The sequence below is a fragment of the Serratia sp. CY71090 genome (assembly GCF_052166845.1).
Classification (GTDB): domain Bacteria; phylum Pseudomonadota; class Gammaproteobacteria; order Enterobacterales; family Enterobacteriaceae; genus Serratia; species Serratia nematodiphila.
Genome location: NZ_JBJNOA010000011.1, coordinates 57,672 through 113,855 on the forward strand (window position 1 = coordinate 57,672; position 56,184 = coordinate 113,855).

At 58.7% G+C, this 56,184-nt stretch carries 55 protein-coding genes and 1 tRNA gene (2 of these 56 running past the window's edge); 24 read left to right on the forward strand and 32 right to left on the reverse strand.

Annotated features, from left to right (window positions below; translation table 11 throughout):
* On the forward strand, positions 1–677 hold the 3' portion of the coding sequence (gene dinF / locus ACJ8OK_RS19140; protein WP_033631971.1) for an MATE family efflux transporter DinF. The gene continues 661 nt to the left of window position 1, outside the view; only the last 677 of its 1,338 coding nucleotides appear in the window; its start codon lies off the left edge, out of view; its stop codon occupies positions 675–677.
* Between the two features lie 315 nt (positions 678–992).
* On the forward strand, positions 993–1,202 hold the full coding sequence (locus tag ACJ8OK_RS19145) for a CsbD family protein (protein ID WP_004936743.1): 210 nt from the start codon (positions 993–995) through the stop codon (positions 1,200–1,202).
* A gap of 102 nt (positions 1,203–1,304) precedes the next feature.
* On the opposite strand, the gene zur is transcribed toward ACJ8OK_RS19145, so the two are convergent.
* Positions 1,305–1,817, reverse strand: a complete 513-nt coding sequence (gene zur / locus ACJ8OK_RS19150) for a zinc uptake transcriptional repressor Zur (protein ID WP_015379223.1) — start codon at positions 1,815–1,817, stop codon at positions 1,305–1,307.
* A 245-nt stretch (positions 1,818–2,062) separates the two neighbouring features.
* Between zur and ACJ8OK_RS19155 the strand changes: the two genes are divergently transcribed.
* Positions 2,063–2,635 (forward strand): sugar O-acetyltransferase, encoded by a 573-nt coding sequence (locus tag ACJ8OK_RS19155; protein WP_085337201.1) that lies wholly within the window; start codon positions 2,063–2,065, stop codon positions 2,633–2,635.
* Between the two features lie 30 nt (positions 2,636–2,665).
* Here ACJ8OK_RS19155 and ACJ8OK_RS19160 read toward each other — a convergent pair whose 3' ends face one another.
* Both ACJ8OK_RS19160 and ACJ8OK_RS19165 read right to left on the reverse strand, forming a co-directional pair.
* Positions 2,666–3,211, reverse strand: a complete 546-nt coding sequence (locus tag ACJ8OK_RS19160) for an RNA polymerase sigma factor (RefSeq protein ID WP_274851390.1) — start codon at positions 3,209–3,211, stop codon at positions 2,666–2,668.
* Between the two features lie 18 nt (positions 3,212–3,229).
* Positions 3,230–3,763: a tetratricopeptide repeat protein gene (locus ACJ8OK_RS19165; protein ID WP_049278424.1), complete on the reverse strand. Its 534-nt coding sequence runs from the start codon at positions 3,761–3,763 to the stop codon at positions 3,230–3,232.
* Between the two features lie 202 nt (positions 3,764–3,965).
* Here ACJ8OK_RS19165 and dusA point away from each other — a divergent pair, with 202 nt between their 5' ends.
* Positions 3,966–4,976: a tRNA dihydrouridine(20/20a) synthase DusA gene (dusA, locus tag ACJ8OK_RS19170; protein ID WP_261460240.1), complete on the forward strand. Its 1,011-nt coding sequence runs from the start codon at positions 3,966–3,968 to the stop codon at positions 4,974–4,976.
* Between the two features lie 155 nt (positions 4,977–5,131).
* Entirely contained in the window at positions 5,132–5,350 is a 219-nt protein-coding gene (gene pspG / locus ACJ8OK_RS19175; protein WP_004936761.1) for an envelope stress response protein PspG, read from the forward strand.
* 299 nt (positions 5,351–5,649) lie between these two features.
* Here pspG and ACJ8OK_RS19180 read toward each other — a convergent pair whose 3' ends face one another.
* Entirely contained in the window at positions 5,650–6,633 is a 984-nt protein-coding gene (locus ACJ8OK_RS19180) for a quinone oxidoreductase (RefSeq protein WP_004936764.1), read from the reverse strand.
* A 167-nt stretch (positions 6,634–6,800) separates the two neighbouring features.
* Here ACJ8OK_RS19180 and dnaB point away from each other — a divergent pair, with 167 nt between their 5' ends.
* Together dnaB and alr are read left to right on the forward strand one after the other, a co-directional pair.
* Positions 6,801–8,225, forward strand: a complete 1,425-nt coding sequence (gene dnaB / locus ACJ8OK_RS19185; protein WP_025160134.1) for a replicative DNA helicase — start codon at positions 6,801–6,803, stop codon at positions 8,223–8,225.
* Between the two features lie 17 nt (positions 8,226–8,242).
* Positions 8,243–9,322, forward strand: a complete 1,080-nt coding sequence (alr, locus tag ACJ8OK_RS19190) for an alanine racemase (RefSeq protein WP_442530841.1) — start codon at positions 8,243–8,245, stop codon at positions 9,320–9,322.
* A 44-nt stretch (positions 9,323–9,366) separates the two neighbouring features.
* Here alr and ACJ8OK_RS19195 read toward each other — a convergent pair whose 3' ends face one another.
* The gene (locus tag ACJ8OK_RS19195; protein WP_060560378.1) at positions 9,367–10,134 is read right to left on the reverse strand and encodes a transporter substrate-binding domain-containing protein; all 768 of its coding nucleotides are present in this window, start codon (positions 10,132–10,134) and stop codon (positions 9,367–9,369) included.
* Positions 10,135–10,349: 215 nt separating this feature from the next.
* On the opposite strand from ACJ8OK_RS19195, the gene ACJ8OK_RS19200 reads away from it, so the two are divergent.
* The 5 genes from ACJ8OK_RS19200 to maa all read left to right on the forward strand — a co-directional run bounded on the left by ACJ8OK_RS19200 (position 10,350) and on the right by maa (position 13,696).
* Positions 10,350–10,817, forward strand: coding sequence for an Lrp/AsnC family transcriptional regulator (locus ACJ8OK_RS19200; protein WP_004936775.1), 468 nt, complete (start codon positions 10,350–10,352; stop codon positions 10,815–10,817).
* An 83-nt stretch (positions 10,818–10,900) separates the two neighbouring features.
* Positions 10,901–12,094: an amino acid aminotransferase gene (locus ACJ8OK_RS19205; protein WP_041922290.1), complete on the forward strand. Its 1,194-nt coding sequence runs from the start codon at positions 10,901–10,903 to the stop codon at positions 12,092–12,094.
* 125 nt (positions 12,095–12,219) lie between these two features.
* A complete protein-coding gene (locus ACJ8OK_RS19210) occupies positions 12,220–12,636 on the forward strand; it encodes a secondary thiamine-phosphate synthase enzyme YjbQ (RefSeq protein WP_004936779.1) in 417 nt (138 codons plus the stop codon).
* A gap of 4 nt (positions 12,637–12,640) precedes the next feature.
* Positions 12,641–12,994, forward strand: coding sequence for an MmcQ/YjbR family DNA-binding protein (locus ACJ8OK_RS19215; RefSeq protein WP_004936783.1), 354 nt, complete (start codon positions 12,641–12,643; stop codon positions 12,992–12,994).
* 144 nt (positions 12,995–13,138) lie between these two features.
* Positions 13,139–13,696 carry a maltose O-acetyltransferase gene (maa, locus tag ACJ8OK_RS19220; protein WP_021505134.1) on the forward strand — a complete coding sequence of 186 codons (558 nt, stop codon included), beginning with the start codon at positions 13,139–13,141 and terminating at the stop codon, positions 13,694–13,696.
* Positions 13,697–13,727: 31 nt separating this feature from the next.
* Here the strand turns inward: maa and ACJ8OK_RS19225 are convergent, their stop codons facing one another.
* Positions 13,728–14,780, reverse strand: a complete 1,053-nt coding sequence (locus ACJ8OK_RS19225) for an NAD(P)-dependent alcohol dehydrogenase (protein WP_280597716.1) — start codon at positions 14,778–14,780, stop codon at positions 13,728–13,730.
* A gap of 229 nt (positions 14,781–15,009) precedes the next feature.
* Positions 15,010–17,838: an excinuclease ABC subunit UvrA gene (uvrA, locus tag ACJ8OK_RS19230; RefSeq protein WP_135638698.1), complete on the reverse strand. Its 2,829-nt coding sequence runs from the start codon at positions 17,836–17,838 to the stop codon at positions 15,010–15,012.
* Between the two features lie 277 nt (positions 17,839–18,115).
* Here uvrA and ssb1 point away from each other — a divergent pair, with 277 nt between their 5' ends.
* A complete protein-coding gene (ssb1, locus tag ACJ8OK_RS19235) occupies positions 18,116–18,646 on the forward strand; it encodes a single-stranded DNA-binding protein SSB1 (protein ID WP_004936793.1) in 531 nt (176 codons plus the stop codon).
* A gap of 85 nt (positions 18,647–18,731) precedes the next feature.
* Here the strand turns inward: ssb1 and ACJ8OK_RS19240 are convergent, their stop codons facing one another.
* The 3 genes from ACJ8OK_RS19240 to ACJ8OK_RS19250 all read right to left on the reverse strand — a co-directional run bounded on the left by ACJ8OK_RS19240 (position 18,732) and on the right by ACJ8OK_RS19250 (position 21,104).
* A complete protein-coding gene (locus ACJ8OK_RS19240; RefSeq protein ID WP_033631979.1) occupies positions 18,732–19,688 on the reverse strand; it encodes a cyclase family protein in 957 nt (318 codons plus the stop codon).
* 219 nt (positions 19,689–19,907) lie between these two features.
* Entirely contained in the window at positions 19,908–20,120 is a 213-nt protein-coding gene (locus ACJ8OK_RS19245) for a DUF1471 domain-containing protein (protein WP_004936800.1), read from the reverse strand.
* A 234-nt stretch (positions 20,121–20,354) separates the two neighbouring features.
* Complete coding sequence (locus tag ACJ8OK_RS19250) at positions 20,355–21,104, reverse strand: 3-oxoacyl-ACP reductase family protein (RefSeq protein ID WP_004936803.1); 750 nt, start codon at positions 21,102–21,104, stop codon at positions 20,355–20,357.
* A 127-nt stretch (positions 21,105–21,231) separates the two neighbouring features.
* Between ACJ8OK_RS19250 and ACJ8OK_RS19255 the strand changes: the two genes are divergently transcribed.
* Positions 21,232–22,149 carry a LysR family transcriptional regulator gene (locus ACJ8OK_RS19255; RefSeq protein ID WP_135638696.1) on the forward strand — a complete coding sequence of 306 codons (918 nt, stop codon included), beginning with the start codon at positions 21,232–21,234 and terminating at the stop codon, positions 22,147–22,149.
* 55 nt (positions 22,150–22,204) lie between these two features.
* On the opposite strand, the gene bhsA is transcribed toward ACJ8OK_RS19255, so the two are convergent.
* Positions 22,205–22,465, reverse strand: coding sequence for a multiple stress resistance protein BhsA (gene bhsA / locus ACJ8OK_RS19260; protein WP_048325622.1), 261 nt, complete (start codon positions 22,463–22,465; stop codon positions 22,205–22,207).
* Positions 22,466–22,660: 195 nt separating this feature from the next.
* On the opposite strand from bhsA, the gene ACJ8OK_RS19265 reads away from it, so the two are divergent.
* From ACJ8OK_RS19265 to ACJ8OK_RS19285, 5 genes are all read left to right on the forward strand, one after another.
* Entirely contained in the window at positions 22,661–23,104 is a 444-nt protein-coding gene (locus tag ACJ8OK_RS19265) for a lipocalin-like domain-containing protein (RefSeq protein ID WP_033631983.1), read from the forward strand.
* Positions 23,101–23,769 carry a glutathione S-transferase family protein gene (locus ACJ8OK_RS19270; protein WP_004936814.1) on the forward strand — a complete coding sequence of 223 codons (669 nt, stop codon included), beginning with the start codon at positions 23,101–23,103 and terminating at the stop codon, positions 23,767–23,769. The genes ACJ8OK_RS19265 and ACJ8OK_RS19270 overlap by 4 nt, the downstream gene beginning before the upstream one ends.
* A gap of 47 nt (positions 23,770–23,816) precedes the next feature.
* Complete coding sequence (locus ACJ8OK_RS19275; RefSeq protein ID WP_015379207.1) at positions 23,817–24,224, forward strand: VOC family protein; 408 nt, start codon at positions 23,817–23,819, stop codon at positions 24,222–24,224.
* Between the two features lie 333 nt (positions 24,225–24,557).
* Entirely contained in the window at positions 24,558–25,919 is a 1,362-nt protein-coding gene (locus ACJ8OK_RS19280) for an NCS2 family permease (protein WP_004936819.1), read from the forward strand.
* A gap of 197 nt (positions 25,920–26,116) precedes the next feature.
* Positions 26,117–27,766: a Na+/H+ antiporter gene (locus tag ACJ8OK_RS19285; protein WP_004936822.1), complete on the forward strand. Its 1,650-nt coding sequence runs from the start codon at positions 26,117–26,119 to the stop codon at positions 27,764–27,766.
* Between the two features lie 73 nt (positions 27,767–27,839).
* Here the strand turns inward: ACJ8OK_RS19285 and ACJ8OK_RS19290 are convergent, their stop codons facing one another.
* A complete protein-coding gene (locus ACJ8OK_RS19290) occupies positions 27,840–28,727 on the reverse strand; it encodes a LysR family transcriptional regulator (protein WP_004936826.1) in 888 nt (295 codons plus the stop codon).
* A 139-nt stretch (positions 28,728–28,866) separates the two neighbouring features.
* On the opposite strand from ACJ8OK_RS19290, the gene ACJ8OK_RS19295 reads away from it, so the two are divergent.
* Both ACJ8OK_RS19295 and ACJ8OK_RS19300 read left to right on the forward strand, forming a co-directional pair.
* Positions 28,867–29,289, forward strand: coding sequence for a CidA/LrgA family protein (locus ACJ8OK_RS19295; RefSeq protein ID WP_004936830.1), 423 nt, complete (start codon positions 28,867–28,869; stop codon positions 29,287–29,289).
* A complete protein-coding gene (locus ACJ8OK_RS19300; RefSeq protein ID WP_004936833.1) occupies positions 29,282–29,971 on the forward strand; it encodes an LrgB family protein in 690 nt (229 codons plus the stop codon). Before ACJ8OK_RS19295 ends, ACJ8OK_RS19300 begins: the two co-directional genes overlap by 8 nt.
* A 41-nt stretch (positions 29,972–30,012) precedes the next feature.
* On the opposite strand, the gene ACJ8OK_RS19305 is transcribed toward ACJ8OK_RS19300, so the two are convergent.
* The 4 genes from ACJ8OK_RS19305 to lpxO form a co-directional block, all read right to left on the reverse strand.
* On the reverse strand, positions 30,013–33,951 hold the full coding sequence (locus tag ACJ8OK_RS19305; protein ID WP_442530844.1) for a non-ribosomal peptide synthetase: 3,939 nt from the start codon (positions 33,949–33,951) through the stop codon (positions 30,013–30,015).
* Between the two features lie 700 nt (positions 33,952–34,651).
* Entirely contained in the window at positions 34,652–35,347 is a 696-nt protein-coding gene (locus ACJ8OK_RS19310; RefSeq protein WP_311265832.1) for a CTP synthase C-terminal region-related (seleno)protein, read from the reverse strand.
* A gap of 115 nt (positions 35,348–35,462) precedes the next feature.
* Positions 35,463–36,383 carry a kdo(2)-lipid IV(A) palmitoleoyltransferase gene (gene lpxP, locus ACJ8OK_RS19315; RefSeq protein ID WP_033631986.1) on the reverse strand — a complete coding sequence of 307 codons (921 nt, stop codon included), beginning with the start codon at positions 36,381–36,383 and terminating at the stop codon, positions 35,463–35,465.
* A 298-nt stretch (positions 36,384–36,681) separates the two neighbouring features.
* A complete protein-coding gene (gene lpxO / locus ACJ8OK_RS19320) occupies positions 36,682–37,587 on the reverse strand; it encodes a lipid A hydroxylase LpxO (RefSeq protein ID WP_004936848.1) in 906 nt (301 codons plus the stop codon).
* Positions 37,588–37,835: 248 nt separating this feature from the next.
* Between lpxO and ACJ8OK_RS19325 the strand changes: the two genes are divergently transcribed.
* Positions 37,836–38,177, forward strand: a complete 342-nt coding sequence (locus ACJ8OK_RS19325; RefSeq protein WP_004936850.1) for a hypothetical protein — start codon at positions 37,836–37,838, stop codon at positions 38,175–38,177.
* 152 nt (positions 38,178–38,329) lie between these two features.
* Entirely contained in the window at positions 38,330–38,560 is a 231-nt protein-coding gene (locus ACJ8OK_RS19330) for a hypothetical protein (protein WP_442530845.1), read from the forward strand.
* Positions 38,561–38,634: 74 nt separating this feature from the next.
* Here ACJ8OK_RS19330 and fis read toward each other — a convergent pair whose 3' ends face one another.
* The 16 genes from fis to acuI form a co-directional block, all read right to left on the reverse strand.
* Positions 38,635–38,931: a DNA-binding transcriptional regulator Fis gene (fis, locus tag ACJ8OK_RS19335; protein ID WP_000462905.1), complete on the reverse strand. Its 297-nt coding sequence runs from the start codon at positions 38,929–38,931 to the stop codon at positions 38,635–38,637.
* Positions 38,913–39,917: a tRNA dihydrouridine synthase DusB gene (dusB, locus tag ACJ8OK_RS19340; RefSeq protein WP_004936856.1), complete on the reverse strand. Its 1,005-nt coding sequence runs from the start codon at positions 39,915–39,917 to the stop codon at positions 38,913–38,915. The genes fis and dusB overlap by 19 nt, the downstream gene beginning before the upstream one ends.
* A gap of 393 nt (positions 39,918–40,310) precedes the next feature.
* On the reverse strand, positions 40,311–41,192 hold the full coding sequence (prmA, locus tag ACJ8OK_RS19345; RefSeq protein WP_442530847.1) for a 50S ribosomal protein L11 methyltransferase: 882 nt from the start codon (positions 41,190–41,192) through the stop codon (positions 40,311–40,313).
* Between the two features lie 11 nt (positions 41,193–41,203).
* The gene (gene panF, locus ACJ8OK_RS19350) at positions 41,204–42,649 is read right to left on the reverse strand and encodes a sodium/pantothenate symporter (RefSeq protein ID WP_442530848.1); all 1,446 of its coding nucleotides are present in this window, start codon (positions 42,647–42,649) and stop codon (positions 41,204–41,206) included.
* On the reverse strand, positions 42,639–42,881 hold the full coding sequence (locus ACJ8OK_RS19355) for a YhdT family protein (protein WP_004936865.1): 243 nt from the start codon (positions 42,879–42,881) through the stop codon (positions 42,639–42,641). The genes panF and ACJ8OK_RS19355 overlap by 11 nt, the downstream gene beginning before the upstream one ends.
* Before the next feature lie 219 nt (positions 42,882–43,100).
* Positions 43,101–43,177: transfer RNA gene (locus tag ACJ8OK_RS19360), tRNA-OTHER, on the reverse strand.
* 196 nt (positions 43,178–43,373) lie between these two features.
* Positions 43,374–44,579, reverse strand: a complete 1,206-nt coding sequence (locus tag ACJ8OK_RS19365) for an MDR family MFS transporter (protein ID WP_082997293.1) — start codon at positions 44,577–44,579, stop codon at positions 43,374–43,376.
* A gap of 47 nt (positions 44,580–44,626) precedes the next feature.
* On the reverse strand, positions 44,627–46,858 hold the full coding sequence (locus ACJ8OK_RS19370) for a hypothetical protein (protein WP_033631990.1): 2,232 nt from the start codon (positions 46,856–46,858) through the stop codon (positions 44,627–44,629).
* The gene (locus ACJ8OK_RS19375; protein WP_015379200.1) at positions 46,858–47,811 is read right to left on the reverse strand and encodes a lactate/malate family dehydrogenase; all 954 of its coding nucleotides are present in this window, start codon (positions 47,809–47,811) and stop codon (positions 46,858–46,860) included. The genes ACJ8OK_RS19370 and ACJ8OK_RS19375 overlap by 1 nt, the downstream gene beginning before the upstream one ends.
* A gap of 25 nt (positions 47,812–47,836) precedes the next feature.
* The gene (locus ACJ8OK_RS19380; RefSeq protein WP_033631991.1) at positions 47,837–48,904 is read right to left on the reverse strand and encodes a cupin domain-containing protein; all 1,068 of its coding nucleotides are present in this window, start codon (positions 48,902–48,904) and stop codon (positions 47,837–47,839) included.
* 419 nt (positions 48,905–49,323) lie between these two features.
* Complete coding sequence (gene accC, locus ACJ8OK_RS19385; RefSeq protein ID WP_004936886.1) at positions 49,324–50,673, reverse strand: acetyl-CoA carboxylase biotin carboxylase subunit; 1,350 nt, start codon at positions 50,671–50,673, stop codon at positions 49,324–49,326.
* 12 nt (positions 50,674–50,685) lie between these two features.
* A complete protein-coding gene (accB, locus tag ACJ8OK_RS19390; protein WP_004936889.1) occupies positions 50,686–51,153 on the reverse strand; it encodes an acetyl-CoA carboxylase biotin carboxyl carrier protein in 468 nt (155 codons plus the stop codon).
* 32 nt (positions 51,154–51,185) lie between these two features.
* Positions 51,186–51,638, reverse strand: coding sequence for a type II 3-dehydroquinate dehydratase (aroQ, locus tag ACJ8OK_RS19395; RefSeq protein WP_004936891.1), 453 nt, complete (start codon positions 51,636–51,638; stop codon positions 51,186–51,188).
* A gap of 287 nt (positions 51,639–51,925) precedes the next feature.
* Positions 51,926–52,525: a protein-methionine-sulfoxide reductase heme-binding subunit MsrQ gene (gene msrQ, locus ACJ8OK_RS19400; RefSeq protein WP_033631993.1), complete on the reverse strand. Its 600-nt coding sequence runs from the start codon at positions 52,523–52,525 to the stop codon at positions 51,926–51,928.
* Positions 52,526–53,527 carry a protein-methionine-sulfoxide reductase catalytic subunit MsrP gene (msrP, locus tag ACJ8OK_RS19405; RefSeq protein WP_033631994.1) on the reverse strand — a complete coding sequence of 334 codons (1,002 nt, stop codon included), beginning with the start codon at positions 53,525–53,527 and terminating at the stop codon, positions 52,526–52,528.
* 156 nt (positions 53,528–53,683) lie between these two features.
* Positions 53,684–54,661 carry an acrylyl-CoA reductase (NADPH) gene (gene acuI / locus ACJ8OK_RS19410; RefSeq protein ID WP_004936902.1) on the reverse strand — a complete coding sequence of 326 codons (978 nt, stop codon included), beginning with the start codon at positions 54,659–54,661 and terminating at the stop codon, positions 53,684–53,686.
* Positions 54,662–54,864: 203 nt separating this feature from the next.
* On the opposite strand from acuI, the gene csrD reads away from it, so the two are divergent.
* Positions 54,865–56,184: the 5' portion of an RNase E specificity factor CsrD gene (gene csrD / locus ACJ8OK_RS19415; RefSeq protein WP_033631995.1), read on the forward strand. The gene runs 615 nt beyond the window's last position; the window shows 1,320 of its 1,935 coding nt (coding positions 1–1,320); the start codon lies at positions 54,865–54,867; its stop codon lies beyond the right edge, outside the window.

The window sequence follows — 56,184 nt, forward strand, 5'->3', positions numbered from 1 at the left end:
GTATTACCCTGCAGATGCTGCGCCAGGCCTGGCGTGGCGATCTGCGTCGCCTGCTGGCGCTCAACCGCGACATCATGCTGCGCTCACTGTTGCTGCAACTGTGCTTTGCGTCGTTGACCATTTTCGGCGCTCGCCTGGGAAGTGAGGTGGTGGCGGTCAATGCGGTATTGATGAATCTGCTGACGTTCACCGCCTATGCGCTCGACGGTTTCGCTTATGCGGTGGAAGCTCATTCCGGCCACGCCTACGGCGCCCGGGACGACAGCCAACTGCGCAAAGTGTGGCACGCGGCCTGCAGGCAGGCAGGGCTGGTCGCGTTGGCCTTCGGCCTGGCGTATGCCGTTACCGGCCAGCAGATCGTGGCAGCCTTGACCTCTTTGCCGGAACTGCGTGCGTTGGCCGCCCATTATTTACCCTGGCAGGTCATTCTGCCGCTGGTTGGGGTGTGGTGCTATTTGCTGGACGGCATGTTTATCGGCGCCACGCGCGGCGCCGAGATGCGCAACAGCATGGCGGTGGCCGCTGCGGGATACGGTTTGGCGCTGTTCAGCGTGCCGCTGCTTGGCAACCACGGCCTCTGGCTGGCGCTGGCGGTGTTTCTGGCGCTGCGCGGTCTGGCGTTGGGCTGGATTTGGCACCGTCACCAGGTGCGCGGCAGCTGGTTTACTGCCCATTAAACCGGACGTCTTGTTGGGTTAATGATTAGTTTTTTTTATGGATCTGATCATGTTTGCTTACATGTTTTCAGCCTTGGTCTGTTCGCGTTAGTTCGTTGTTTGTTAGCGTTTTTTGTTTTTATCTTGTTTGTTAATGGTTTTTTATCCTGTGCTTTGGCTTTTTTATTTCCATGTTTAACTAGAATGAATCATGTGGCTGGTAAATGAAGGGGAGCGTTGCTTCTTAAGGTGAAGGGAGCATCAGCCAGAAAAACTTCTGGTTAACCCCGGCCGGCGACAGGGATCACTGATTCACCACAGGTTAACGGAGAGACTATGAATAAAGATCAAGCCGACGGTAACTGGAAGCAGCTGAAAGGCAAAGTGAAAGAGAAATGGGGCAAGCTGACCGATGACGATCTGACGGTCATCGAAGGGAAACGCGAACAGCTGGTCGGCAAAATCCAGGAGCGCTACGGTTACCAGAAAGAGGCGGCCGAAAAAGAGGTGAAGGCCTGGGAAGATCACACCAAACACCGCTGGTAACACGCAGGGCCGCCACTGACGGCGGCCGGCAACAGCGCAGGCCGGCGTCGCTCCATCCTCTGGCGTCCCGGCCGCAGGTACAGGGAAGTACCTGACTTCGTCTTACTTCTTCTTGATGGCGATGCTGTGATCGTGTTCGGCGCAGTCATGCTTGCTGTCACAAGCTTCAACTTCAACGCAACCGGCGCACAGGCCGTGCGCTTCCACCACGCTGTGCCGCAGCGCAAATCCGGCTTCCTGCGCCAGCTTCTGCAGCGTTTCCTCCACGCCTTCGGTGGTGCGTTCGGTCACCTGGCCGCAGCGGTCGCAGATAAACAGCGCGGACGTATGCATCGGCTGTTCGAAGTGGTGGCACAGCACGTAGCTGTTGGCGGACTCCACCCTATGGATAAACCCTTGCTCCAGCAGAAAATCCAGCGCGCGGTAGACCGTCGGCGGCTTGGCCTGCGGTTCGGCGACGCGCAGCAGATCGAGCAGGTCATAAGCGCTGATTGCACCGGGTTGCTGAGTCATCAGACGCAGCACTTCCAGCCGTTGCGGCGTCAATCGCACATTGCGTTGCTGGCAGAGGCGTTCCGCCTGCGCCAACAGCTTTTCCTGGGTGGTTGAGTTCATCGCAAATATCCCGGTACGTAAAAAAGCCGATTTTACCATGATTACGGCGAATCGCCGAGAGTTGCCCCCTTTTCCCCTGAGGATAGCGCAGAGAAAGGCGCGCTGAGTGCGCTAAAAGAGAGATGCATCACAACTTTTCCCCTCCGCCGGGCGGTAGATCAACGTTGCCGGTTTTAGCGCTGGAGAGCAGCGGGCGAGAGCGGTATAACGCCTTTCACCCGCGTGATGAGCAGGAGCCCTGTGTGATGACGGAAAGAGAGAAGCTGTTAAGCGGCCTGGAATACAACAGCCGCGATGAAGAACTGCTCGCCCTGTACCATCGGGCGAGGGCGTTGACCAAAAGCCTGGGGGGGCTGGACTCGCATCAGGCGGACGAGAAAAATCGCCTGCTCGGCGAGCTGTTCGGCAACTGGGGTGAAGCGAGCTGGATCGAAACGCCATTCTGGTGCGACTACGGGCAGCATGTCCGCATCGGTAAAAACTGTTTTATCAACGTCAATGCGGTGTTCCTCGACTGCAACACCATCACCATCGGCGACAATACGCTGATCGGCCCCAACGTACAAATCTACACGCCGAGTCATCCGCTGAAGGCCGGTGAACGCTTTACCGGTGACCCGGCTTTTCCTTTCCGCACCTCGGCGCAGCCGGTGTCTATCGGCAGCAACGTGTGGATCGGCGGCAACGTGGTGATCCTGCCGGGAGTGACCATCGGCGATGGCACGACTATCGGTGCGGGCAGCATCGTCACCGGCGACATTCCGGCCAATGTGTTGGCGCTGGGGCAGCCGTGCCGGGTTATCCGCGCGTTGGAATAGGCCGCTTAACACGAATCGGCGGCCAGCGGTTTATCGGCGAGTGCGGGGCAAGGGCGGAGGAGGGGGCTTCTTACGGTGCGAATCGTCGTTTGGCAACTGGCGGTCATCGGCCAAGGCCAGGCGTGCGGCCGCCAGGCGGCTCATGACGGTGCCGATTGGCACCGCCAGCATTTTCGCCGCTTCCCGGTAGGACAGCCCTTCGACATACACCAGAAACAGCGCGTTGCGCTGGGCCGCCGGCAACCGGCTTACGCGCCGCATCACTTCATTGAGCCAGACCGGCCGTTCACCGTTGTCCGCATCGCCAAGCTCTTCCGCCGCCATGCAGCCTTGCCCCTGACGACGATGCTGGGCGCGAACTTCATTGAGCCAAATAGAGTGCAAGATGGAGAACAACCAGCGATCCAGGTGTGAACCGGGGGTGAATTGCGCGGCGCGTTCCAGCGCACGCACGCAGGTTGCCTGCACCAGGTCGTCGGCGACATCCCGCCGGTGCGAAAGCACCAGCGCATAGCGCCACAGGCGGGAGAGATAGTGGCCGAGTTCATCGCGTATCGCATCGCCGCTGATAGTCACCTCCGCAGGCGCGTCGGATCAAGATTCCGGATGGCGGTCGATGGCTGCCGCCAAATCTCGGTACTCCTCGCACCCGGTGCCGCACAGCGACTGGATCACCTGCAGCTGTTGGCGCGCCAGGTCGGGCCGCCCTTTCAGCATATAGGCTTCCCCCAGGTACTCGCGCACTTTGGGGTATTTCGGATCGAGGGCGACTGATTTTAAATAATAGCCGATACCCTCATCGGTGCGGCCCAGTTTGCGCGTGGCGTAGCCGCGATAATTCAGTGCGACGGCGGTGTTGGGATTTTTCAGCGTGTTGAGCATATCGATCGCTTCCTGATAGCGGCCGCTTTTCGCCAGTGCATAGGCATAGTTAGTGCGGTCGGCGTCGTCGACTTTGCTGCCTTTATCCACCGTGCAGGTCTGGGTTTTACTGTCATAGACCTGGCCTTTCGGACAGGTCGGCGGGGTTTGGCCGCTGCCGTCGCCGCCCATCGCCAGCGCCCCGCCGGAAAACAGCAGGCAGCCGGCAATGGCCGATGCCAGCAGGCGTTTAATGAAGCTGTTCATGGTTGTGTCCTCAAGGCAGAGGCGCCGTGCGCGCCCGTAATGAGATAACACCTGAACGAGTGAATTTATTCGCCTTACTCCCGCTTATTTACGCCACCGGCAAGGCGGTTTTCCCAACGGCGTCGATTGTCGTTATAATAGCCGTTTGCGGCCGCGCGCCGTTCGTTGAACCCAGACAGACTCAGGTAGCCAGTAACTCAGCATGACGAAAGACAACCACGCCCCAACCTACGCCGCCAATCGCTTCTCCATCGCGCCAATGCTCGACTGGACCGATCGTCATTGCCGTTACTTCCACCGCCTGCTGACCAAGGAAACGCTGCTGTACACCGAGATGGTGACCACCGGCGCGATCATCCACGGCAAGGGTGACTACCTGGCCTACAGCGAAGAAGAGCACCCGGTGGCGCTGCAGCTGGGCGGCAGCGATCCGGCCGCGCTGGCGCACTGCGCCAAACTGGCGGAGCAGCGCGGTTATGACGAGATTAACCTCAACGTCGGCTGTCCATCTGATCGGGTGCAAAACGGTATGTTCGGCGCCTGCCTGATGGGGCAGGCGACGCTGGTCGCCGATTGCATCAAGGCGATGCGCGACGTCGTATCGATTCCGGTGACGGTGAAGACCCGCATCGGCATCGACGATCAGGACAGCTACGCTTTCCTGTGCGACTTTATCCAGACCGTCGCCGGGCGCGGCGAGTGCGACATGTTCACCATCCACGCTCGCAAAGCCTGGCTCTCCGGCCTCAGCCCGAAAGAGAACCGCGAAGTGCCGCCGCTGGACTACCCGCGCGTTTATCAGCTGAAGCGGGATTTCCCGGCGCTGACCATCGCCATCAACGGCGGGGTGAAAACGCTGGAAGAGGCGCAGCAGCATCTGCAGCATCTGGACGGCGTGATGATGGGGCGCGAGGCGTACCAGAATCCGGGCATCCTGGCGCGGGTCGACAGCGAACTGTTCGGCGCGCAGACCGCGGTGCCGGACAGCGTGGCGATCGTCGAAGCGCTGTATCCGTATATCGAGTGCGAGCTGTCTAACGGCACCTATCTCGGCCACATCACCCGCCACATCCTCGGTTTGTTCCAGGGTGTGCCGGGCGCGCGCCAGTGGCGCCGTCATCTGAGCGAGAACGCCCACAAGCCGGGCGCCGATGCGCGGGTGGTGGAGCAGGCGCTGGCGTTGGTGCGCCAGCCGCGTGTCGAAATGGCGTAGCCGAAAAAATTTGACCAACAGTTAGTCTTTTTCACCAGGCATTCGGCGCACTGCCGGATGCCTTCCCCGTTTTTTCAATAGGTTAGCACTTCCGCCATTCTGGCACGCTTCTTGTAATTCACTCTGCAGATACGTTGCATTGCAAAGGAGCAATCATGTTGGAAATCTTCTTTCTCATTGGCTTTGTGGTGATGCTGATGGTGACCGGCATCTCGCTGCTGGGGATCTTCGCTGCGCTGTTGGCGGCGGCGGCGTTCATGTTGTTGGGCGGGTTATTCGCGGTGGTCATCAAGCTGCTGCCGTGGCTGATTTTGGCGGTGGTTGGGGTATGGATTTACCGTTCGATGCAGAAACCCCAGGTCAGGCGTTACTGATTTTTTGCTGAATAATCAGTCAGTCGCGATGAAACTTGCATAACTGCCCGCCACGCTAATGCGGCAGCGATCACAGCTTGGCAGTTTTCCTCTGCAATGTGGCACATAAAGCGTGTTTTTTGCCGGACGGGGCTGTTAGGATGTTGATCGATGCAGTGATGCGACCCATTTCATCACCGTGAGAGACACCTAAAATTCGTGTTGCTAAAGCAACCCCTGTCTCTGGCGGACTCTGCTCTACCCCTACAAAACGCAGTAACAGAAAGGGCTCCGCAAGGAGCCCTTTTCTTTGGCTGCTATCAGGGGATCAGCAGGCTGGAACCGCTGGTGCTGCGGCTTTCCAGCACCTGGTGCGCACGCTGGGCGTCGGCCAGCGCGAATTTCTGCTCGTCTCTCACCTCCACCCGAATGGCGCCGCTGCCGATCAGCGAGAACAGCTCATTGCTGGCGTACTGCAGCTCGGCGCGGTTGGTGATGTAACCGTTGAGGGAAGGGCGGGTGACGTACAGCGAGCCCTTCTGATTCAGCAGCGCCAGATCGACTCCCGTCACCGGGCCGGAGGCGTTGCCGAAGCTGACCATCAGGCCGCGCCGCTTCAGGCTGTTGAGCGAGGCCTGCCAGGTGCTTTGCCCCACTGAATCGTACACCACGCCAACCTTCTCGCCGTGCGTCAGCTCGGCCACCCGCTGGGCGATATCCTCTTTGTGGTAGTTGATGGTGGCCCAGGCGCCGGCCTGTTTCGCCAGCGCGGCCTTCTCGTCGGAGCCGACGCTGCCGATCAGGCGCGCGCCCAGCGCTTTGGCCCATTGGCAGGCGATCAGCCCAACCCCGCCGGCGGCGGCATGGAACAGGAACACTTCACCCGGTTGCACGTCGTGGGTCTGGCGCAGCAGGTAATGCACCGTCAGCCCTTTGAGGAAAGAAGCGGCGCCCTGCTCAAAGCTGAGGTTGTGCGGCAGCAGCGCCACTTTTTCTTCCGGCACATTGTGGACTTCGCTGTAGGCGCCGAGCGACGACTGCGCATACACCACCCGGTCGCCCGGTTTGATCGCGCTGACCCCGGCGCCAACCTTGACCACCACGCCGGCCGCCTCGGTGCCGAGGCCGCTCGGCAGGCTGGGTGGCGCGTACAGTCCGCTGCGCACATAGGTGTCGATGTAGTTGATGCCGATCGCTTTGTTCTCGATCTGCACTTCGCCGGCGGCGGGATCGAGCGGTGTAAAATCAACGTATTGCAAGACTTCCGGCCCGCCGGTGGCGGAAAACTGAATGCGCTTGGCCATATCGTTACCTCGTTTGAGTGTCTGATTTCACCCTATTCTTTTTAGTATCGGAGATCCAGTTCACCCGTGCGGGATTCAATACCTTTTTTGCATCGGTTATGACGCAAAAATCACGTATACTCTCGCGTCAAGATCCTTCATTCGCAACCGGATAAAGACTACGTTTCATGGCAGGAAAAAAACCAACCAACAAAACAAACGCGGACGAAACCAGAGAGCGTTCCAGAGATCGTCAGATGGAAGGGCTGAAGATGCCGCCGCACTCGCTGGAGGCCGAGCAGTCGGTGTTGGGCGGTTTGATGCTGGATAACGAGCGTTGGGACAACGTGGCGGAGCGCGTGGTCGCCAACGACTTCTTCAGCCGCCCGCATCGCCTGATCTTTACCGAGATGCAGCGTCTGCTGGAGATGAGCAAGCCTATCGACCTCATCACGCTGTCTGAATCGCTCGAACAGAAGGGCGAGCTGGACTCGGTCGGCGGCTTTGCCTACCTGGCCGAGCTGTCGAAAAATACCCCGAGCGCCGCCAACATCGGCGCCTATGCCGACATCGTGCGCGAGCGCGCGGTGGTGCGCGAAATGATCTCGGTGGCTAACGAGATCGCCGACGCCGGCTACGATCCGCAGGGGCGCAGCAGCGAAGACCTGCTCGATCTGGCGGAATCCCGCGTATTCCAAATCGCCGAGAACCGCGCCAGCAAAGACGAAGGCCCGAAGGGCATCGAGCGCATCCTGGAAGACACCGTATCGCGCATCGAGCAGCTGTATCAGCAGCCGCACGACGGCGTGACCGGGGTCGATACCGGCTATCAGGACCTCAACAAGAAAACCGCGGGCATGCAAAAGTCCGATCTGATCATCGTCGCCGCCCGTCCATCGATGGGGAAAACCACCTTCGCCATGAACCTGTGCGAAAACGCCGCGATGACTCAGGAAAAACCGGTGCTGATCTTCAGCCTGGAGATGCCCGGCGAACAGATCATGATGCGTATGCTGGCGTCGCTGTCGCGCGTGGATCAGACTCGCATCCGTACCGGCCAGCTCGATGACGAGGACTGGGCGCGCATTTCCAGCACCATGGGCATCCTGCTGGAGAAGCGCAACATGTACATCGACGACTCCTCCGGCCTGACGCCGACCGAAGTGCGCTCGCGCGCGCGGCGCATTTTCCGCGAGCACGACGGGCTTAGCCTGATCATGATCGACTACCTGCAGCTGATGCGCGTGCCGGCCCTGTCCGACAACCGTACGCTGGAGATCGCCGAGATTTCGCGCTCGCTGAAGGCGCTGGCGAAAGAGCTGCAGGTGCCGGTGGTGGCGCTGTCGCAGCTGAACCGCAGCCTGGAGCAGCGCGCCGACAAACGCCCGGTCAACTCCGACTTGCGTGAATCCGGCTCTATCGAGCAGGATGCCGACCTGATTATGTTCATCTATCGTGATGAGGTGTATCACGAGAACAGCGATCTGAAAGGGATCGCGGAAATTATTATCGGTAAGCAGCGTAACGGCCCGATCGGCACCGTGCGCCTTACCTTTAACGGCCAGTGGTCGCGTTTCGATAACTACGCGGGGCCACAATACGATGACGAATAATCAGCTAAGGAACTGAAATGAAAGCGGCAACCGCTGTAATCGACCGCCGCGCTCTGCGACATAATCTGCAACAGGTGCGCCGCCAGGCGCCGCAAAGCCGCCTGATTGCCGTTGTGAAAGCAAACGCTTATGGACATGGCCTGCTGGAAACAGCACACACCCTGCAAGACGCCGACTGCTACGGCGTAGCGCGCATCGGCGAGGCGCTGATGCTGCGCTCCGGCGGCATCGTCAAACCGATCCTGCTGCTGGAAGGCTTCTTCTGTGCCGAAGACCTGCCGGTGCTGGTGGCGAACAACATCGAAACCGCGGTGCACAGCATCGAACAGCTCGAAGCGCTGGAGCAGGCCGAGCTGGCGCGTCCGGTGCCGGTGTGGATGAAGCTCGATACCGGCATGCATCGGCTGGGGGTGCGTCCCGAACAGGCGGAGGCGTTTTATCAGCGCCTGTGCGCCTGCCGCAACGTGGCGCAGCCGGTCAATATCATGAGCCACTTCAGCCGCGCCGATGAGCCGGAGTCCGACGCCACCCTGAAACAGATCGCCTGCTTCGAACAGTTCGCGCGCGGCAAACCGGGCCAGCGCTCGGTCGCCGCCTCCGGCGGCACGCTGCTGTGGCCGGACGCCCACAACGAGTGGGTGCGCCCCGGCATCATTCTGTATGGCGTGTCGCCGTTGGATAACGGCAGCGGCGCCGAGCATGGTCTGCAGCCGGCGATGACGCTGAAATCCAGCCTGATCGCGGTGCGCGAGCACAAGGCTGGTGAAGCGGTGGGCTATGGCGGCACCTGGGTAAGTCCGCGCGATACTCGCCTTGGCGTGGTGGCGATGGGATACGGCGATGGCTACCCGCGCAGCGCGCCGACCGGCACGCCGATCCTGATTAACGGCCGCGAAGTGCCGATCGTCGGCCGGGTGTCGATGGACATGATTTCGATCGATCTCGGGCCGGCCGCCGCCGATAAGGTGGGGGATGAAGCGGTGCTGTGGGGGCCGGCGTTGCCGGTCGAGCGCATCGCCGCCTGTACCGGCATCAGCGCTTATGAACTGATCACCAAGCTCACGCAGCGCGTGGCGATGGAATACATCGGCGACTGATACGCCGCAGGGGCCGACGCGCGTCGGCCCCGTTTCTCAGCGCGTTACTTCTTTACCGCCAACCACTTGTCGATAATCTTCTGATACTCGCCGGTCGCCTTGGCCAGGTGCAGCCACTGATCCACATACAGTTTCCAGCTCAGATCGTCGCGCGGCAGCATGTAAGCCTTCTCGCCGTACTGCATCGGTTTGGTCGGATTCACCGCGCACAGCTTCGGATAGCGCTTTTGTTGGTACAACGCCTCGGAGGCGTCGGTGATCATCACGTCCGCCTTGCGATCCACCAACTGCTGGAAAATGCTCATGTTGTCGTGCGTCAGCGTCAGTTTGGCCTTCGGCAAATAGGCGTGCACGAAGGCTTCATTGGTGCCGCCCGCCGGTTCCAGCAGGCGCACCGACGGTTTGTTGATCTGTTCTATCGTGCGGTATTTCTTCACGTCGGTGCAGCGCACCAGCGGAATTTTGCCGTCGGTATCCAGCTTGTCGGCGAAGAACACCTGCTTTTGCCGCTCCAGCGTGACGGAGATGCCGCCCATGGCGATGTCGCACTTGCCGGAGGCGAAGTCCGGCGTCAGGGTTTTCCAGCTGGTTTTCACCCACTTCACCTTGGCGCCCAGGCTCTTCGCCAGCGATTCCGCCATATCGATGTCGATGCCTTCATAGCCGCCGTCTTCCTTGAGGAAGGTGTAGGGCTTGTAGTCGCCGGTGGTGCAGACCTCCAGGGTCTTTTGCTGCAGCACTTTGTCCAGGTGGGATTGCGCGCCGGCGCCGCCGGCGGCGAGCAGCAGCGCGAGGGGGAGTAGCTTTTTCATCTGGCGTCCTTTTTATACATTCGTGGTTTTATGCGTTACTTCGCCGTTAATTGTCGTTTGCCTGCATGAGTTAGCCGTTTTTTATGCCGCTTACCGGCGAAAACGCCGGGCGTTGCTGCTGTACGCGATTTAAGCGCCAGGGTGTGACGTCGGCAACGGTAAAAAAACTGGTAGGCTGTAACGTCAACATTTATTAACACAGTTTACAGGTGGCTATGTACAACATTGACGATTTTGATATGAAAATCCTGACGCTGTTACAGGCCAACGGCCGTCTGACCAATCAGGAGCTGAGCGAGCTGGTGGGGCTCTCCGCTTCCCAGTGCTCACGGCGGCGCATCAGCCTGGAGCAGGCGCAGCTGATCCGCGGTTACCACGCGCGGCTGGCGCCGGAGGCGGTCGGTCTGGGGCTGGTGGGGCTGATCGAAGTCAGCCTGATCACGCACGCGCAGGAGCAGATCGACAGCTTTCATCAGATGCTGGAGGAAGTGGACGCGATCCTGGACGCTTACAAGACCACCGGCGACGCCGATTACCTGCTCAAAGTGGCGGTGGCGGACCTGCCGGCGCTGAGCGAGTTCATCAGCCAGACGCTGTCGCCGCACAAAAGCGTGGCGCATATCAAAACGGCGGTGGTGCTCAATCGCATCAAGGAAAACGGTTTATTGCCGGTGGCGAGATAAAGCTAAAACCGAATGCGCTTTTCCGTCTATATTAGGAACGTAACGCTGTGCCCAAAACCACAATAAACCAGGAGAAAAACCCCGTGTTCCAGAACGTTGACGCCTATGCCGGCGATCCCATTCTGTCGCTGATGGAAAAATTCAAACAAGACCCGCGCGCGCACAAGGTGAACCTGAGCATCGGCCTGTACTACGATGCGCAGGGCATCATTCCGCAGATGCGGGCGGTCGCCGCGGCGCAAGCGCAGTTGAACAGCGTCGAGCATGGCGCCTCGGTATACCTGCCGATGGAAGGGCTGCAGTCTTACCGTTCCGCCATCCAGCAGCTGCTGTTCGGCGCGCAGCACCCGATGCTGCAGCAGGGGCGCATCGCCACCATTCAGACCGTCGGCGGTTCCGGCGCGTTGAAAGTGGGCGCCGACTTCCTGAAAAGCTATTTCCCGGATTCGCAGGTGTGGGTCAGCGATCCGACCTGGGAAAACCACGTCGCCATCTTCAGCGGCGCCGGTTTCAAAGTGAATACCTATCCATATTTCGACAGCGAAAGCCTGGGCGTGAAGTTCGACGCCATGCTGGCTGCGCTGAAACAGCTGCCGAAGCACAGCATCGCGCTGCTGCACCCGTGCTGCCACAACCCGACCGGTTCCGACCTGACCCCCGCCCAGTGGGATGAGGTGGTCAAGGTGATCGCCGAACGTGAAATCATTCCGTTCCTCGACATCGCCTATCAGGGCTTCGGCGGCGGCATGGAGCAGGACGCCTACGCCATTCGCGCCATCGCGGCGGCCGGTTTGCCGTGCCTGGTGAGCAACTCGTTCTCGAAGATCTTCTCGCTGTACGGCGAGCGCGTCGGCGGCCTGTCGGTGGTGTGCGAAAGCGAAGAGGCGGCCGGGCGCGTGCTGGGCCAACTGAAGGCCACCGTGCGCCGCAACTACTCAAGCCCGCCAAACTTCGGCGCGCAGCTGGTGGCCAAGGTGCTGAACGACGCCCAGCTCAAAACCCAGTGGCTGGACGAGGTGGAGAGCATGCGCACCCGCATTCTCGAGATGCGTCACGCGCTGGTGGACACCCTGAAGAGCGCGCTGCCGCAGCGCAACTTTGATTACCTGTTGGCGCAGCGCGGCATGTTCAGCTACACCGGCTTCAGCGCGGCGCAGGTCGATCGCTTGCGTGAAGAGTTCGGCGTCTACCTGATCCACAGCGGCCGCATGTGCGTGGCCGGCCTGAACCACAACAACGTGCGCCAGGTGGCCGAGGCGTTTGCCGCGGTGCAGTAACGCCTGTTAGTCTGAACGGACGTTCATCGGGAGCGATAGCGATATCGCTCCTTTTTTATTGCCGGCGCGCCGCCGAAGTTGCCGCAAACCGGAGAGAGAATATACTGATTGAGGGGCGCTCACTCATGTGGCATCAGCAAACGCTAATCCTCAGCGCAAAAGCGCGTGGCTTTCATCTGGTTACCGACGAGATAGTCAACCAGTTAACCCACTTACACCGCCTGCAAACCGGCCTGCTGCATCTGTTGCTGCAGCATACCTCGGCCTCGCTGACGCTCAACGAGAACTGCGATCCCACGGTGCGAGCCGATATGGAGCAGCATTTCCTGCGTCAGGTGCCGGAAAACGCACCCTATCAGCATGACTACGAAGGGCCGGACGACATGCCGGCGCACATCAAATCCTCGCTGCTGGGCGCTTCCTTGACGCTGCCCGTCAGGCACGGGCGGCTGATGTTGGGCACATGGCAGGGCATCTGGCTGGGAGAGCACCGCATCCACGGCGGAGCACGCCGTATTGTGGCCACGTTACAGGGGGAATAACCCAATGAATAACAGCGCATTGCTGGAGTACTGCATGGCGAAGCCGGGCGCGGAGCAGAGCGACCAGAACCAGTGGCAGGCCAGCCAAATCAAGGTGGGCGACGTGATGTTCGCCATGGTGTGCGAGGTCGAAGGGCGGCCGGCGCTGGCGGTCAAGTCCAGCCCGGAGCTGGCGGAAAGCCTGCGCGAACACCATCCGGAGATCGTCGCCTGTGACGGCCTGAACAAGGCGCACTGGAATACGGTGTTTCTCGACGGCAACCTGCCGAACTCGCAGTTTTACACCCTGATCGACAGCTCCTATCAGCTGGTGGTGGACGGCCTGCCCGAACACGTGCGCCAGGAGCTGCGCGCCTGATTGCCGGGCGGCGGCGCCCGTTTTTCTTCTGTTTTTTCATGTTAAAGCGTGATCGCGACCTGGATTTGGGAACGTTCCCTTTTTGTTGCGGCACTAAAACAGCTACGCTTGGGCATTCAAGACACGCGGATGAAGGAGGCCGACATGGCCATGAGCGAAGAAAAGCGCAAGATGATCGCCGGGGAACTGTACGACGCCGGCGATGAACTGCTGCGCAGCGAACGCCGGCGCGCACGCCAGCTAACGCATCGCTATAACCACTCTTCGCCGGAAGAGGGCGAGCTGCGCAAACAATGGCTGGGCGAGCTGCTGGGCCGCTATCAGGGCGGTACCATCGAGCCGACCTTCCGCTGCGACTACGGCTATAACATCTATCTCGGCAAGAACTTCTACGCCAACTTCGACTGCGTGATCCTCGACGTATGCGAGGTGCATATCGGCGACAACTGCCTGCTGGCGCCGGGCGTGCATATCTATACCGCCACCCATCCGCTGGACGCCGAGACTCGCGTCGGCGGGGCGGAGTTCGGTAAGGCTGTCAGGATTGGCGACAACGTGTGGATCGGCGGGCGCGCGGTGATCAATCCGGGAGTGACCATCGGCGATAATGCGGTCGTGGCCTCCGGCGCGGTGGTGACCAAAGACGTGCCGGCCAATTGCGTGGTGGGCGGCAACCCGGCCAGGATCATCAAGCAGCTATAAAAAAACGGGCGCCGCCGGGCGCCCGCCGTCATCAGGCGCGCAGCGAGTCGATATCCACCACGAAGCGGTACTTCACGTCGCTTTTCAACATGCGTTCATAGGCCTCATTAATTTGCTGCATCGGGATCAGCTCGATATCCGACGTGATGCCGTGCTGCCCGCAGAAGTCCAGCATCTCTTGCGTTTCCGCGATGCCGCCGATCAGCGAACCGGCGATGCGGCGACGCTTCATGATCAGGTTGAACACCTGCGGCGACGGATGATCGTGCTCCGGCGCGCCGACCAGCGTCAGGGTGCCGTCGCGGCGCAGCAAGTTGAGGAACGGGTTCAGATCGTGCTGAGCCGCTACCGTGTTGAGGATGAAGTCGAAGCTGTTGACGTGCTGCGCCATCTCATCCGGGTTGCGCGAAATCACCACTTCATGGGCGCCGAGGCGCTTGGCGTCTTCGATTTTCGACGGCGAGGTGGTGAACAGCACCACATGCGCGCCCATCGCCCGCGCCAGTTTGACGCCCATGTGCCCCAGCCCGCCGAGCCCGACGATGCCGACCTTTTTGCCTGGCCCCGCGCCCCACTGGCGCAGCGGCGAATAGGTGGTGATGCCGGCGCACAGCAGCGGCGCGACGCCGGCCGGATCGAGGTTTTCCGGCACGCGCAGCACGAAGTCCTGATCCACCACCAGATTGGTGGAGTAGCCGCCGTAGGTCACGGCGCCGGTGTGGCGATCCTGGCCGTTATAGGTACCGGTAAAGCCGTTCTCGCAATACTGTTCCAGCCCCTCATCGCAGCTCGGGCAGCTGCGGCAGGAATCCACCATGCAACCGACGCCGACCAGATCGCCGATCCGGTAACGCGAGACATGGTCGCCGACGGCGCTAACGCGGCCGACGATTTCGTGACCCGGCACCACCGGGTACATCGTATTGCTCCATTCATTGCGCGCCTGGTGCAGATCCGAGTGGCAGACGCCGCAGAACAACACCTGAATTTGCACATCGTGGTCGCGCAGGGCGCGCGGCTGGTAATCGAAAGGCACCAGCGCAGACTTCGCGTCATGCGCTGCATAGGCATGAGTAATGTTCATGGTCGCTCCAGTTATCAATGTAGGGGGGACAACGTTTGACCGGCAGCGAAGTGCCGGCGAGACGCGGCCTGAATCAGACAGGGCGGCCGCCGAGGGAACATTGATGATAGAAGCGGTGAGCGCGGAGGGAAATGCCTGAAAATGTCGAAATCTTGCCTGTTTCTGTTCGATTGCGGGGAAACGGGGCAGCGTGCGGACCGCCTGAACGACGGCCCGCACGCCGGCGACATTACTGGTTCAACAGCGGCTTCAGGAAGCGTGCGGTGTGCGATTTCTCGCAGTCGGCGACCGTTTCCGGCGTGCCGGCGACCAGGATCTCGCCGCCGCCGCTGCCGCCTTCCGGCCCCAGATCGACGATCCAGTCGGCGGTTTTGATCACGTCCAGGTTATGCTCGATGACCACGATGGTGTTGCCCTGATCGCGCAGCTGATGCAGCACCGCCAACAGCTGTTGGATATCGGCGAAGTGCAGACCGGTGGTCGGTTCGTCGAGGATATACAGCGTTTGGCCGGTGCCGCGCTTCGACAGTTCGCGCGCCAGCTTGACGCGCTGCGCTTCACCGCCGGAGAGCGTGGTGGCCGACTGGCCGAGGCGGATGTAGGACAGGCCGACATCCATCAGGGTCTGCAGCTTGCGCGCCAGCGCCGGCACCGCGTCGAAGAAATCGCGCGCTTCTTCGATGGTCATCTCCAGCACTTCGTGGATGCTCTTGCCCTTGTACTTCACTTCCAGCGTTTCGCGGTTATAACGCTTGCCCTTGCACTGGTCGCACGGCACGTAGATGTCCGGCAGGAAGTGCATCTCGACCTTGATCACCCCGTCGCCCTGGCAGGCTTCACAGCGCCCGCCCTTGACGTTGAAGCTGAAACGGCCCGGCGTGTAACCGCGGCTGCGCGATTCCGGCACGCCGGCGAACAGCTCGCGCACCGGGGTGAAGATGCCGGTGTAGGTGGCCGGGTTGGAGCGCGGCGTGCGGCCGATCGGGCTCTGATCGATGTCGATCACCTTGTCGAAATGCTCCAGGCCGGTCACTTCGCGGAACGGTGCCGGTTCGGCGATGGTGGCGCCGTTGAGCTGGCGCTGGGCTATCGGGAACAGCGTATCGTTGATCAGCGTCGATTTGCCGGAGCCGGACACGCCGGTGATGCAGGTAAACAGACCGACCGGCAGCGTCAGCGTCACGTCTTTCAGGTTGTTGCCGCGCGCGCCGCTCAGCTTCAGCACCTTGGTCGGATCGGCCTGCACGCGCTGCGCCGGAATGGTGATCTCGCGTTTACCGCTGAGGAACTGGCCGGTCAGCGACTCCGGCTGCGCCATGATGTCGTCGACGGTGCCTTCCGCCACCACCTGGCCACCGTGCACGCCGGCGCCGGGGCCGATGTCGATCACATGGTCGGCGGCGCGGATGGCGTCTTCGTCATGCTCCACCACGATCACCGTGTTGCCGAGGTTGCGCAGGTGGATCAGCGTTTCCAGCAGGCGCTCGTTGTCGCGTTGGTGCAGGCCGATCGACGGCTCATCCAGCACGTACATCACGCCCACCAGGCCGGCGCCGATCTGGCTGGCCAAACGGATACGCTGCGCTTCGCCGCCGGAGAGCGTTTCCGCCGAGCGAGACAGTGACAGGTAGTTCAGGCCGACGTTCACCAGGAATTTCAGGCGGTCGCCGATCTCTTTCAGCACTTTCTCGGCGATTTTGGCGCGCTGGCCGCTGAGCTTCATGTTCTGGAAGAAGGTCATCGCATGGCCGATGCTCAGATCGGAGATCTCCGGCAGCGTGGTGTCTTCGACAAACACGTTGCGCGCTTCTTCACGCAGGCGAGTGCCGTGGCACGAGGCGCAAGGGCGGTTGCTGATGAACTTCGCCAGCTCTTCGCGCACCGCGCTGGACTCGGTCTCTTTATAGCGGCGCTCCATGTTGTGCAGCACGCCTTCGAACGGATGGCGGCGCACGGTGGTGTCACCGCGATCGTTGATGTATTTGAATTCGATCGACTCTTTGCCGGAACCGCTCAGCACCGCCTTCTGCACGTTGGCGCTCAGGGTGTTGAATGGCGCTTCGACGTCGAACTCATAGTGCTCCGCCAGCGAGCGCAGCATCTGGAAGTAATAGAAGTTGCGGCGATCCCAGCCGCGGATCGCGCCGCCGGCCAGCGACAGCTCGGGGTTTTGCACCACGCGATCCGGATCGAAGAACTGCTGCACGCCCAGGCCGTCGCAGGTCGGGCAGGCGCCGGCCGGGTTGTTGAAGGAAAACAGGCGCGGTTCCAGCTCGCGCATGCTGTAGCCGCAGATCGGGCAGGCGAAGTTGGCGGAGAACAGCAGCTCGTCCGCTTTTTCGTCGTCCATATCCGCCACCACTGCGGTGCCGCCGGACAGCTCCAGCGCGGTTTCGAACGATTCGGCCAGGCGCTGCGCCATGTCGTCGCGCACCTTGAAGCGATCGACCACCACTTCGATGGTGTGTTTCTTCTGCAGCTCCAGCTTCGGCGGATCGGACAGATCGCACACTTCGCCGTCGATGCGCGCGCGGATATAGCCCTGGGCGGCCAGGTTTTCCAGCGTTTTGGTGTGCTCGCCCTTGCGGTCTTTTACCACCGGCGCCAGCAGCATCAGGCGCTTGCCTTCCGGCTGGCTCAGCACGTTGTCGACCATCTGGCTGACGGTCTGCGCCGCCAGCGGCACATGGTGATCCGGGCAGCGCGGCTCGCCGACGCGGGCGAACAGCAGGCGCAGGTAGTCGTGGATCTCGGTAATGGTGCCGACCGTGGAGCGCGGGTTGTGCGAGGTGGATTTCTGCTCGATGGAGATCGCCGGCGACAGGCCTTCGATATGATCGACGTCCGGTTTTTCCATCAGCGACAGGAACTGGCGCGCATAGGCGGAGAGTGATTCGACATAGCGCCGCTGCCCTTCGGCATACAGCGTATCGAAAGCCAGCGAAGACTTGCCGGAACCGGACAGGCCGGTGACGACGATCAGTTTGTCACGCGGGATGATCAGGTTGATGTTTTTCAGATTATGGGTTCGAGCACCACGAACTTCGATATTGTCCATTTACACTTCCCGTCTTGATGATACACCGCGCCTGTCGCGATTTTTGCGGGGGATTTTGTGATGGATCTCGCAAAAAACCGGCACAGCCTGGTCGAAACGCATAATTATGACACAAAAAAACCTGAATGAATATCCAGTATGCGAATGCAACAAGGTCGATCGAAAAGACAATTCTGGAATGCAATTCGCACTTATCAACACGGGTGTGGTTTCGTACTCAGCGTGGTAAACTGACGCGTTTATACTGTGTAGAAATCAATCATCGGGAGAAGTGCTCATGGCCAGCAGAGGCGTAAACAAAGTAATTCTGGTCGGGAATCTGGGTCAGGATCCAGAAGTCCGTTACATGCCGAACGGCGGCGCAGTGGCCAACATTACCCTGGCGACCTCCGAAAGCTGGCGTGACAAGGCGACCGGCGAACAGAAAGAGAAGACCGAATGGCACCGCGTCGTGCTGTTCGGCAAACTGGCCGAAGTGGCGGGTGAATACCTGCGTAAAGGCTCTCAGGTCTACATCGAAGGCTCCCTGCAGACCCGTAAATGGCAGGATCAGAGCGGTCAGGATCGCTACACCACCGAGATCGTGGTTAACGTCGGCGGCACCATGCAGATGCTGGGCGGCCGTCAGGGCGGCGGCGCACCGGCCGGTCAATCTGCCGGCGGCCAGGGCGGTTGGGGCCAACCTCAGCAGCCACAGGGCGGCAACCAGTTCAGCGGCGGCCAGCAGCAGTCTCGCCCGGCGCAGAACAGCGCACCGGCGACCAGCAACGAACCACCAATGGATTTCGACGACGATATTCCGTTCTAAGCCTGGCGACAGCGCTAAAAAAACCCCGCTCAGGCGGGGTTTTTTGTGTTCGTTAGCCGCTGATTTTCTGCGGCGGTGTCGCCAATCAGTAAATTGCTACCGGGTTGATATTGACCTGAGTTGAACCGACATACAGCGGTTGCCCCAGTACGAACAGGAATTCCCAGGTTTTCGTGCGTACCAGCGGGCGGCTGTCGATCAGCTCCAGGTTATAGACGCCGCGTTTGGCCAGCAGGTACTGGTTGACCGGGAACTCTTCGTCATTTTTCGGGTTAGGGTAAACTTCGGAGGCCCAGGTATCACCGCCGAAGGCCACGATGCCTTGGTCGGCCAACCATTTCGCCGCTTCCATGCCGATACCCGGTTCAACTTCCAGGAACTTTTTATTGTCTTTGCCAATCAGCTCCAGCCAGCCGGTGTTGAACAAGACAACGTCGCCTTTGCGTAAACTGATGCCCTGCTTTTTAAGCACCGCTTGAATATCCGCAACGGAAAATTCGGTGCCGCCCGGAACGATCGCTTTATTATAATAAGCCGTCATATCGAGTACGACGCCGCGTGTGACCATGGGCGGCACTTTTTCCACGCCCAATTTTTTCACGCCATCTACGGTGACGAAATCCGCCGCTTTATTGCCGTTATAATAAACATTGTCGATGCCGATATGGCCAATGCCATTCAACTGAGTGCCGACGCCGGTCCAGGCATTCACCAATTCATCATTAAAGGTGAATTTATTTGGGCCAAGCGTTTTACCGTCCTGCTGACCAGGCTGAATATTATATAAGCGGAAGCTGCGGTGGCGGAACGCCGGGAAATCTTTATCGACGGGCACCGCCAATGGCAATGTCTTGCCTTGTTTTACCAACTGCACAGACTGTAATACGACCTCTGGCGTGAGCAGGTTGGCCGCGCCGATTTCGTCTTTTGCGCCGTAAACGGAAGGATACCAGTCTGACGACTGCACGGCGGATTCTGCGGCGTGCGCGGGCACTGCGGCCAGCAAGGGCAGCAAGAGGGAGAGGCGATACAATGATTTCATCAGTGACTCATCCTTATAACGGAGTATTGCAGGGCGAATGAAAGTGAGCCTCCGGAAATTGGCGGCGTGAGGCCGCCGAATAATAACCGGTGAGGGAACGGCTCATTTTTTCTGTGTACTGGGTACGCCAGCGTGATTTTTAAAAAGGCGCCCGGCGATGATTTCCTTAATCATGCGGTAATGAATAACGCCGTATGCACGGCGTTATCGCTAAACGCATTATTTTTTCAGTTCTGCACTCATGGTGACGAAATTGCCCATGTAGGCGCTGGTAATTTTGTAGCCGCTTGCGCCGGCTTCTTGCGCTTTTTTAGCGATGAGGGCTTCGGTGGAATCCAGTGTTCTGCCGGTTGCGGTCACGCTTTCTGCCGCGGCATTAAACGACAGCATGGAAAACAGAGCGAGTGAAATAACGGTGGTCATGGTTTTCATATCTTTATCCTGTGTTCGAAGGTTCGAAAAATAAGGGTGTCCGGTACGACACGATGGAGCGAAGGATAAAGACGTCGGCCTGGTGAATAAATAACAGAATCGTCAATAAACTATTCCATTTTTGCGCATAAACTAATTCTATTATTGTCTTTCAAGGCCGAATATGCCGTGCGAGGTGAGAAGCGCTCGTCGGGGAGCGAATGAAAAAAAAAGCCCCTTGCGGGGCTTTGAGCGCTACGCCGAGAAGCCGCCGTCGATGCTCAGACTGGCGCCGGTGATATAACCCGCCTGCGGGCCCGCCAGGTAGGCGACGAAACCGGCGATTTCTTCATCTTTGCCGTAACGGCCGATCGCCATCAACTGCTTGAGCTGATCGGCGAACTCGCCGGCGTCCGGGTTCATTTCGGTGTCCACCGGGCCGGGCTGCACGTTATTGACGGTGATGCCGCGTGGGCCGAGATCGCGCGCCATGCCCTTGGTCAACCCGACCAGCGCCGATTTGCTCATCGCGTACACCGCCGCGCCGCCGAACGGCACGCGCTCGGCGTTGGTGCTGCCGATGTGGATGATACGGCCGCCGTCGTTCATGTGGCGCGCCGCCTCCTGGCTGGCGACGAATACGCTGCGTACGTTGACCGCCAGCATGCGATCCAGGTCGTCCAGCGCCAGTTCCTCGGTGCCGCCCAGCGTAAATACCCCGGCGTTGTTCACCAGAATATCCAGGTTGCCGAAGTGACTCACCGCCTGGCGAACCGCCTGCTGCAGCGCCGCAGCATCGGCGCTGTCGGCCTTGATGGCGAGGGCTTTGCCGCCGGCGGCGGTAACGGCGCTCGCCACCGCTTCGGCGCGATCGGCCGAGGCGGCGTAGGTAAAGGCGACGGCGGCGCCCTCGCTCGCCAAGCGTTTAACGATGGCGGCGCCGATGCCGCGGGAGCCGCCCTGAACGAATGCGACTTTGCCTTGCAGTGGGAGTGCTGTGGTCATGTTATTTCTCCAGAGTGGATGAGGGTAAAGTGTCGGCATTCAGTATCGGAGATCGCTTGCACGGCCACTAGCCACAAAGAGCTATAATCAGTTAAAACCATTAGTTTAAAATCCATAAGGAAAAAGCATGCTGGGACATCTGGAGTGCTTCGTCAGCAGCGCGGAATACGGCAGTTTCTCCGCCGCCGGCCGCAAGCTGGGCCTCAGCCCGGCGGCGGTAAGCAAGAATGTCACCCGGCTGGAGGCGGTGGTCGGCGTGCGGCTGTTTCAACGCAATACCCGCAAGTTGATCCTCACCGAAGCAGGCGAGCGTTTTCTCAGTGAGGTGAGCGGCGGGTTGCAATCGATCCAGTGTGCATTGAAGGGGTTGAGCAGCGGCGGCGGCGCGGCGGCCGGCGGCTTGAAGGTCAGCATGGGCACCGCCTTCGGCCTGCACTTCGTGTTGCCGATGCTGCCGATGTTTTTGACGCAGTACCCGGCGATTGTACCGGACTGGCATTTCGACAATCGCCAGGTGGATCTGATCGGTGAGAACTTTGACGCTGCGCTGGGCGGCGGCATCGAGTTGGCGCAAGGGATGATTGCTCGCGAGCTGGCGCCTGCGCATGGCGTATTGGTCGCTTCGGCAGAATACTTGCGGCAGCGGCCGCCGTTGACGGAGCCGGAGCAACTGGCGCAACACGCCGGGATTTTCATCCGTTCGCCGCAGACCGGGCGCATTCGCCACCAGCCGCTGCGAAATGCCCAGAATGAGCAGCGTGCGCCGGGGATGACGGTCAGCATGACGGTCAATGAACCGGAAGCGGCGGCGCGGGCGGCGGAAATGGGATTGGGCATCGCGCTGATCGGCATGCCGAATGCGGCGCCTTATCTGGAAAGCGGCCGTCTGATGCGGGTTCTGCCGGGCTGGTATGTCGATCGCGGCAGCGTGTATCTCTATTTTCCCACCACCAAATTCTTACCGACCAAAACCCGGGTGTTTGTCGATTTCATCACCGAACAGTTCCGCCTGCAGAAGTTGGCGGCGCGCTTCGACGCCCGCTAAAACGAGAAAAGCCCCTTGCGGGGCTTCTTTCTTCCGTCGGTTGGCTGTCCGACGATCAGTTGAAGATTTCTGCGGTGCCGTACAGTTTGTTCTGACCACCGGCGGCGACGATGCGGTAGGCGCTGGCGCCCGACGCGGCGGCTTTGCTGGCCAGTTCGCTTTCCAGCGCGCTCAGGTTAGCGGCGCCGCTCACGGTGACGACGCCGATCTTCTGGGCGCCTGCAGCAGGTTGGCTGGAAGGCAGGTCAGCGGCGAAGGTAGCGAAAGAAGCGGTAGCCAGCAGCGCAGCGGTAGCAAAAATTTTGACGTTTTTCATGATGCGTTCCTCAGAGTGTTTGTTAGGTGAGAGCCCGTTGTCTCTCGATGTGTTAAATACTAGTGCACCAGATGTGAATAAAAAATCGGAGAGTTTTGAGTATCTCCGTCAAATAAATTGATTGTTTTTCATCCGCTGGCGCGGGGCAACAATCGCCACTACCCTTTACAGACGATCCTTAACCGGAGAAGCGTCATGACGATAAACGCGTTTATCGGCAGTTGGGCGTTGGTGTCGTCGGCGTTCAAAAACCAGAACGGCGAGCTGAATTACCCGCTGGGCGAGCAGGTGTTGGGGCGCATCCACTATGAGGCCAACGGCACGATGGCGGCGCAGCTATACAGCGCCGTGCGGCCGCGTTTCGTCGCCGACGATTTGGCGCAGGGATCCGAGCGGGAGATCCATGCCGCCTTCATCAATATGATTTGCTACTTCGGCCGTTATCAGGTGGAAGAAAGCGAGCAACGGGTGGTGCATCAGGTTGAAGGCTGCTCGTTCCCCAATTGGATAGGCAGCCGTCAGGTGCGCTTTTACGCCTTTAACGCCGATCGGCTGACGTTGCGCACGGTGCCGCTGCAGCTCGGCAACGGCGTGCAGGTTGGCGAACTGGTGTGGCAGCGGACAGGAGCGTCGTCATGATCATCGTTCATCATCTCAATCACTCGCGGTCGCAGCGCATTCTGTGGTTTCTGGAAGAGCTGGGCGTGCCCTATCAGGTGCAACGCTACGAGCGCGATCCCAACACCATGCTGGCGCCGCCGGCGCTGAAAAAGATCCACCCGTTGGGCAAATCGCCGGTGATCGTCGATGGCGATCTGACGCTGGCGGAATCCGGCGCCATTATCGAATACTTGCAGGAAGCCTACGACGCACAGGGCATGTTTATGCCAACCGACTTCCACGCGCGTCAGCAATACCGCTACTGGCTGCACTACGCCGAAGGATCGCTGATGCCGCTGTTGGTGATGAAGCTGGTGTTCAGCCGTCTCGGCCAGCCGCCGATCCCCTGGCTGCTGCGGCCGGTGGCCGGCGCGATCGGCAAAGGCGTGCAGCGGGAATACCTCGACAAGCAGATCGCGCCGCACTGCGAATTCCTCGAACAGCACCTGAATAAGGGCAGTTGGTTCGTTGGCAACGACTTCAGCGCGGCGGATATTCAGATGAGCTTCCCGCTGGAGGCGATGGCGGCGCGCGGCGCGTTGGATGATTGCCCGAAACTGCGCGGCTTCCTGCAGCGCATTCACGCCCGGCCCGCCTACCAGCGGGCATTGGAGCAGGGCGGCCCTTACGACCTGCTGAGTTAAGCGGATGGGCTATACTCGATGGGGTCATTCTTCATCGGAGGTAGCCCATGGCTACGCAAATCTTCGTTAACCTGCCCGTACGCGATCTGCCCGCCTCAATGGCGTTTTTCACCCAGCTCGGCTTCAGCTTCAACCCGCAATTTACCGACGATACCGCCGCCTGCATGGTGGTCAGCGACACGATTTACGTGATGCTGCTGACCCACGACAAATTCAGGATGTTTACCCCGAACCCGATCGGCGACGCCAAACAGGCCACCGAAGTGTTGGTGTGCCTGTCGCAACCCAGCCGGGCGGCGGTGGACGAACTGGTGCGCAAGGCGATCGCCGGCGGCGGCAATACCTATCATCCGCCGCGGGACTATGGCGTGATGTACGGCCACGGATTTCAGGACCTGGACGGCCATATCTGGGAATTGATGTATATGGATCCCGCGGCGGTGCAGGCGCAATAAGCTCGCCGTGAAGCAGGTCGGCACGGGCGCCGGATCGCCCCGTCTTTTCGCGCAGAAGCCATTCCCGCCGTTTTCTGCATAAATTGCCGCGATCTTTAGTTGATTAGACGCTAGGGAAGGCAGGATAATCGTTTGCCTTGAATAAACCACCATAAATCACCCGTACCGCGCGCTGCGAGTTAAACGTTTGCCTGGGTGCGCATCGCCGTTGGTGGTGTGGCATAAGGGCAGGGATGCGTAACGTGACGTAAACGATTACGTGGCGATCGGGCGCGGGCGAGATTACAGGCCTGCTGTGACGGGCCGATTCATGAAACACAGGGGAAGTAACCTATGTCGAACTCTCAAGCGAACCACGCCGCAAAACCAACCGGCGGGCTTGATGGCTATTTTAAAATTTCCGCGCGCGGCAGCAGCGTGCGTCAGGAGGTGGTGGCGGGGCTGACCACCTTCCTGGCGATGGTGTACTCGGTGATCGTGGTGCCGAGCATGCTGGGCAAAGCGGGTTTCCCGCCGGCGGCGGTGTTTGTCTCCACCTGCCTGGTGGCCGGTCTGGGGTCGCTGCTGATGGGGCTGTGGGCTAACCTGCCGATGGCCATCGGCTGTGCGATCTCGTTGACCGCCTTTACCGCCTTCAGCCTGGTGCTGGGCCAGCACATCAGCATTCCGGTGGCGCTGGGCGCGGTGTTCCTGATGGGCGTGCTGTTTACCATTATCTCGGTCACCGGCATCCGCGCCTGGATCCTGCGCAACCTGCCGATGGGCGTGGCGCACGGCACCGGCATCGGCATCGGGCTGTTCCTGCTGCTGATCGCCGCCAACGGCGTCGGCCTGGTGGTGAAGAACCCGCTGGATGGCTTGCCGGTGGCGCTCGGTGCGTTCACCTCTTTCCCGGTCGTCATGACGCTGGTCGGCCTGGCGGTGATCTTCGGCCTGGAGAAACTGCGCGTGCCCGGCGGCATTTTGCTGGTGATCATCGCCATTTCCATCATCGGCCTGATCTTCGACCCGGCGGTGAAATATCAGGGGCTGTTCGCCATGCCGAGCCTGGCGGACGCTGACGGCAAATCGTTGATCTTCAGCCTGGATATCATGGGCGCATTGCAGCCGGTGGTGTTGCCGAGCGTGCTGGCGCTGGTGATGACCGCGGTGTTCGACGCCACCGGCACCATCCGCGCGGTGGCCGGGCAGGCCAACCTGCTGGATAAAGACGGGCAGATCATCAACGGCGGCAAGGCGCTGACCTCGGATTCCCTGAGCAGCATCTTCTCCGGCCTGGTGGGCGCCGCGCCCGCTGCGGTTTATATTGAGTCCGCCGCCGGCACCGCCGCGGGCGGCAAGACCGGCCTGACCGCCACCGTGGTCGGCATTCTGTTCCTGCTGATCCTGTTCCTGTCGCCGCTGGCCTATCTGGTGCCGGTTTACGCCACCGCACCGGCGCTGATGTACGTCGGCCTGCTGATGCTGAGCAATGTCACCAAGCTGGACTTCAACGACTTCGTCGACGCGATGGCCGGCCTGCTGTGCGCCGTGTTCATCGTGCTGACCTGCAACATCGTCACCGGCATCATGCTGGGCTTCAGCTCGCTGGTCATTGGCCGCATCTTCTCCGGCGAATGGCGCAAGCTGAACATCGGCACCGTGCTGATCGCCGTGGCGCTGGTGGCGTTCTACGCCGGCGGCTGGGCGATTTAAGCCGCTTGGGTTTCCCTCGCCCGCCGGGCGGGGGAGCCTGTTACGGCAATTCCCTTCTTAAGATAAGTCTTCTTCTGCTCTGCACCGCGTTTTGAAAGGCACAACAAGCTTTAACGGCTGTAAAAAAAGTGATCTACTATCGTGACCAACGCAGGCCCTGAGCCGATGTCGTCTGAATCGTAGAGTCTAAGGAAAGCATGGAAATCTTTTTTACAATCCTCATTTTGATCCTGGTGGTCTCCCTGTCCGGGGTGGTGACGCGCATGTTGCCGTTCCAGGTGCCGCTGCCGCTGATGCAAATCGCCATCGGGGCCCTGCTGGCCTGGCCGCATTTCGGGCTGCACGTCGATTTTGATCCCGAACTGTTCCTGGTGCTGTTCATCCCGCCGCTGCTGTTTGCCGACGGCTGGAAAACGCCGACGCGTGAATTCCTGCATCACGGGCGGGAAATTCTCGGCCTGGCGCTGGTGCTGGTGCTGATCACCGTGGTCGGCGTCGGTTATCTGATCTACGCCATGGTGCCGGGCATTCCGCTGGTGGCGGCCTTCGCCCTGGCGGCGGTGCTGTCGCCGACGGATGCCGTGGCGCTGTCCGGCATCGTCGGCAAAGGGCGGATCCCCAAGCCGATCATGGGCGTGCTCGAGGGCGAGGCGCTGATGAACGACGCCTCCGGCCTGGTGTCGCTCAAGTTCGCCATCGCGGTGGCGATGGGCACCATGGTGTTCACCGTGGGCGGCGCGACCCTTGAATTCCTCAAAGTGGCGATCGGTGGCCTGCTGGCCGGCGTGGCGGTCACCTGGACCTACAGTAAATCGCTGCGGGTGATGAGCCGCTGGAGCGGCGACGATCCGGCGACCCAGATCGTGTTCCTGCTGCTGCTGCCGTTCGCGTCCTACCTGATTGCCGAACATATCGGCGTTTCCGGCATCCTGGCGGCGGTGGCGGCGGGGATGACCATCAGCCAGTCCGGCGTGATCCGCAACGCGCCGCTGGCGATGCGTCTGCGCGCCAACAGCGTGTGGGCGATGCTGGAATTCGTGTTCAACGGCATGGTGTTCATCATGTTGGGCCTGCAGCTGCCGGGCATTCTTGAAACCTCCATCCTGCAGGCGGAGCTGGATCCGACCATCCAGACCTGGTACCTGTTCGCCGACGTGGCCACCATCTACGCCGCGCTGTTGGTGCTGCGCTTCACCTGGCTGTGGGTGATGAAGAAGGCCAGCAACCGCTTTATGAAAAAGCGTCCGCTGCAGTTCGGCGATTACAGCACGCGTGAGCTGTGGGTGGCGTCGTTCGCCGGGGTGCGCGGGGCGATTACCCTGGCCGGTGTGCTGTCGATACCGCTGTTGCTGAGCGACGGCACCGCCTTCCCGGCGCGCTATCAGCTGGTGTTTATCGCCGCCGGGGTGATCCTGCTGTCGTTGATCGTCGGCGTGCTGGCGTTGCCGCTGCTGCTGCGCGGCGTGCAGGTCACCGACAAGAGCGCCAGCAAGCAGGAAGAGCGCATGGCGATCGCCATGGCGGCCGAAGTGGCGATTGAGAGCGTGAATAAAATGGAAGAGCGCCTGGTTGCCGATACCGAAGAAAACCTCGATCCGCAGGTGTTGAAAGAGGTCAGCTCGCGGGTGACGGGCATGCTGCGGCGGCGCATCGCGTCGAAAGACGATATCGAGAATGCGCTGGCGATGGAAAACCTCGAGCGGCGTTTCCGCCTGACGGCGCTGCGCGCCGAGCGCGGCGAGCTGTACCACCTGCGCGCCACGCAGAAAATCAGCAACGAGACGCTGCAAAAACTGCTGCACGATCTCGACCTGCTCGAAGCGCTGCTGATCGAACGCGAAGGGTAAGTCTCAGAAGAGGAATAAACGTTTTCCTCTCAATTTCTGTCCTGAAGGGCCGCCTGTGCGGCCCTTTTTTTGGTTACTTGAGCGGCGGCCAGTAGTCGCGGCAGCAGGCGATCCAGGCCTGCGCGCTGTGCGACAGGTAGCTGCCCTGGCGCCAGATCAGGCCGATTTTCCACTCCATGCGCGGCTCCAGCGGCAGCCAGACCAGGTTTTCCTTGTCCAGCCAGCGACAAACTGGCTCCGGCAGCATGGCGATGCCCACGCCGGCCTGCACCATCGAGGCGAGAAAGTCCCATTGGCCGCTGCGCACCGCGATTTGCGGTTCAAAGCCGGCCAGGCGAAACGCCTTCATCAGCATCTTGTACAGCGCAAAGTCTTCGTTATAAATCAGGATCGGGCTGTCGGCCAATTCGGCGATATTGATGCTGGTGCGGTTGAGCCACTGCGGCGTACGCGGCGCCACCACGCACATCGGATGGCCCAGCAGCGGCAGAAAGGTCAGCGGCTGCGCCGAATCGAAGGGCAGCACTGTCATCGCCAGATCCAATTCGCCGGACATCACCGCCTGTTCGACCGACAGCCCGCCCAGCTCGGAAATCTTCAATTCGATGCCGGGGTAGGTCTGGCGAAAGCGGCGGATCAGATCGGCGATCTGCCTGCCGACCATCGGCGGAATGCCCAGCCGCAGCACGCCCTTTTTCACCGAGCTAATGTCTTCCAGCTCCGCCTCCAACTGGCGGAACTCGTCGAGGATCGTCAGGCCGCGCTGGTACACCGCCTGGCCGCTGTCGGTCAGGCGCAGCTTGCGGCCTTCACGGATCAGCAGCGTGCATTCCAGCTCTTCCTCCAGATGACGCAGCATTTTGCTGATGGTGGGCTGGGTGACGAACAGTTTTTCCGCCGCGCGGGTGAAGCTTTGCTGGCGCACCACTTCAACGAAGTAGCGCAGGGTGCGGACATCCACGTTAGGGTTCTCCTTGGGGACGCTACCGGCGGGAAACTATTCCCGGACGGCATGATGTCGATAATTTTAATTCATTTCAGGCGTGGTTTCCCGGCTGCGTATACTGTAGGCCGTCAATTATTGTTTGAGGTCATCTTTCATGTCTCTGGCGTTACGCCGCGTTGCCCCCTCTCTGCTGACCCGTTTGCAGGTGCCGATCCAGGTGGCGTTGTATGCGGCGCTGTTCCTGATCGCCGATCGTCTGGTGCAACAATTCCACCTGCCGCTCCCCGCCAATATCGTCGGCATGCTGATGCTGCTGGCGCTGATCCTGCTGCGCATTCTGCCGCTGAGCTGGGTCAAGGCCGGCTCCCGCTGGCTGCTGGCGGAAATGCTGCTGTTTTTCGTGCCGGCGGTGGTGGCGGTGGTCAACTATGCCCAGCTGCTGATGGTCGAAGGCTGGAAGATCTTTCTGGTGATCGCGGTCAGCACCATGCTGACGCTGGGCGCCACCGGGCTGGTGGTGGACAGGGTGTATCGGCTGGAGATTTGGCTGCAGCGGCGGAAGCAGCGCCATGAATGATTTCATCCTTAGCCTGGCCTGTTTTCTGGCGACGCTGGCGCTCTATTTCGCCAACAAGAAACTCTATCGCCGCCGCCGCACGTTGCTGCTGATGCCGCTGGTGCTGACGCCGATGATTCTGGTGTTGCTGCTGGTGGTCACCCACATCTCCTATCAGGACTACATCGGTGAAACCCACTGGCTGCTGTGGCTGCTGGGGCCGGCGACCATCGCCTTCGCGGTGCCGGTGTACGAGAACCTGCATATCATCCGTCGCCATTGGCTGTCGCTGACCGCCGGGGTAACGACCGCAGTGCTGGTGGCGGTGTACAGCTCGGTGTGGCTGGCGCGCCTGCTGACGCTGCCGGAAGAGGTGCAGCGCAGCCTGGCGGTGCGGTCGATCACCACGCCGTTCGCGCTGGAGGCCGCCAAGCAGATGGGCGGCCAACCGGACCTGGTGGCGTTGTTCGTGGTGATCACCGGGGTGTTCGGCATGGCGGTGGGCGACATTCTGTTTCTGCGGCTGGCTGTACGCAGCCGCCTGGCTAAAGGGGCCGGATTTGGCGCATCGTCGCACGGCGCCGGCACCGCCCGCGCCTATGAACTGGGGCCGCAGGAGGGCGTAGTGTCGAGTCTGGTGATGATGTTGGCCGGCATTATCACGGTGGTGGCCGCGCCACTGATCGGCCGGCTGATGTGGTAAGGAGGCGGTCTGCGGCGAACTGCGCCGCAGACCGTAGAGCGTCAAGGAAGGTTGCCTAGCATCACCGGCGTGCGCGATGACTGTCGCAAGGCGCGTCCTATCTCCTCGTGGCTGAAGATAATGGAGTGATGATTGCAGGGCAACGGATGCACCTGCAGATGTTGACCGATTGCCGACAGGCCATTGTCGGCAATCGCCAGCAGTTCCCGCTCATCGCCCAGGCCGGTGATATTCAGATTTGCATCTTCGGTCGCCTTGAACAGCGTGATGCGTGCATGTTGCAACGGTGCGCTGAGCGTTTGTTTCGCCAATGCCAGCTCCGTCGGCTCTGCCTTTAAGGCCCGGTCGGCGGCCTCGCCGTCAATACCCAACATGGCCAGCATCGCCGCCAGCATGCCCGGCTCGCTGCGGATCTGGAATGGGGTTCGGTAGAAGGTATCAAGCAGGAACAGTTGGATGTCGCGATAGCCCTGGCTTTCCAGTTGAGCGGCCATCTCCAGCGCGATCAGGCCCCCTAGCGACCAACCCAACAGACGGACGGGGCGCGCCGGCGACAGCCGCATATGGCCGAGATAATACGCCGCCAGCTCGCGTAGCGAAGTGATGTGCGGCTGTTGGAACAGGTTGTAATTGTTGATGCCTAACACATTGAAATCTTTCTCTAAATAGTTCGCCAGATCGCGATAAACATCGCAACCGGTGACGGCAGGATGGATCATCCAAACGCTGTCGGGGCTGATGGCGTGGTTCAGGCGCTCTACCTGTTTAAAGGTAAAACTGGCCTGATTCAGACGCGTCAACAGCTGCTGCAGAGGTTCGGAGGTGGCTGGAGCCGTCGCGGGCACGCCGTCGGTGAGAATACGGGCCTGGCCGCGCAGCGTCGAGTGAGCAAACAGCGTCTTAATGCCTAACGAATGCCCGTGTCGCTTCAGTTTAACCAGCAGTTGAATGGCGTGCAGCGAATGGCCGCCCAGCGCGAAGAAATCATCGTCGCGGCCAATGCGCGTTGTGCCCAGCAGTTCGCTCCACAGTTCGGCCAACTGCTGTTCCTGCTCGCCTTGCGGGGCTTCATAAGCAGCGGTTTCCTGCATGTTGGCCGGTGCCGGTAACGCTTTGCGATCCAGCTTGCCGTTGGGCGACAGCGGAAAAGCATCCAGCCGGATAAAACAGGACGGCACCATAAAGTCCGGCAGGTGTTGCTGCAATTGCCGACGCCATTCGGCGGCGTCGGCCGTTTGCTCTGGGGCGATGACATAGGCGACCAGGCGCTTGCCGCCGCTTTCGTTTTCCCGTGCCAGAATGGCGGCGTCTTCAACCCCTGAACACTGTCTGAGCTGTTGCTCGATCTCGCCTAATTCAATGCGCAGGCCGTGGATTTTGACCTGGAAATCGTTTCTGCCCAGATACTCAATGTTGCCATCCGGCAGCCAGCGGGCCAGATCGCCGGTTTTATACAGGCGAGCCTGCGGCTCGGCGCTGAAAGGATCGGCGATAAATCGCTCGGCGCTCAGCGCCGCGCGGTTCAGATAACCACGGGCAACCTGAATACCACCGATATGCAATTCGCCGGCGATGCCAGGCGGTAACGGTTGCAGTTGGTCATCCAGAATATGGAGCTGGGTATTGGCGATCGGTTTACCGATCGGTACCAGCGGGCGAGGATCATCGGGCAGGCATTGCCAGCTGGAAACGTCTACGGCGGCTTCCGTCGGGCCGTAGAGATTGTGCAGTTCCGCCTGCGGCAACTGCTGCAGGCAACGTTGTACCGTAGCGAGCGGCAACGCCTCGCCGCTGCACACGATGCGTTTCAGGGAGGCGCACTGCGCCATACCGCCGTGGCGCAGAAACAGTTGCAGCATAGAGGGGACGAAATGCAGTGTGGTGACGCCATGTTGTGCGATGCAGGCGCTGAGATAATCCGGTTCCTGGTGACCGCCCGGTTTGGCGATGGCCAGCCGGGCGCCGACCATCATCGGCCAGAAAAACTCCCAGACAGAGACGTCGAAGCTGAACGGCGTTTTCTGCAGCACGACATCATCCGGCGTCAGTGTATAAGCCTTTTGCATCCACAGGAGTCGGTTGATCACCCCGCGGTGTTCGTTCATCACCCCTTTGGGTTTCCCCGTCGAGCCGGAGGTGTAAATCACATAAGCCAGGCTGCGCTGTGGATCGGCGGCCAGCGGCGGCGGGTTGCCATCCGGCGCTTGCCGCCACAGATGGCTCTCACGCTGAAGATGCAATCGCGGCACGGCGATATCGCGCAGCGGGTGCAGCGCGTGTTCGCCGCCATCGTCGATCAGAACGAATCTGGCGCCGCAATCTTGCAGCATGTGGCGCAGGCGGTCTTGTGGATAGTCGGGATCGAGCGGTACATAGGCGGCGCCCGCCTTCAGGATGGCGTACAGGGCAATCACCATATCCGGGCTGCGGTTGACGCATACCGCGATGCGATCGTCAGGCTGTAATCCCTGCAGCCTGAGAAAGGCAGCCAATCGATTCGCCCGCTGATTCAGCTGTTGATAACTGATCTCGTGGTCCCCGTAGCACAGCGCCGGCGCTTCTGGCGTCAGCGCGGCCTGCCGTTCCAGGAATTGATGTACGCCTTGCGGCATGTCTGCCCATGTTTGTCGGGTTTCATTCCATTGATGGAAGATTTGCTGTCTTTCCTGCGGCAACAGCAGCGGTAACTGCCCCAGCGGCAGCGCCGGATCGCCGTCCAGTAGCGTGTTCAGCAGGTGCAGTATGCGGGCGGCGATGCGCTCACCGTCTTCCTGACTGAACCAGGCCTGATTGAGGTTGAACTCCAACAGCGGGTCGTCGCCCGGATGGTAATGGCGCAGGTAGACGCCGAGGGGCAGCTGTTCCTGACCGTGGTGCAGGTTTTCAACCTTGAACTGGCTGCCTTCCAGTTCGATGTCGGTCGGAAAAACCTCCAGAGAAAAGCTGATGTCGAACAGCTGGCGCCGATCCTGCTGATGCAGGTTCAACTGGCGGTTGAGTTCGGCAATGGGAAAACGCTGGTGACGATAGCACTGGCGCAGCTCGCTGCCGATTTGCCGCAGTAAGTGGCCGAAGGATTGCTGTGAATCGACCGTGATGCGCAGTGGGATCATCGAGGAAAACATGCCCAATGTTTGCTTATGTTCGGCGGTACTGCGGTTATGTACCGGCACGCCCAGCGTGAATTGATCGGTTTGCCAAATCCGGGCGAACCAGGTGGCCAGCAAAGCGCTAAAAAAATGCATTGCAGAACCGCCCTGCGCGGCGGCGTATTGTTCCAACTGTAGGAAACGCTCGCGTGGCAACCGCTTGATTATCTGATGGCTGGGATAGGTTTGTTGCTCACAGTGATTTTGGCGGCGTTCCAGCATGGAGGGGGGCGCGTCGATGAAACGCTTCAACCAGAAATCACGATCGCGCTCGTAGCGTGGAGACTGCTGATAGGTGCGATCGCTGATGACGAAGTCTTGATAACGCGAGCGGGGGGCTTCGTTTTTTATCCCTGCTTTTAATTGTTTATAGCGCTCCATGATCATTTTGCTCAGCAGGGAAATTGAGGTGCCGTCCGCAATCAGGTGATGGGAAGCAAGCAGCCATAGCGTGCTGGATCCGCTGACTTTGGCCAGGTGGCAGCGCCAAAGCAGGCTGTCATACAGTGAATAAGGCTGCAGGAATTGAGAACGAAGGTGTGTTTCTGCCAGGCTGATGGCATCTTGTCTGTGCGAAAAATCGTGGTAATGCAGGTCGATATAGGCCCGGTCGCAGGTTTCCTGGGTAATGCCTTGCGGCGTTTCTTTCAGCGTGGTTTGCAACGCATCATGTTGTTGCTGTATTTGCCGTATGGCTTCTTGAAAAAGCGGTAGCGAAATCTCGCGCTCTACGCGCCATAAACACCCAACGTTATATAAGGGGATATCGGGGTTTAAAGATTGGTCTAGCCACACGGCTTGTTGCACGGTCGTCAGGGAATAAGCGGACACGGAACCACCTCCACAAATAAGGAATGAATCGAATTAAATAAAATGAGTCGCAGCCAAGCACTCGAACATTATAAAAGGTGATTGTTAAGTTGGCCTGTTTTCACATTAAATATTTTTAATGGTTTTGTTTAATCATAATTAATTCAATGTATTCACTATTAATGATTTATGTTTTATTTATTTTTAAACTAATTGTTTGCCATTGCTTTTGTGGCGTGTTAATCACGATTGACTGGCTTTTCTACGTGGTATTGGTAAGTGAAATTGTGTAATTTATTGTTTTGTTTGTGTTTTTTGTTTTTGGTGAAAAGGAGCGGAACTGAGGCGGTTCGTGGGCGATAACGGAGTGGTATCTCAGCGGGCAAGTTCGGTTGCTTCTCTGCAAGAGATAACAGGCTGAATCATAAAAAATTATAAAGAATCTCTTATGCTGTATTATTATAAAAGAAATAATAATGAATAATAAGAAGTAAAGCTTATTGTGATTTCATGCATTTCTTTATTCGTAATTCTGCTGTTAACTTTCATAGGAGTATGACGTTTAAATTAAACTGCGATGAATGATCCGTTATTGGGCAATTAATGGATTAACTTTAATGAGATAATAAATGTGAAACGTTGATGCCGAGTGATACCCGAAATGAAAGGCGCAACGAGAACCCTGTCTCGCTGCGGCTCGATCCTACGGGGAGGTAGCAGGTTAGCAGACGGCGGCTTTGACGAGTTCCACCACCAGTGGCGAAAGCTCGCCGCGCAGTGCAGCGCGTTCCGACTGGAACAGCGTGGCGACGTAAAAACGCCGCTCCGGCAGTTCGATGGCGCGCACGTCGCCTTCGGCATCGTGGCCGCTGATAATCAGCGGGAAGCGCTCAAGGTCGGCGACGAAGTCCGGAGCCACGCCAAAGTTGCAGTGGTAGCCTTCATGGGTGTTCAGGCTGCCGTAGGCCTGCGCGACGCGGGTGTCAGGCCGAAAAACGATGTCGCCGGTTTTTTCCACCAGCGAGCAGCTCAGCGGAGCGATCACCAACCGGCCACCGCTGTCGGTTTCCGCATGGCCGGCGTCGTGCCAGCCCATCACGTTGCGGGCGTACTCGATGATGGCGTACTGAAAGCCGCCGCAGGAACCGAGGAACGGCACGTCGTTTTCCCGCGCATGCCTGATCGCCATAAAGGCGCCGTCGTCGTGATAATATGGGCTGCCTGGCACCACCCAGATGGCATCGAAATCTTGCAGGACATCAGGGGAGGTCAGGGTTTCGGTCGGTAGCCACTGGGGCTGCACGTCGATGTCGAGATGGGCGGCGGTGAGCTGGAGCGCCACGGGGATGGCCTGATGGGCCACGGCTTGCGGGTTGTAATCACCGACCAGAGCAATGCGGACTTGAGCTTTCATCATTTCCTTTCCTGTGCGGGTAAAGAAGGAGATTACAGGAAAGCGAAATGTTGCGCCGCAGATTTTTTAAACGCGACGCACAAAAAAGCCCGGCGTCGGCCGGGCTGGAAAACGGGGCTCAGTACAGCGACGGCGCGCCGACCGGCCGGGTTTTGAAGCGGCGATGCAGCCACAGATATTGCTCCGGCGCCCGCATGATCTCTTTCTCGATCACTTTGTTCATATAAGCCGCCGCCGCCTGTTCGTCGCTGAGCGGGTAGCCTTCCAGGGCCGGCTGGATCAGCAGGTCGTAGCCGCGGCCGCCTTCACGGCGGATCAGCACCACCGGCACCAGCGCCGGGTTGGCCATGCGCGCCAGCATGAAGGTGCCGCTGGTGGTGGCGGCCTGATCGACGGCGAACAGCGGCGCGAATACGCTGCCGCGCGGGCCGTAATCTTGATCCGGCGCGAACCAGACCGCCTCACCGCGCTTGAGTGCGTGCACCATGCCGCGCAGATCCTTGCGATCGATCATCGCCTTGTTGGAGCGCATGCGGCCCTTGGTTTGCGCCCACTCCATCGCCTTGTTGTTGTGCGGGCGGTACATCGCCATCATCGGTTGGCACAGGCCCATTGCCCGGCCGCCCAGCTCAAGCGACATAAAGTGCACGCCGATCACCAGCACGCCGCGGTCGTCACGCTGCGCCATTTTGAGGTGGTTGATGCCGGAGACGTTAAACCAGCGCTTAACGCGTTTATCCGACCAGAACCAGGCCATGCCGGTTTCCAGCAGGCCCATGCCGAGGGACTCAAAGTTGCCCACTACTTTACGCTCGCGCTGTGTTTCGTCCATTTCGGGGAAGCACAGTTCGAGGTTGCGGCGGGTGATGGCGACGCGACGCTTAAGAAAGCGCATCGAGGTGCGCCCCATCCATACGCCAAGGCGGTTAAGCAGCGGGTAGGGGAGTTGCACCAGCAGGAACAACAGGGCCAGGCCGAACCAGGTCAGCCAGTAGCGCGGGTGCAGCAAGGAAAGTTGAAATCTCTTTTGGCGTTTCATAGCAGCTCGTTTATGCGTTAGGGGGTAGCAACCTGTAGCGCATAAAGGATCCACTCGATAGCGATACAACTACTCAGACACCCGGGGACGGCCAGGGTTTAGTCAGAATTCCATAATTGACTAAACATTTACATTCGAAGGGCGGTTTGCGCTGCTATCAGGCTTCGGAGGGATAGCTGTTGGCCAGCGGAGGCGGCTCTAGGAATGCGTATGTTAACACAGGGTACGGGGTACAGAGGAAGAGAGGCATGCGAATATTCTCATTCGCGTTGCCTCTGGATTGACGATTGGCGACGGTTTACAGGCTGGGGAGGATGATGGCGGCGAAAATGGCGGCGATCACCAGCCATTTCAGCAGATAGTAACCGCGGCGATTACGCGCCTTCAGGCGCTGGCCGGCGTCGCGCACCGCGTTGACGTATTTGAAGATGCGGTTGATGCCGCCGGTGCGGTCCTGATCGTCGTTCGGCGAACTGGCCGCCGACATCAGCGTAGCGCCGACCCAGTGGTTGACCGCTTGCGCCCAGCGCCATTTCATTGGCCGCTCGACGTCGCAAAACAGAATGATGCGCGTCTGATCGGTGGCGTTCTGCGCCCAGTGCACGTAGGTTTCGTCGAAGATCACCGCTTGGCCGTCGCGCCAGCTGTGCTGCTCGCCGTCCACCTCGATGAAGCAGCGATCGTCGTTGGGCGTCATCAGCCCCAGGTGATAGCGCACCGAGCCGGCGTAAGGATCGCGGTGTTTACCCAAATGGCTGCCGGGCGGCAGCTCGGCGAACATCGCCGCCTTGACCGATGGGATGCGGTTGAGCAGCTCGACGGTTTTCGGGCACAGCGTTTGCGCCGAAGGGTGGCTGTCGCTGTACCATTTCAGATAGAAACGTTTCCAGCCGCGTTTGAAGAAGGTGTTGAAGCCGGCGTCGTTGTGCGACTGCGCCTTTTTGATGTGATCCTGCAAGCGCACGGCTTCCTCGCGGATCACCTGCCAGTTGTCGGTCAGCGTTTGCAGCTCCGGGAAGCCTTTTTCGTCGAAATAGGGCTGTTTGGCGGGCAAACGTGAGAAACCGGTCATAAACATGTTAATCGGCCCCATAAACGTGGAGTGATCGAACAGCTGGCGGGTAAGCTTTTGTTTCTCTTTGCCGCGGGAGTGTGCGTAGAGGAAGCTGATGATAAAAATGCCGATAATGATCGCGGCAACCATAGAATCCATCCCTGTTGGTGCTTGTTAAAAATTCGTACAAATTATAGTTTTGTGACAGGAAAAATTTAACTTTTTCGTGCGCTTTCCCTGCGTGTGCTGCTTGTTGGCATAAAAAATCAATAAAATGATTTGTAATGAAATTTTATATCGATTTTTTTGGTTTTAGTCCTATTCTTAAATCGTTAAAGGGGTGTTTCATGCCATCTTGTTTCATGACGAATAGCACGTATCTGAGAAAAGAGGGACTTATGAAAAAATCAATCATTGCCTTGTCTGCACTGCTGCTCGCTTCCCCGGTGTTCGCTGCTGAAACCGCGACCGACACCGCCGCTCACGCCAGCAACGAAGTCGTCGCCGAGGCGCACAAAGGGGCGGATACCGCCAAAGAAAAGCTGCACCAGTCTCAGGACAAGGGTGAAGAGCTGAAGCTGAAAGCCAAGCATGCCGCCGAAGGCAAGAGCGACAGCGTCGGCAGCAAAGTGAGCGAAGGTTCGCAAAAGGCCTGGCACTCCACCAAACAGGGATCGGAGAAGGCTTGGGACAAGACCAAGCAAGGGGCGGAAAGCCTCAAGAACAAAGTGACCGAGTAAGGTCTCCGCTTTACCCCAAGGGCCGCGCTGCGGCCTTTTTTATTGCCTGCAATCCAGAGCCGATGCCCCGCTTTGTCGCCCCGATTAAAACGTGAGAGTATTCTCCATCTATTGGCTATTGGCGGCTCAATCGTAAGCAAGAAGGAAGCGCTATGAAATCCCACTGGATAAGGTGTTTATTGACACCCCCACCAGCCTGGACAGGCAGAGCATCGGTTATCTTGGGCCTGCTGGTGTTTGTGGTGTTGAGCGGGCTGGATAGCCTGGGCGTGGATTTGGACGGCTGGAAACGCTACGTGATGATCGCGGGCGTGGCGGGTATTTGCTATTTCTTTGCCGGATATATTGATAAGCGCATTCCGCGCAAATCCTCGCCAATGTAGGCACAAGTCAGAAAAAGAAAAAGGCGCTTATCAAATGAGATAAAGCGCCTTTTCAACACGTTAACTGACTAGTATCAGTTCATGCCGTATTTTTTCAGCTTCTTGCGCAGCGTGCCGCGGTTGATGCCCATCATCAGGGCTGCGCGGGTCTGGTTGCCACGGGTGTATTGCATCACCATGTCCAACAGTGGCTGTTCAACTTCAGCCAGTACCAGCTCATACAGGTCATTTACGTCTTGACCGTTCAGTTGAGCAAAATAGTTCTTCAGTGCTTGTTTAACCGAGTCACGCAGAGGCTTTTGAGTCACCTGATCTTGTGAGTTAACGGTAGAAACGGTCAGTACGTCAGAATTTACGCGTTGTTCGAACATAGTTCTGTCAGCTCTTTTTTTACGCTAAGATTTTCGAAATATGCCTCCAACGCCTCCAGCTGTTCGCTGGCATCCTCTATGGCGTTGAATGTGCGCCGAAACTGGTCATTCGGAGCGTGTTCCTGGAGATACCAGGACACGTGCTTACGAGCAATCCGGAATCCCTTGCCTTGGCCATAGAAGCCGTGCAATTCCCGAATGTGCCCAATCAACAAGCGCTTCACCTCGCCAAGCGGCAGCGGCGGCAGCAACTCCCCAGTGTCCAGATAATGCTGGATTTCCCGGAAGATCCAGGGTCTCCCCTGAGCAGCGCGGCCTATCATCAGGGCATCAGCCCCGGTGTAGTCGAGCACTGCTCTGGCTTTATGCGGGTCAGTAATATCCCCATTCGCGATAATCGGAATGGAAACACTCTGCTTAACTGCCCGAATGCTGTCGTATTCCGCGTCGCCGTTAAACAGACAGGCGCGGGTTCGGCCGTGAATCGTCAGGGCCTGAATACCACAGTCTTCGGCCAGTTGGGCAATCTCTACACAGTTACGGTGCTCTGGCGCCCAGCCGGTGCGAATCTTCAGCGTTACCGGCACATCCACTGCGTCAACCACCGCGTGGAGGATCCGTTTTACCAGATCCGGGTACTGCAACAAGGCGGACCCGGCAAGCTTCCGGTTCACTTTTTTGGCCGGGCATCCCATATTGATGTCGATGATCTGCGCGCCGCTGGCCACGTTGATACGCGCGGCGGCGGCCATATCATCAGGATCGCATCCGGCAATCTGCACGGAGCGGATCCCTGGTTCATCGCTATGCACCATACGCAGACGCGACTTATCCGTCCGCCACACCTCCGGGTTGGAGGAGAGCATTTCGGATACAGCCATCCCAGCACCCATTGCATGACAGAGGGTTCTGAACGGGCGATCTGTAATACCGGCCATCGGGGCCGCAATCAGGCAATTAGTAAGCTGGTGGTGTCCAATGCGCATAGACAAAGAGTGACCATACTGTGTCCGCAAGGGCGCGTATATTACGCATTTTTGCGCCGAGATGAAAGGCCAAACTTTAACCAATTGGCTCGCTATTAGGGCAAAAAATGCGCTGCACAGTGATTCATAAAAATATTGTATATATTTTACAATGAGTTGACGAAAAGTGCTTATTTTGTGTGCGGTAAAATATTCGCCTTTGCGCAGGATATTATCTGCATTCGCCCGCTATTTTTGCCGGGATAACCTGCCTGGAAGGCGCATTGTCAGGGCGATCCATCGTTGAAAGGCAAAAAATTGCATAAAATTTTGTCTTGCCCGTGGGGCGATCGCCGGACAAAAAAAATCCACCGGCGCGGGGCCGGTGGATGAGGGAGCAATATATCGTGACGCTTACTTACGGCGGCCGGTGATGCGGCACCACTCTTCACGCTCGGCGACCGGATCGAGCGTGAATTTCTCTTCGTAGGCTTGTGCAACGCTGCTCGCCTGGCTGGCCAGCACGCCGGACAGCCCCAAATGACCGCCGGCCTTCGGCAGGCAACCGATCAGCGGTGCCAGTTCGCGCAGCGGGCCGGCGAGGATGTTGGCGACCACCACGTCCGCCAGCAGGTCCGCCGGCTGGTCTTTCGGCAGATACAGCTCCAGACGCTCTGAGACGCCGTTACGCTGCGCGTTGTCGCGGCTGGCCTGAATGGCCTGGGGATCGATGTCGATGCCGATAGCGCGCGCCGCACCCAGCTTCAACGCGGCGATCGCCAGGATGCCGGAACCACAGCCGAAATCGATGACGGTTTTGCCGGCCAGATCGAAGCCGTCCAGCCACTGCAGACACAGCGCGGTGGTCGGGTGGGTGCCGGTGCCGAACGCCAGGCCCGGATCGAGCATCACGTTGACCGCGTCGGGATCCGGCACGTCGCGCCAGCTCGGGCAGATCCACAAGCGCTCGCCGAAGCGCATCGGGTGGAAGTTGTCCATCCATTCGCGCTCCCAGTCCTTGTCTTCCAGCTGCTCTATCTTGTGGCGGAATCCGGCGCCCAGCAGCGGGTGCTGTTCCAGCATCGTCACCACGTCGGTCATATCGGTTTCCGCGTCGTACAGGCCGATCACATCGGTATCGCCCCACAGCAGGGTTTCACCCGGCAGCGGCTCGAACACCGGGTTGTCGTGGGTGTCCTGGAAGGTCACCGACACGGCGCCGCTTTCCACCAGCGCGTCGCTCAGGTCTTCCGCCTGGCTGCCGGTGGTGTTCAGTTTGAGTTGGATCCAAGGCATAGCAATTCTCTTCAAGAGGGTAATGATGACGCCGCCCGGCGCTTTTCGCCGACGACGTTACCGAGATAAAACGCCAACAGGCTGAGCAACAGCGAAGGCACGATAGGATGCAGCCCCGCCGGTTGCAGGTTGAAGCTGGCCAATAGCGTATAGCATACCGCACCCGACACCATTGAGCTAAGCGCTCCCTGAGCATTGGCGCGTTCCCAATACAGGCCCAGCACCAGCGGCCACAGGAAGACCGCCTCCAGCCCGCCGAAAGCCAGCAGGTTGAGCCAGATGATCATCTCCGGCGGGCGCCAGGCCGCCAGCAGCACCAGCAGGCCGAGGATCAGCGTGGTCAGGCTGGAGAAGCGCTTGAGCAGCCGCTCGTTGTGGATCTGCTGCGGCCGCACGCCAAGGTAGAGATCCTTGATGATGGTGGCGGAGGATTGCAGCAACTGGGCGTTGATGGTCGACATGATCGCCGCCATCGGCGCCGCCAAAAAGATCCCGGCGGCGTACGGCGGCAGCACGGTGATCATCAGCGTCGGGATCACCTGGTCGGGGATCTTGAGATCCGGCAACACCGCGCGGCCGAGCGCGCCGGCCAGGTGCATGCCGAACATCAGCACCGCCACCACCACGGTGCCGAGCAGAATGCCGCGATGCACCGCCTTGCTGTCCTTGTAGGAGATGCAGCGCACGGCGGTGTGCGGCAGGCCGATCACCCCGAAGCACACCAGGATCCAGAATGACGCCATAAACGGCAGGCTGAGGATCTGATCGCCGCCCTGCGGCGACACCAGCGCCGGATCGATCTGCTGCAGTTTGCTCACTGCGCTGTCCAGTCCGCCAGCGGCATGGATCACGGCCACCAGCAGCAGCACGGTGCCGAGCAGCATCACCAGCCCCTGCATGGCGTCGTTCAGCACGCTGGCGCGGAAGCCGCCGAAGGCGGTGTACAGCGCGATGCTGATGCCGAAGATCAACAGGCCGGTGTCGTAAGGAATGCCGGCGGCGGTCTCCAGCAGGCGTGCGCCGCCGATGAACTGCACCGTCATGGCGCCGAGGAACGCCACCAGCAGGCTGAGGCTGGCCAGCCACACCAGCAGGCGGCTTTGGTAGCGGCCATACAGCATGTCATTGAGAGTAATGGCGTTGTAGCGCCGCGCCAGGATGGCGAATTTCTTGCCCAGCACGCCGAGCGACAGCCACACCGCCGGCAGTTGGATCATCGCCAGCAGCACCCAGCCCAGGCCGTATTTGTAGGCGGCGCCGGGCCCGCCGATAAACGAACTGGCGCTGATGTAGGTGGCGGTCAGGGTCATCGCCAGCACAAAGCCGCCCATCGAGCGGTTGCCGAGGAAATATTCGCTGAGGAAGTTTCCGTTCTGGCGGCGTCGATAGGCGTACACCGACAGGCCGAACACCAGCAACAGGTAGGCGACCAGCGGCAGGATCACTTCAGTTTGCATCGCGGTCCTCCAGCGAAATGTCGCGGAACACCGTGCGCACCATCAGCCAGCACAGGCCGATGAACAGCAGCGGCACCAGCAGGCAGGCCATTTCGAACCAGTGCGGCAGGCCGGTGACGCCGATGGCGCTGTCCGGCAGGTAGGCCGCCAGCCCCCAGGCCAGCAGGTAGAGCAGCGTCAGCCCCAGCGCCCAGCGCGCTTCGCGGTGCGCCTGAATAAAGCGTTTGTCCATCAGTGTCCCCCATAGGTTTACGATGATGGCTTGTGACAAGAACAGATGAAGGAACAGGATTGTACGGAATGTGCGGCGTTTGGCTAATAAATTATTTACCTTTCCGGTGAACGCAACGGGGCGATGGAAAGAAAAGAGGGGGGTAAATATATAAATTTTTACCGGTTTACTTCGATGAGAAAATAATTAAAGAGAATGGGAAAGGAATGGGTTTTATATTGGTTGGCGCAACCGGAATCGAACCAGGTGACCTCTGTGAAGTATGACACAGCGCTCTACCACTGAGCTACACGCCTGCAATAAGCAGATTTATAACATCTCCTAATCATTCATGTAAATAGATTCCTTTTATTTTTTGGCATTAAATAAATCGTTCGATTAAATAATGACCCGCATATCCTTCGCTATTTATTTACTGTGATTAATATCACGATAAAGCCGCCCCGTTAATACGTTTAAACAAGGGCGGCGTTAATTAGCGGGTTAACAATATCACGCGGTTATCGTTCTTTTCTCAGATATTCTTTCCGAAATAGTATAAAGAACGATGACGCCGATGCATAAAAAGAACATCACGGCATACAGGGCGCCACCGCCACCTTGTTTTAACAGCAAACCGCCGACAAAAGGGGCGAGCGCCAGGCCAAATTCGTAAAACGTGGCGGCACCGAAGTAAGCCCCTTTTAGGTTAGCCGGCGCCATACGATCAATTTGTATATTGAGCGTAGGGAACAGGATGACTTCGCCGAGGCTGAGCAGGAACATGGCGACCAACCACAGCACCCAGCTTTCACTGGAAACCAGCAGGAAGACAATTTGTGAAAGCGCGAGAAAGAACACGCCCAGGCTGGTTTTCAGTGCCAATGATATGCGACGGGTAAAGCGCTCGGTGAAATACTGCAGCGTTATCACCGTGGCTGCATTGATGAATATCAGCACGCTGAGCAGGTATTCGGGGTTGTACACCTGGCTGATCATGAGGTATTGCGGCAGCGTCACGTCGATCTGCCCGTAGACCAGCATCACCAAAATGTTGGCGACTACCAACACCTTGAACGCCTGATCGTTCCAGATAATCCGCAAAGAGCCAATGAACGAGAAGGTGGCGTTGCGCGTTTCTTTACCGTGCCCCGCTTTGAATACCGCGAGCACCAGCAGCAAATAGCAAAGGAACGACAATGCGGTGACGAAGAAGGTGGCTTTCTGCGCCGTCAGCCCGAGAGCGACACCCACTAATGGGCCTACGGCTGCGCCCACGTTCATCAGGAAGTAGCGGATGTTCAACGCGCGTTCTCGCTCTTGCCTGTCATGGAGAATATCGCCGATCACCGCTTTGCTGGCGGGTTCGATCAATGAGCGCGAAATGCCATTGAGTAAAATACCGACAAAATACCACGCCGGTGAGTTGGCCAACGCAAGTACGCTAAATGAAATGATAGCGGCAATTGCACCGAGAATAATCAACGTGCGACGGCCATATTTGTCTGATGCGCCACCGAAGAGATAGCCGAAAGAAATAGACACGATAAGTGATACGCTCATCATGACGCCGATTTCCACCGGAGTCATCGCGTAGTTATTTCTCATGAGAATGGTAATGAATGGCCAAATCATGAAAAAGCAGGCGCGCGTCAAAAACGTCCCGATAAAGATAACCCATATTTCTTTTGGGAAATAAGGGATGAATGTTGACCTCAAGGCGGTTTCTCCTTAAATGTTGCTCGTCGTCTGTTGAACCGAGTGTATTACACCTTTTCCAAACTTTCCTTTTCCCATCGGTTAGCCAGAGTGAGTAACGGCGTCACTCCGGTTTCTCTAATCCTCGCGATGAGATTTTTCCGCTGCTCGAAGATAACCGGATGCGGGCTGATGCCTTGAATAATCGCGGCGACAGTCGCCGAGACTGGCGCGCTATGCGCCAGCGTTGGAATCGCCAGAACGTTCATGCAGTATTCGAACATGGAATCGACGGAGTTCAATTTACCCAACATCAAGAACGTCATTTCATCTCCGACGAGGGTAGCGCCAAGGCTGTCGAATATCATTTTGACTTGTGCCACGGGCTTCTCTTTCAGATGGAAACTGAGCAGTGCGCGGAACTGGTCGCGATTCAGACGGCCCTGTTTCATCTCGTCATTCAGCATGGCGAGTGCCTGGCGTACATAATTTTCCTCTTCGTTGAACAGATCTGCCGAAGCGCAGCGGAAATGCTGTTTGAGGAAATACCAGTGAAAGACATATTTGCCGTCGAATTCAAGGCGAACAACGTTGGTGAAGTCTTCCAGATCGTGCCGTTCCGGGTGGAAGTCGCTGAGATCGCAACGAATATCGATGCCGGAAGAGGAGGCGATTCGGCGGCAAATGGTGGTGATATCAGCTTCGCCCAATAGCGCTTGCAGCATATGCTGCATGTTGTTGCCGCCGGCGGCCAACTCGCAATAGGCGTCTTTACCTGGCGTCAGGTATTTGATTCGGTTGTCGCGCGCATTGAGTGATGAGGCAATTTCAGCCCACTGGTTATGTACTTCCTGGCTTCTGATCGTTTCCAAACGAGGGTTTTTTTCATAGAACGCGATGACGCGCGGATCGACAGCCAGGCCGCTGCGTTTGAGTATTCCGGCGTCAAGCTGCGCGCTTGCTTGGTTTTTCACCAGGACATTGATGAAGTTGCGCAGCGAACTCTCCCCGCAATCTGAGAACGAGACGTCAGAATCCGGCGCGGGGCGGCAGGTTTTGGTGATGCACAGCGGCGGAAAATAGCGGCCGTACACTTCGCGATCGTAATAGTCATGGCAGCGATCGGGGAAGTGCGTCTCGCCCGTCGCCGTTTCGCCGAACAGCTCCCCGCTCAGTTCCCGCAGTTGCTGCATGTAGGCGGTCAATTTGCCGAAGTTACCCTTGCATTTCAGCCACAGCGCCGCGTTGAGCAAATGAAACACCTCTCTGTCGTGCTCGGCGGTGCGGCTGGCCGCGATCAGTAAACGACATAAATTGTGCAACTCGGCCAGCAAGCTGTCGCGATCGGCACAGTGGATACTGACGTAATCCTGCACTCGTCGCGGCAGATAGCGGTGATACTTGTTGAAAGGCAGATGCAATGCAATGAAGTCAGCGCTGAATTCCTCGGTTTGCAGCCGTGCGACGGTGCTTTCGGTAAAATTTTCCGCCAGCATGCTGGCGCGCAAGGTGGCTTCATCTTTTTGCTGGCGGGCATGTTCGACGGCGGCCTGCGCGTTTTGCCAGGCGGGGAACAGGCCGGCTTGATGCACGGCTTCTTGCTGCGCCGCATTCAGGCGTGCTTCCAGCTCGGTGATTTCGGCATTGAGCGCCAGCAGCTGCGCCTCTTTATTCTCAGCAGCGCTCTTGCCCAGCGTTTTTTTGCCGGCTTTGAGCGCGGCGATCGCGGCTCGACATTGTTGGATCGGCGCCTGCTGCGCTTTAACGGCGTTTTCCGCCTGTTGCAGGATCTGATTCAGCGCTTTTTCTTGCGCTTTCAAATGGGCGCCTAGGGAGAGCGCTTCGCGTTCTGCGGTTGCGATCTGCGCTTTTGTGTCCTCGAACTGTTGCAGTACGCTGTCGCAAAGCCGGCGTATTTGCACAGAAAGCCGATGTTGCTGCTCAATGGCAGCGTGAAAGTCCGTTTCATCTCGTACATGCTGATATAACGAGGCGATATCATTGTCGGTGAAACGCGGGCTGCTCATGAAAGCCACCAGCCGTGCAAGGGTAGAGGGGGAAAACCAGGTGAACGGATTCTTCACCTCTTTGCTTACGTCAAACTCGACCAGGTCAGTACGGTAGAACAACGCGCGCGCCACCTGGCCGATCGGGTGTTCGGCGCCAAGAAAACGGTAATACTTTTCCGCGAGTTCGTTGTTGCACCAGAGCACCCCGTACAGTGGCGAAAGAAAACGATACTCAGGGCGTAACGGCATGTAGAGATCGCGGAAAATCTGTCTGGTTTGATCGGTCGTCATCAGCTAAAACCTTGGATGATGTTTTTTAACTTGAGCGCTGCCTGGTGGATTTGTTGTTGCTCATCCTGATTGGGCATCAGCGACAGCGGCGTAAAGACGCCGTCGCGCAGAGCCAGCGGCCAGGACATGAACACGCCCAGTTCCGGCAGCCAGACCGAACCGCAGCAGGGAGTTTCGTCCCGTTGGATGATGCGCTCAAGCAAGATAAGAATGGAGGCGGCCGGGCCATATTTAGGAGGGCGCCGCATTTTGTGAAATATGTCCAACCCTTGATTGCGGGTATCGGTGACGATTTGCGCCAGCGCCTGCGCCGAAAGTAGCTGGTTCAGCGGTCCCTCGTCGGTTGTTACCTGGCTGAGCAAGGGCACCAGCCCGGCGCCGTGCTCGCCGCAGACTGTCAGGCTACGCGCGTCGATGCGCTGCATGTCGATCCCGGAAATGCGGCAGATGCTTTTCAGCAGCCTGGCGGTGTTGTGCGCGGCGCCGATGCCTATCACCCGGCAGCGAGAATCGAGCAGGATTTTATCGATGTAATAGCTGATGCTATCCACCGGATTGACCGCATTGATGATGTGACAGCCGGGAGCAATGAAGGGTTTGGCTCGGCTAAAAATGGCCTCGCTGAGCCGTACGTGATCGTCCAGCAACGCCTGGCGATCATGCATCGGAAAGGTTGAAGGCACGCCATAGCAACAGAGGATCACGTCAGCCCCGTCGATGTGGCGGTAGTCATCCGTCACAACAATCTTGGGTAAAGACGTTCGGTTATGGCGTGAGAAGAGCGCTTCCGCCAGCAGGCCATCAAGAATATCTTCGCAAACGGCTGAATACTTTTCGGTATTTCGGCAGATGATCACGACTTCATTGACGCTGCCACGTCGCTCGGTCGTACTTAACAGCGCGTTTAGCGTCTCTTGCCCAATGCCGCCGAATCCCAATAAAACAATTTTCATGACCGCTCCTGATGACCTGCCCGGCTTATGCTTCGATCAGTTCGGCCAGTCTTGCATACTGCTTCTCAACCATACTCCACCCTTTATCGAGTACGGCTTTGACACGCTGGAATTGTTCTTCGGTCATCCCCTTGAAGAACGCTTTATCCACTTCCTGATGATCGCCATCGAATTCGGAGTGATCCTCGAAATGGTTCTGTTTGCTCGGATCGAACACGTGTTTGATGTTGTTATAGAACACGAAAGCCGAACCTTCGATGACAAAGTGCACCAGGATAGCCTGTTCCAGATTATCCAGCGTGATCATCTGGTGGTTGAACCAGATGCACAGTGCTTCAAAGATCGCGTCTTCGCGAACCTGGAGGTTGTCGCGGCTGTTGCGCAGCACCTCGTCATGGCCGAATTCTTCTTTCAGATGTTCACTGAAGAAACGCGAGAAGCGAACGTCTTCACACAGTGCGCTACGCAGCAGCACCATTTTTTGGAACTGATCGGACAGGATCTGCAGGTAGTCCAGGAACAAGGATTTTTTCGCCTCGGAGAACGTTTTATCCTTGGCGAATGCGGTAAAGATCGGGTTGTCCTGGTAGCGCTCGATGTAGCGGGCGTTATGCGCTTTAAGCTGATGGTAGTAAGCGTAGGGATCTTGATCGAAAGTCACCAGCGGCTTGCTGGGATCTTCATAGAGCCCGCGCTCCTCAAACTGGATTGACAACCCCCAGTAGCCGTTGTCGCCCGCGCCGATGAAGCCGTGATCCGCGCCTGGCGGAATGCAGATGACATCGCCTGGAACGGCCCGGCGGTCAACGCCGTCTCCCAGCAGGATCGCTTCCCCTTCACAAATGATATACAGCGAAGATATTGGATGAACATGCACATCCAGCTTTTCGTTTTTCGCCAGACGCACCCAGCTTACAGCCAGGCGTGCCCGTTCGGGAATAAAGCGGTTCATTTCCTCATTGGCGCGGAAATTCTTCACTTCGCCCAAAAGCTTCTCAATCCCGTTTTCCTTAATGCTTTTTATGGTTTCCATGTCAGCACGGTGGTACAGGGAAAACACGGGCTTACGGTCGTATTCAGTTACATGGCTCATTAAGACATTACTCATCTAAGTCAATAAAAAGGATAAATAAAAAGAGAAAAAGAGCGCGCTGCATTCGATCGACGGCGACAATAGCACGGGCTATCACTGAGCGGATGTGATCGGGGTCAAGCTTTGTAATTAATACGTTAATTTTGTTAAAGTTTATGATGTGTGAAAATGCGATGGATTGAGTTTTTTCCTTGCTAATATTTATTTTTAAGCTATGAGTTAAATATTTTTTGTTTAAAAACAAATTTTTATGTTTTGCATGGTGATGTGAGTGGAAGGCTGGATGAATGTGAAGAGAAAGTTATCTGTGAAGATTTGATTCTATTTTGCGCGGTTGAACGAAAAAATCAGGCGGGCGCGAGAAAAGAAAAAGGCCGGTGATTAACCGGCCTTTCGTCAGACGATGCTGCGTGGCTGCCTTAGGTTTCCTGCAGACCCAGCTTCTTCTCCAGATAGTGGATGTTGGTGCCACCGTGCTGGAAGTTTTCGTCGTTCATGATCTTCTGCTGCAGCTCAACGTTGGTTTTGATGCCATCGATGATCAGTTCAGCCAGGGCGTTTTTCATGCGGGCGATCGCCACGTCACGGTTTTCGCCGAAGGTGATCAGTTTGCCGATCATGGAGTCATAGTACGGCGGTACGGTATAACCGGCGTAGATATGAGATTCCCAACGCACGCCGAAACCGCCTGGCGCGTGGAAGCGGGTGATCTTGCCCGGGCTCGGCAGGAAGGTGTTCGGATCTTCGGCGTTGATGCGGCATTCTACCGCGTGGCCGTGGATCTTCACTTCTTCCTGTTTGATCGACAGCGGCTGACCGGCAGCGATGCGCAGCTGCTCTTTGATCAGATCCACGCCGGTGATCATTTCGGTAACCGGGTGCTCTACCTGAATACGGGTGTTCATTTCGATGAAATAGAACTCGCCGTTTTCATACAGGAACTCGAAGGTGCCCGCACCGCGGTAGCCGATTTCCACGCAGGCTTTCGAGCAGCGCTCGCCGATGTAGCGGCGCATTTCGCTGGTGATGCCCGGTGCCGGCGCTTCTTCGACCACTTTCTGGTGGCGGCGCTGCATGGAGCAGTCGCGCTCGGCCAGATAGATGGCGTTGCCCTGGCCGTCGGCCAATACCTGAATCTCGATGTGACGCGGATTCTCCAGGTATTTTTCCATGTACACCATGTCGTTGTTGAAAGCCGCTTTGGCTTCCGCTTTCGTCATGTTGATGGACTGCTCAAGGTCTTTGTCGCTGCGCACCACGCGCATGCCGCGACCGCCGCCGCCGCCGGAGGCCTTGATGATCACCGGATAACCGATGCGCTTGGCGAAGGCACGGTTTTTATCCATGTCGTCGGTCAGCGGGCCGTCGGAGCCCGGCACGCATGGCACGCCGGCTTTTTTCATGGCGTTGATCGCGGAAACCTTGTCGCCCATCAGGCGGATGGTTTCGGCTTTCGGGCCGATGAAGATGAAACCGGAGCGTTCAACCTGCTCGGCGAAGTCGGCGTTCTCGGACAGGAAGCCGTAGCCCGGGTGGATCGCCACCGCGCCGGTAATTTCCGCCGCCGAGATGATGGCCGGGATGTTCAGGTAGCTTTTTACCGATGGCGCAGGACCGATGCAGACGGTCTCGTCGGCCAGCAGCACGTGTTTCAGATCGCGGTCGGCCGCGGAGTGAACCGCAACGGTCTTGATGCCCAGTTCTTTACAGGCACGCAGGATGCGAAGCGCGATCTCGCCGCGGTTGGCGATAACAATTTTATCAAGCATGGGGGCGCCTCGTTATTCGATGACGACCAGCGGCTCGTCATATTCGACCGGCTGGCCGTTTTCCACCAGGATGGCTTTCACGACGCCGGACTTGTCCGCTTCGATCTGGTTCATCATTTTCATGGCTTCAACGATGCACAGGGTATCGCCGGCGTTCACTTTCTGACCCACTTCCACGAAGGCTTTCGCGTCCGGGCTTGGGGTGCGGTAGAAGGTGCCTACCATTGGGGAACGAACGACGTGGCCACTCACGGCCGCCGGTGCTGCAGGGGTTTCTGCCGCAGGCGCGGTGGCAACGGCGGTAGCCAGGGCTGGCTGCTGCTGTGCCGGCATCGCGTAAGCCTGCTGCATGACGGGATAAGCCTGCGCCGGTGCGGCACGGCTGATGCGAACCGATTCTTCGCCTTCAGAGATTTCCAGTTCAGAAATGCCTGATTCTTCAACCAGTTCGATCAGTTTCTTGATTTTACGAATATCCATGAGTGTGATTCCGTACTCTTTTTGTGGAGCAATTAGTGGGTTTTCGACAGACGGTTAACCGCTGCCTGTAAAGCGAAAGCGTAGCCATCCGCGCCGAGGCCGCAAATCACGCCTACCGCTACGTCTGAGAGATAAGAGTGATGGCGGAAAGGTTCGCGGGCGTGCACGTTGGACAGGTGGATCTCGATGAACGGGATCTGCACCGCCAGCAACGCATCGCGCAACGCCACGCTGGTGTGCGTGAACGCCGCCGGGTTTATCAGAATGAAATCGGTGTTGCCGCGCGCCTGATGGATGCGATCGATCAGCTGATGCTCGGCGTTGGACTGCAGATGGCTCAGGGTAATATCCAATGCGGATGCCTGGTTTTCCAATCCGTTAACAATCTCTGTCAGCGTCGTGCTGCCGTACTTCTCCGGCTCACGCGTCCCCAGCAGATTGAGATTGGGGCCGTTCAGAAGCAAAATGTGAAACTTATCCGCCATTGTGCTGGTATCTCCGGCAATAAAACCATCATCGTAGAAAATAACCCGATGTTACCGATTTGTCACCTGTTAAGGGGCAAATTCACCCTGAGAACAGAAACAAGGTCGGGCATTATAACGATATCGTAGCAATTCGCAGCTAAATACTGGTCTTATCAGCGAAGATATTCAACCCCAAATCGACCAACTCGGGGTTCCGTGACAGGAATATGAGCGCTGGAACACAGAAAAAGTTCCCGCCGGCGGCGTGCGTTTTTCAACGACAATAACGCGCGCCGCCGCGCGATTCAGCGCCACCAGGCGCGGAATTTCTTGTAGCGCAGGCCCAACAGCGCCACCGCCAGCAGCGCGTAAATGAACGGCTGGGGGGAAAAGGTTTTGACCGACCACAGGTAGTGGATGGGGGCGAGGATCGCGGCCAGATAGACGAAGTTGTGCAACGTTTGCCATTTGGCGCCCAGTTTGCGCATTGCCCACAGCGTCGAGGTGGCCGCCAGCGCCAGCAGGATCAGCCAGGTGAGGATGCCGAGCGTCAGATAAGGGCGGTTCACCAGCTCGCTGCTCAGCAGGCCGAGATTGCTCAGCCCCAGCTCCAGCGTGGAGTAGCTTATCAGGTGCAGCGTGCCCCAGGCAAAACACCACAGCCCCACCAGACGGCGGCAGCGGATCAGCAGCGGCTGGCGGGCGTAGCGCGCCAGCGGGGCGATCATCAGCGTGGCCAGCAGCAGTTTCAGCGTCATCCTGCCGGTAAAATGCTGGATGTCCTTGGACGGATCGGCGCTGAACCAGCCTTGATCCACCGCCAGTACCAGCCAGAGAAAGGGCAAAAACGCCGCCAGATGCAGGGCGGCTTTCAGCCATTTGATGTGAACAGGCGTCAGGCGCACTTAGAAATTCTCCCGCAGATCCATGCCGCGATACAGCGACGCCACCTGATCGGCATAGCCGTTGAACAGCAGCGTCGGTTGGCGTTTGACGTCGAGAATGCCGCCGGAGCCGATGAAGCGCTCGGTGGCCTGCGACCAGCGCGGATGATCGACGTGCGGATTCACGTTGGCGTAAAAACCGTACTCGTTCGGCGCGGATTGGTTCCAGGTGGTCGGCGGCTGATCGCGCACCAAGCGGATATGCACGATCGATTTGATGCCTTTGAAGCCGTATTTCCACGGCGTGATCAGTCGCAGCGGCGCGCCGTTTTGCGGCGGCAGGGTTTTGCCGTACACGCCGACGGTCAACAGCGCCAGCGGATGCATCGCCTCGTCCAGCCGCAGCCCTTCGACGTAGGGATATTTCAGGCCGCCGCCGATAAAGCGATCTTTCTGGCCGGGCATCTGCTCCGGATCGTACAGCGTCTGGAAGGCTACGTAACGCGCGTTGCTGTTCGGTTCGGCCAGCTTGAGAATCTTGCCCAGCTCGAAACCGATCCACGGCACCACCATCGACCAGGCCTCGACGCAGCGCATGCGGTAAATGCGCTGCTCCAGCGGGAAACGCTTCATCAGATCGTCGATATCCAGCGTTATCGGTTTCGCCACTTCGCCGTCGATGCGCACTTTCCAGCCTTCGGTTTTCAGCCCGCCGGCGTTGGCGGCCGGATCGGCTTTGTCGAGGCCGAACTCATAGAAGTTGTTGTAGCCGGTCACCTTGTCTTCCGGCGTCATCGCCAGCTGCGCCTGCCAGGCGGCCGGTTTGCTGAATGCCAGCGCTTTGCCCGGCGGCGCCTTGGGGCGATCGTTGCCCTTGAACCACGACAGCAGGTCCGCCCGCGCGCCGGTAGGCAGCGCCAGCGTAGCGGCGCTGATGCCGAGCGCCTGCAGCACCTTGCGCCGCTGGTGGAACACGCTCTCCGGCGTGACGTCGGCCTCGGTTAATTTCGGGTGTTTGTTCATGCTTATGTTCTCCGCGACTGATTCCCGCCGCCTGTAAGCGGCAAACGGGTCTCCATGAAATAAGCATGGCGCTAAAGCCGGCCGGAAGCGAGGGGGCGCGGGAAAATATGAAATTTCGCAGAAGCGGGAACTCCCCCCGTCGCCGAGGGGAGAAGGTCAGCGGATTTTCACCAGAGTGCGGCCGGTGATTTGGTTGTTAAGCAGCGCGGCGGCGGTGGCCGGCGCCTGCTCGAGGGCGATTTCGTGTGTGGCCTGCTGATAGAAGCTGTCCGGCAGAATGCCGGCCAGCCGTTCCCAGGCGGTTTGGCGGCGATGCAGCGGCGTATGCACTGAATCCACGCCCTGCAGGCGCACGTTGCGCAGAATGAACGGCATCACGGTGGTCGGCAACTGATAACCGCCCGCCAGGCCGCAGGCGGCGACGGTGCCGTTATAGTTCATCTGTGCCAGCACCCGCGCCAGCAGTTTGTCGCCGACGGTGTCCACCGCGCCGGCCCACAGCTGTTTCTCCAGCGGACGCGGCGTGTCGATATAGCCATCGCGCGACATCACCTCTTTGGCGCCGAGCGCTTTCAGGTACTCGGTATTGCTGTCGCGGCCGCTGATGGCGGTCACCCGGTAACCCAGCGCCGCCAGCAGGGCGATGGCGGTGCTGCCCACGCCGCCGCTGGCGCCGGTGACCAGGATATCGCCGTCGTCCGGGTGCACGCCGCCTTCCTCCAGCGCCATCACGCACAGCATGGCGGTAAAGCCGGCGGTGCCGATGATCATCGCCTTGCGCTCATCCAGCCCGTTCGGCAGCGGCACCAGCCACTCACCGGAGACGCGCGCCTGCTCGGCCAGGCCGCCCCAGTGGTGTTCGCCCACGCCCCAGCCGGTGAGCACCACGCTTTGCCCCTCTTTGAAGCGATCGTCGCGGCTGTGGCGCACGGTGCCGGCGAAATCGATGCCCGGCACCATCGGGAAGTTGCGCACGATCTTGCCTTTGCCGGTGATCGCCAGCGCATCCTTATAATTTAGGCTGGACCAGTTGATGTCGACGGTGACATCGCCTTCCGGCAACCGATCGCTGCCGATATCTTTGATATGAGCCAGAGTTTGGTCGTCTTGTTGTTCCAATAACAGTGCACGCATGTCACTCTTCCTCTCGTTTACACTTTTCTATCAATGGCTGAATCACATTTATTTGACTATATGCATAATAAGCGGCCCAAGTCCTGATAAAGGACAAAAACGGCGCTTGCAGGTTTTATTCCTCGGCAAGGCTTGTTAGGGTTGGACGGCCCCTTTTGGCTAAAGGGGCACACTCACTTAACCATAGCGGACAAGGCACAGGGATGCGATTTACCACCAAACTCTCTGCATTGATCACTCTGTTGGTCGCGCTGGCGATGTTTTTGATGCTGATGGGATGCTCATACAGCTTCTTTTACGTCACGCAAGATCGCGTGGAGCGCCGCTTGGATTCGATGGTCACCTCGCTCGATCAGGCCATGCTGCGTGAGCCCCCCCAGGAGCAGGAAAAATGGTTGCCGCTCGTCATGCGCACGCTCGGCATCGTGTCGATCCGCGTAGAGGCCGGCGCCAGCCAACTGCTCGACTATAAATTGCCGACGGTCAAAAAAGAGCACTGGGATGCGCTGAACGGCTATCGTCAGGCCTCGCGCCCCCTGTTGCAGCACCCGGGCAGCACGCTATACATCACCTACCTCGATCCCTTCGCCAGCGACGTGCGTACGCTGCAATCCACCGCCGCCGTCACGCTGTCGATCGTCATCATGGTGGTGATTTTGCTGTTCAGCCTGCGCTGGCTGCGTGAACAGGCCGACGGCGAAGATCTTCTGGAACGCCGCGCGCGGCGCATTCTGAACGGCGAGCGCGAAAACGTCATGCAGGGCGACGTGCGTGAGTGGCCGGCCAACGTCAGCGGCGCACTCGACCGCCTGCTGGCCGATCTGGCGGAAGCGCGGGAAGAGCGCAGCCGGGTCGATACGCTGATCCGCGCCTTCGCCGCGCAGGACGCCAAAACCGGGCTGAATAATCGCCTGTTCTTCGATAACCAATTGACCACTCAGCTGGAAGATGAAGGCTCGCACGGCATCGTGATGATGGTGCGGCTGCCCGATTTCGAGACCCTGCGCGAGACGCACGGCAGCGTGGCGGTGCAAGAGCTGATGTATTCGCTGGTCAACCTGCTGTCTACCTTCGTGATGCGCTACCCGTCGGCGCTGCTGGCGCGCTACTTCCACAGCGATTTTACCGTGTTGTTGCCGCATCGAACCCTGAAGGAGGCCGACGGCATCGCTTCACAGCTGGTCAACGCCATCGATGCCTTGCCTTCCACGGCGCTGATCGATCGCGAGGCTTTCCTGCACATCGGCATCGTGGCGTACCGCAGCGGTCAAACCACCGAGCAGGTGATCGACTATGCGGAGCAGGCGACGCGCCACGCTACGCTGCAGGGCGAAAACGGGTGGTATGTGTACGACAGCCAGGTGCCGGAAAAGGGGCGCGGCAGCGTCAAGTGGCGCACGCTGCTGGAACAGGTGCTGGCGCGCGGTGGCCCGCGGCTGTATCAGAAACCGGCGGTGACCGTGGAAGGCGAGGTGCACCATCGCGAGATCATGAGCCGGATCTATGACGGCACCCAGGAATTG

Bases quoted from the DNA above. Each gene is read 5' to 3' on its own strand.
- ACJ8OK_RS19145 (WP_004936743.1), top strand. From the start codon at position 993: ATGAATAAAGATCAAGCCGACGGTAACTGGAAGCAGCTGAAAGGCAAA.
- zur (WP_015379223.1), bottom strand. From the start codon at position 1,817: ATGAACTCAACCACCCAGGAAAAGCTGTTGGCGCAGGCGGAACGCCTC.
- ACJ8OK_RS19155 (WP_085337201.1), top strand. From the start codon at position 2,063: ATGACGGAAAGAGAGAAGCTGTTAAGCGGCCTGGAATACAACAGCCGC.
- ACJ8OK_RS19165 (WP_049278424.1), bottom strand. From the start codon at position 3,763: ATGAACAGCTTCATTAAACGCCTGCTGGCATCGGCCATTGCCGGCTGC.
- dusA (WP_261460240.1), top strand. From the start codon at position 3,966: ATGACGAAAGACAACCACGCCCCAACCTACGCCGCCAATCGCTTCTCC.
- pspG (WP_004936761.1), top strand. From the start codon at position 5,132: ATGTTGGAAATCTTCTTTCTCATTGGCTTTGTGGTGATGCTGATGGTG.
- ACJ8OK_RS19180 (WP_004936764.1), bottom strand. From the start codon at position 6,633: ATGGCCAAGCGCATTCAGTTTTCCGCCACCGGCGGGCCGGAAGTCTTG.
- dnaB (WP_025160134.1), top strand. From the start codon at position 6,801: ATGGCAGGAAAAAAACCAACCAACAAAACAAACGCGGACGAAACCAGA.
- alr (WP_442530841.1), top strand. From the start codon at position 8,243: ATGAAAGCGGCAACCGCTGTAATCGACCGCCGCGCTCTGCGACATAAT.
- ACJ8OK_RS19195 (WP_060560378.1), bottom strand. From the start codon at position 10,134: ATGAAAAAGCTACTCCCCCTCGCGCTGCTGCTCGCCGCCGGCGGCGCC.
- ACJ8OK_RS19200 (WP_004936775.1), top strand. From the start codon at position 10,350: ATGTACAACATTGACGATTTTGATATGAAAATCCTGACGCTGTTACAG.
- ACJ8OK_RS19210 (WP_004936779.1), top strand. From the start codon at position 12,220: ATGTGGCATCAGCAAACGCTAATCCTCAGCGCAAAAGCGCGTGGCTTT.
- ACJ8OK_RS19215 (WP_004936783.1), top strand. From the start codon at position 12,641: ATGAATAACAGCGCATTGCTGGAGTACTGCATGGCGAAGCCGGGCGCG.
- maa (WP_021505134.1), top strand. From the start codon at position 13,139: ATGGCCATGAGCGAAGAAAAGCGCAAGATGATCGCCGGGGAACTGTAC.
- ACJ8OK_RS19225 (WP_280597716.1), bottom strand. From the start codon at position 14,780: ATGAACATTACTCATGCCTATGCAGCGCATGACGCGAAGTCTGCGCTG.
- uvrA (WP_135638698.1), bottom strand. From the start codon at position 17,838: ATGGACAATATCGAAGTTCGTGGTGCTCGAACCCATAATCTGAAAAAC.
- ssb1 (WP_004936793.1), top strand. From the start codon at position 18,116: ATGGCCAGCAGAGGCGTAAACAAAGTAATTCTGGTCGGGAATCTGGGT.
- ACJ8OK_RS19240 (WP_033631979.1), bottom strand. From the start codon at position 19,688: ATGAAATCATTGTATCGCCTCTCCCTCTTGCTGCCCTTGCTGGCCGCA.
- ACJ8OK_RS19245 (WP_004936800.1), bottom strand. From the start codon at position 20,120: ATGAAAACCATGACCACCGTTATTTCACTCGCTCTGTTTTCCATGCTG.
- ACJ8OK_RS19250 (WP_004936803.1), bottom strand. From the start codon at position 21,104: ATGACCACAGCACTCCCACTGCAAGGCAAAGTCGCATTCGTTCAGGGC.
- ACJ8OK_RS19255 (WP_135638696.1), top strand. From the start codon at position 21,232: ATGCTGGGACATCTGGAGTGCTTCGTCAGCAGCGCGGAATACGGCAGT.
- bhsA (WP_048325622.1), bottom strand. From the start codon at position 22,465: ATGAAAAACGTCAAAATTTTTGCTACCGCTGCGCTGCTGGCTACCGCT.
- ACJ8OK_RS19265 (WP_033631983.1), top strand. From the start codon at position 22,661: ATGACGATAAACGCGTTTATCGGCAGTTGGGCGTTGGTGTCGTCGGCG.
- ACJ8OK_RS19270 (WP_004936814.1), top strand. From the start codon at position 23,101: ATGATCATCGTTCATCATCTCAATCACTCGCGGTCGCAGCGCATTCTG.
- ACJ8OK_RS19275 (WP_015379207.1), top strand. From the start codon at position 23,817: ATGGCTACGCAAATCTTCGTTAACCTGCCCGTACGCGATCTGCCCGCC.
- ACJ8OK_RS19280 (WP_004936819.1), top strand. From the start codon at position 24,558: ATGTCGAACTCTCAAGCGAACCACGCCGCAAAACCAACCGGCGGGCTT.
- ACJ8OK_RS19285 (WP_004936822.1), top strand. From the start codon at position 26,117: ATGGAAATCTTTTTTACAATCCTCATTTTGATCCTGGTGGTCTCCCTG.
- ACJ8OK_RS19295 (WP_004936830.1), top strand. From the start codon at position 28,867: ATGTCTCTGGCGTTACGCCGCGTTGCCCCCTCTCTGCTGACCCGTTTG.
- ACJ8OK_RS19300 (WP_004936833.1), top strand. From the start codon at position 29,282: ATGAATGATTTCATCCTTAGCCTGGCCTGTTTTCTGGCGACGCTGGCG.
- ACJ8OK_RS19310 (WP_311265832.1), bottom strand. From the start codon at position 35,347: ATGATGAAAGCTCAAGTCCGCATTGCTCTGGTCGGTGATTACAACCCG.
- lpxP (WP_033631986.1), bottom strand. From the start codon at position 36,383: ATGAAACGCCAAAAGAGATTTCAACTTTCCTTGCTGCACCCGCGCTAC.
- lpxO (WP_004936848.1), bottom strand. From the start codon at position 37,587: ATGGTTGCCGCGATCATTATCGGCATTTTTATCATCAGCTTCCTCTAC.
- ACJ8OK_RS19325 (WP_004936850.1), top strand. From the start codon at position 37,836: ATGAAAAAATCAATCATTGCCTTGTCTGCACTGCTGCTCGCTTCCCCG.
- ACJ8OK_RS19330 (WP_442530845.1), top strand. From the start codon at position 38,330: ATGAAATCCCACTGGATAAGGTGTTTATTGACACCCCCACCAGCCTGG.
- fis (WP_000462905.1), bottom strand. From the start codon at position 38,931: ATGTTCGAACAACGCGTAAATTCTGACGTACTGACCGTTTCTACCGTT.
- dusB (WP_004936856.1), bottom strand. From the start codon at position 39,917: ATGCGCATTGGACACCACCAGCTTACTAATTGCCTGATTGCGGCCCCG.
- prmA (WP_442530847.1), bottom strand. From the start codon at position 41,192: ATGCCTTGGATCCAACTCAAACTGAACACCACCGGCAGCCAGGCGGAA.
- panF (WP_442530848.1), bottom strand. From the start codon at position 42,649: ATGCAAACTGAAGTGATCCTGCCGCTGGTCGCCTACCTGTTGCTGGTG.
- ACJ8OK_RS19355 (WP_004936865.1), bottom strand. From the start codon at position 42,881: ATGGACAAACGCTTTATTCAGGCGCACCGCGAAGCGCGCTGGGCGCTG.
- ACJ8OK_RS19370 (WP_033631990.1), bottom strand. From the start codon at position 46,858: ATGACGACCGATCAAACCAGACAGATTTTCCGCGATCTCTACATGCCG.
- ACJ8OK_RS19375 (WP_015379200.1), bottom strand. From the start codon at position 47,811: ATGAAAATTGTTTTATTGGGATTCGGCGGCATTGGGCAAGAGACGCTA.
- ACJ8OK_RS19380 (WP_033631991.1), bottom strand. From the start codon at position 48,904: ATGAGCCATGTAACTGAATACGACCGTAAGCCCGTGTTTTCCCTGTAC.
- accC (WP_004936886.1), bottom strand. From the start codon at position 50,673: ATGCTTGATAAAATTGTTATCGCCAACCGCGGCGAGATCGCGCTTCGC.
- accB (WP_004936889.1), bottom strand. From the start codon at position 51,153: ATGGATATTCGTAAAATCAAGAAACTGATCGAACTGGTTGAAGAATCA.
- aroQ (WP_004936891.1), bottom strand. From the start codon at position 51,638: ATGGCGGATAAGTTTCACATTTTGCTTCTGAACGGCCCCAATCTCAAT.
- msrP (WP_033631994.1), bottom strand. From the start codon at position 53,527: ATGAACAAACACCCGAAATTAACCGAGGCCGACGTCACGCCGGAGAGC.
- acuI (WP_004936902.1), bottom strand. From the start codon at position 54,661: ATGCGTGCACTGTTATTGGAACAACAAGACGACCAAACTCTGGCTCAT.